The 56,440-nt window shown below is 68.4% G+C and carries 58 protein-coding genes (2 of these 58 only partly in view); 45 read left to right on the forward strand and 13 right to left on the reverse strand.

The window, feature by feature from the left end:
* A protein-coding gene (locus IE262_RS18400) for a proline--tRNA ligase (RefSeq protein ID WP_134036698.1) crosses the window boundary here: on the forward strand, positions 1–194 show its end. The gene continues 1,510 nt to the left of window position 1, outside the view; the window shows 194 of its 1,704 coding nt (coding positions 1,511–1,704); its start codon lies beyond the left edge, outside the window; its stop codon occupies positions 192–194.
* A gap of 94 nt (positions 195–288) precedes the next feature.
* Here the strand turns inward: IE262_RS18400 and IE262_RS18405 are convergent, their stop codons facing one another.
* The 3 genes from IE262_RS18405 to IE262_RS18415 are packed head-to-tail and all read right to left on the reverse strand — an operon-like array spanning position 289 to position 2,257.
* Complete coding sequence (locus IE262_RS18405; protein WP_134036906.1) at positions 289–1,203, reverse strand: aminoglycoside phosphotransferase family protein; 915 nt, start codon at positions 1,201–1,203, stop codon at positions 289–291.
* A 38-nt stretch (positions 1,204–1,241) separates the two neighbouring features.
* Positions 1,242–1,727, reverse strand: a complete 486-nt coding sequence (locus IE262_RS18410) for a ferritin-like domain-containing protein (protein WP_229877321.1) — start codon at positions 1,725–1,727, stop codon at positions 1,242–1,244.
* Positions 1,724–2,257 carry a hypothetical protein gene (locus IE262_RS18415; RefSeq protein ID WP_189874916.1) on the reverse strand — a complete coding sequence of 178 codons (534 nt, stop codon included), beginning with the start codon at positions 2,255–2,257 and terminating at the stop codon, positions 1,724–1,726. The genes IE262_RS18410 and IE262_RS18415 overlap by 4 nt, the downstream gene beginning before the upstream one ends.
* 215 nt (positions 2,258–2,472) lie before the next feature.
* Here IE262_RS18415 and rimP point away from each other — a divergent pair, with 215 nt between their 5' ends.
* The 10 genes from rimP (at position 2,473) to IE262_RS18465 (ending at position 15,086) form a co-directional block, all read left to right on the forward strand.
* Entirely contained in the window at positions 2,473–2,982 is a 510-nt protein-coding gene (gene rimP, locus IE262_RS18420) for a ribosome maturation factor RimP (RefSeq protein WP_134036701.1), read from the forward strand.
* Between the two features lie 2 nt (positions 2,983–2,984).
* Positions 2,985–3,971 (forward strand): transcription termination factor NusA, encoded by a 987-nt coding sequence (gene nusA, locus IE262_RS18425; protein ID WP_134036704.1) that lies wholly within the window; start codon positions 2,985–2,987, stop codon positions 3,969–3,971.
* A gap of 134 nt (positions 3,972–4,105) precedes the next feature.
* Positions 4,106–4,387 (forward strand): YlxR family protein, encoded by a 282-nt coding sequence (locus IE262_RS18430; RefSeq protein ID WP_134036707.1) that lies wholly within the window; start codon positions 4,106–4,108, stop codon positions 4,385–4,387.
* Positions 4,388–4,564: 177 nt separating this feature from the next.
* Positions 4,565–7,636: a translation initiation factor IF-2 gene (gene infB / locus IE262_RS18435; RefSeq protein WP_134036710.1), complete on the forward strand. Its 3,072-nt coding sequence runs from the start codon at positions 4,565–4,567 to the stop codon at positions 7,634–7,636.
* A gap of 365 nt (positions 7,637–8,001) precedes the next feature.
* Positions 8,002–8,295, forward strand: coding sequence for a DUF503 domain-containing protein (locus tag IE262_RS18440; protein ID WP_134036713.1), 294 nt, complete (start codon positions 8,002–8,004; stop codon positions 8,293–8,295).
* 81 nt (positions 8,296–8,376) lie between these two features.
* Positions 8,377–8,823, forward strand: coding sequence for a 30S ribosome-binding factor RbfA (gene rbfA / locus IE262_RS18445; RefSeq protein ID WP_134036716.1), 447 nt, complete (start codon positions 8,377–8,379; stop codon positions 8,821–8,823).
* Positions 8,820–9,734: a tRNA pseudouridine(55) synthase TruB gene (truB, locus tag IE262_RS18450; RefSeq protein ID WP_189874918.1), complete on the forward strand. Its 915-nt coding sequence runs from the start codon at positions 8,820–8,822 to the stop codon at positions 9,732–9,734. The genes rbfA and truB overlap by 4 nt, the downstream gene beginning before the upstream one ends.
* A 255-nt stretch (positions 9,735–9,989) precedes the next feature.
* Entirely contained in the window at positions 9,990–13,634 is a 3,645-nt protein-coding gene (locus IE262_RS18455) for a S1 family peptidase (protein WP_189874920.1), read from the forward strand.
* Positions 13,635–13,799: 165 nt separating this feature from the next.
* On the forward strand, positions 13,800–14,756 hold the full coding sequence (locus tag IE262_RS18460) for a bifunctional riboflavin kinase/FAD synthetase (RefSeq protein ID WP_134036725.1): 957 nt from the start codon (positions 13,800–13,802) through the stop codon (positions 14,754–14,756).
* Positions 14,757–14,852: 96 nt separating this feature from the next.
* A complete protein-coding gene (locus IE262_RS18465; RefSeq protein WP_134036728.1) occupies positions 14,853–15,086 on the forward strand; it encodes a DUF397 domain-containing protein in 234 nt (77 codons plus the stop codon).
* 156 nt (positions 15,087–15,242) lie between these two features.
* Here the strand turns inward: IE262_RS18465 and IE262_RS18470 are convergent, their stop codons facing one another.
* The 3 genes from IE262_RS18470 to eccE form a co-directional block, all read right to left on the reverse strand.
* Positions 15,243–18,161, reverse strand: coding sequence for an SCO5717 family growth-regulating ATPase (locus tag IE262_RS18470; RefSeq protein WP_189874922.1), 2,919 nt, complete (start codon positions 18,159–18,161; stop codon positions 15,243–15,245).
* A gap of 190 nt (positions 18,162–18,351) precedes the next feature.
* The gene (locus IE262_RS18475) at positions 18,352–19,224 is read right to left on the reverse strand and encodes a hypothetical protein (protein ID WP_134036734.1); all 873 of its coding nucleotides are present in this window, start codon (positions 19,222–19,224) and stop codon (positions 18,352–18,354) included.
* The gene (eccE, locus tag IE262_RS18480; RefSeq protein ID WP_134036737.1) at positions 19,224–20,546 is read right to left on the reverse strand and encodes a type VII secretion protein EccE; all 1,323 of its coding nucleotides are present in this window, start codon (positions 20,544–20,546) and stop codon (positions 19,224–19,226) included. The genes IE262_RS18475 and eccE overlap by 1 nt, the downstream gene beginning before the upstream one ends.
* A 599-nt stretch (positions 20,547–21,145) precedes the next feature.
* On the opposite strand from eccE, the gene eccB reads away from it, so the two are divergent.
* From eccB to IE262_RS18540, 12 genes are all read left to right on the forward strand, one after another.
* On the forward strand, positions 21,146–22,789 hold the full coding sequence (gene eccB, locus IE262_RS18485; protein WP_134036740.1) for a type VII secretion protein EccB: 1,644 nt from the start codon (positions 21,146–21,148) through the stop codon (positions 22,787–22,789).
* Positions 22,790–23,206: 417 nt separating this feature from the next.
* On the forward strand, positions 23,207–23,518 hold the full coding sequence (locus IE262_RS18490; RefSeq protein ID WP_134036743.1) for a WXG100 family type VII secretion target: 312 nt from the start codon (positions 23,207–23,209) through the stop codon (positions 23,516–23,518).
* Between the two features lie 164 nt (positions 23,519–23,682).
* Positions 23,683–23,967: a WXG100 family type VII secretion target gene (locus IE262_RS18495; protein ID WP_134036746.1), complete on the forward strand. Its 285-nt coding sequence runs from the start codon at positions 23,683–23,685 to the stop codon at positions 23,965–23,967.
* Positions 23,968–24,280: 313 nt separating this feature from the next.
* Positions 24,281–25,507, forward strand: a complete 1,227-nt coding sequence (mycP, locus tag IE262_RS18500; protein WP_229877330.1) for a type VII secretion-associated serine protease mycosin — start codon at positions 24,281–24,283, stop codon at positions 25,505–25,507.
* A gap of 62 nt (positions 25,508–25,569) precedes the next feature.
* Entirely contained in the window at positions 25,570–25,929 is a 360-nt protein-coding gene (locus tag IE262_RS18505) for a hypothetical protein (protein WP_134036752.1), read from the forward strand.
* Positions 25,930–25,973: 44 nt separating this feature from the next.
* Complete coding sequence (locus tag IE262_RS18510; RefSeq protein WP_189874924.1) at positions 25,974–27,521, forward strand: hypothetical protein; 1,548 nt, start codon at positions 25,974–25,976, stop codon at positions 27,519–27,521.
* Positions 27,522–27,607: 86 nt separating this feature from the next.
* A complete protein-coding gene (mycP, locus tag IE262_RS18515; RefSeq protein WP_229877322.1) occupies positions 27,608–28,963 on the forward strand; it encodes a type VII secretion-associated serine protease mycosin in 1,356 nt (451 codons plus the stop codon).
* A 744-nt stretch (positions 28,964–29,707) separates the two neighbouring features.
* Positions 29,708–30,037 (forward strand): hypothetical protein, encoded by a 330-nt coding sequence (locus IE262_RS18520; protein ID WP_189874928.1) that lies wholly within the window; start codon positions 29,708–29,710, stop codon positions 30,035–30,037.
* Positions 30,037–31,299 (forward strand): putative T7SS-secreted protein, encoded by a 1,263-nt coding sequence (locus tag IE262_RS18525; RefSeq protein ID WP_229877323.1) that lies wholly within the window; start codon positions 30,037–30,039, stop codon positions 31,297–31,299. Before IE262_RS18520 ends, IE262_RS18525 begins: the two co-directional genes overlap by 1 nt.
* Positions 31,300–31,322: 23 nt before the next feature.
* Positions 31,323–32,039, forward strand: coding sequence for a hypothetical protein (locus IE262_RS18530; RefSeq protein WP_189874930.1), 717 nt, complete (start codon positions 31,323–31,325; stop codon positions 32,037–32,039).
* 30 nt (positions 32,040–32,069) lie between these two features.
* On the forward strand, positions 32,070–32,681 hold the full coding sequence (locus IE262_RS18535; protein WP_189874932.1) for a hypothetical protein: 612 nt from the start codon (positions 32,070–32,072) through the stop codon (positions 32,679–32,681).
* Positions 32,681–33,214 carry a hypothetical protein gene (locus tag IE262_RS18540; protein WP_189874934.1) on the forward strand — a complete coding sequence of 178 codons (534 nt, stop codon included), beginning with the start codon at positions 32,681–32,683 and terminating at the stop codon, positions 33,212–33,214. Before IE262_RS18535 ends, IE262_RS18540 begins: the two co-directional genes overlap by 1 nt.
* Before the next feature lie 664 nt (positions 33,215–33,878).
* Here the strand turns inward: IE262_RS18540 and IE262_RS18545 are convergent.
* Together IE262_RS18545 and IE262_RS18550 are read right to left on the reverse strand one after the other, a co-directional pair.
* Entirely contained in the window at positions 33,879–34,457 is a 579-nt protein-coding gene (locus IE262_RS18545) for a hypothetical protein (protein ID WP_189874936.1), read from the reverse strand.
* The gene (locus tag IE262_RS18550) at positions 34,457–34,753 is read right to left on the reverse strand and encodes a hypothetical protein (RefSeq protein ID WP_189874938.1); all 297 of its coding nucleotides are present in this window, start codon (positions 34,751–34,753) and stop codon (positions 34,457–34,459) included. The genes IE262_RS18545 and IE262_RS18550 overlap by 1 nt, the downstream gene beginning before the upstream one ends.
* Positions 34,754–35,211: 458 nt before the next feature.
* On the opposite strand from IE262_RS18550, the gene IE262_RS18555 reads away from it, so the two are divergent.
* The 21 genes from IE262_RS18555 to IE262_RS18655 all read left to right on the forward strand — a co-directional run bounded on the left by IE262_RS18555 (position 35,212) and on the right by IE262_RS18655 (position 52,785).
* Positions 35,212–36,081: a helix-turn-helix domain-containing protein gene (locus IE262_RS18555; protein WP_189874940.1), complete on the forward strand. Its 870-nt coding sequence runs from the start codon at positions 35,212–35,214 to the stop codon at positions 36,079–36,081.
* Entirely contained in the window at positions 36,078–36,302 is a 225-nt protein-coding gene (locus IE262_RS18560; protein ID WP_189874942.1) for a DUF397 domain-containing protein, read from the forward strand. Before IE262_RS18555 ends, IE262_RS18560 begins: the two co-directional genes overlap by 4 nt.
* A 290-nt stretch (positions 36,303–36,592) precedes the next feature.
* Positions 36,593–36,922, forward strand: a complete 330-nt coding sequence (locus IE262_RS18565) for a hypothetical protein (protein ID WP_189874944.1) — start codon at positions 36,593–36,595, stop codon at positions 36,920–36,922.
* Between the two features lie 77 nt (positions 36,923–36,999).
* On the forward strand, positions 37,000–38,325 hold the full coding sequence (locus tag IE262_RS18570; RefSeq protein WP_189874946.1) for a hypothetical protein: 1,326 nt from the start codon (positions 37,000–37,002) through the stop codon (positions 38,323–38,325).
* 44 nt (positions 38,326–38,369) lie between these two features.
* On the forward strand, positions 38,370–38,867 hold the full coding sequence (locus IE262_RS18575) for a hypothetical protein (RefSeq protein ID WP_189874949.1): 498 nt from the start codon (positions 38,370–38,372) through the stop codon (positions 38,865–38,867).
* Positions 38,868–38,927: 60 nt separating this feature from the next.
* A complete protein-coding gene (locus IE262_RS18580) occupies positions 38,928–39,440 on the forward strand; it encodes a hypothetical protein (RefSeq protein ID WP_189874951.1) in 513 nt (170 codons plus the stop codon).
* 527 nt (positions 39,441–39,967) lie between these two features.
* The gene (locus IE262_RS18585; protein ID WP_189874953.1) at positions 39,968–41,452 is read left to right on the forward strand and encodes a hypothetical protein; all 1,485 of its coding nucleotides are present in this window, start codon (positions 39,968–39,970) and stop codon (positions 41,450–41,452) included.
* Positions 41,453–41,739: 287 nt separating this feature from the next.
* Positions 41,740–43,008 carry an outer membrane protein assembly factor BamB family protein gene (locus tag IE262_RS18590; RefSeq protein WP_189874955.1) on the forward strand — a complete coding sequence of 423 codons (1,269 nt, stop codon included), beginning with the start codon at positions 41,740–41,742 and terminating at the stop codon, positions 43,006–43,008.
* Between the two features lie 315 nt (positions 43,009–43,323).
* Entirely contained in the window at positions 43,324–43,935 is a 612-nt protein-coding gene (locus IE262_RS18595) for a hypothetical protein (protein WP_134036788.1), read from the forward strand.
* On the forward strand, positions 43,935–44,108 hold the full coding sequence (locus IE262_RS18600) for a hypothetical protein (RefSeq protein WP_189874957.1): 174 nt from the start codon (positions 43,935–43,937) through the stop codon (positions 44,106–44,108). Before IE262_RS18595 ends, IE262_RS18600 begins: the two co-directional genes overlap by 1 nt.
* A 509-nt stretch (positions 44,109–44,617) precedes the next feature.
* Positions 44,618–45,025, forward strand: a complete 408-nt coding sequence (locus IE262_RS18605) for a hypothetical protein (RefSeq protein WP_134036791.1) — start codon at positions 44,618–44,620, stop codon at positions 45,023–45,025.
* A 135-nt stretch (positions 45,026–45,160) separates the two neighbouring features.
* A complete protein-coding gene (locus IE262_RS18610; protein WP_189874959.1) occupies positions 45,161–46,294 on the forward strand; it encodes a hypothetical protein in 1,134 nt (377 codons plus the stop codon).
* A gap of 120 nt (positions 46,295–46,414) precedes the next feature.
* Positions 46,415–46,606, forward strand: a complete 192-nt coding sequence (locus IE262_RS18615) for a hypothetical protein (protein WP_229877324.1) — start codon at positions 46,415–46,417, stop codon at positions 46,604–46,606.
* A gap of 240 nt (positions 46,607–46,846) precedes the next feature.
* On the forward strand, positions 46,847–47,152 hold the full coding sequence (locus tag IE262_RS18620; protein WP_134036800.1) for a DUF6317 family protein: 306 nt from the start codon (positions 46,847–46,849) through the stop codon (positions 47,150–47,152).
* A gap of 5 nt (positions 47,153–47,157) precedes the next feature.
* Positions 47,158–48,450, forward strand: coding sequence for a type 2 periplasmic-binding domain-containing protein (locus IE262_RS18625; protein ID WP_189874963.1), 1,293 nt, complete (start codon positions 47,158–47,160; stop codon positions 48,448–48,450).
* Positions 48,447–49,187 (forward strand): hypothetical protein, encoded by a 741-nt coding sequence (locus IE262_RS18630; RefSeq protein ID WP_189874965.1) that lies wholly within the window; start codon positions 48,447–48,449, stop codon positions 49,185–49,187. Before IE262_RS18625 ends, IE262_RS18630 begins: the two co-directional genes overlap by 4 nt.
* Before the next feature lie 10 nt (positions 49,188–49,197).
* A complete protein-coding gene (locus tag IE262_RS18635; protein WP_189874967.1) occupies positions 49,198–49,812 on the forward strand; it encodes a hypothetical protein in 615 nt (204 codons plus the stop codon).
* 207 nt (positions 49,813–50,019) lie between these two features.
* Entirely contained in the window at positions 50,020–50,379 is a 360-nt protein-coding gene (locus tag IE262_RS18640) for a hypothetical protein (RefSeq protein ID WP_189874969.1), read from the forward strand.
* Positions 50,376–51,671: an alpha/beta hydrolase gene (locus tag IE262_RS18645; RefSeq protein ID WP_189874971.1), complete on the forward strand. Its 1,296-nt coding sequence runs from the start codon at positions 50,376–50,378 to the stop codon at positions 51,669–51,671. The genes IE262_RS18640 and IE262_RS18645 overlap by 4 nt, the downstream gene beginning before the upstream one ends.
* A gap of 58 nt (positions 51,672–51,729) precedes the next feature.
* The gene (locus IE262_RS18650) at positions 51,730–52,200 is read left to right on the forward strand and encodes a hypothetical protein (RefSeq protein WP_134036815.1); all 471 of its coding nucleotides are present in this window, start codon (positions 51,730–51,732) and stop codon (positions 52,198–52,200) included.
* Between the two features lie 30 nt (positions 52,201–52,230).
* Positions 52,231–52,785: a WXG100 family type VII secretion target gene (locus tag IE262_RS18655; protein ID WP_134036818.1), complete on the forward strand. Its 555-nt coding sequence runs from the start codon at positions 52,231–52,233 to the stop codon at positions 52,783–52,785.
* A gap of 197 nt (positions 52,786–52,982) precedes the next feature.
* Here the strand turns inward: IE262_RS18655 and IE262_RS18660 are convergent, their stop codons facing one another.
* From IE262_RS18660 to IE262_RS18680, 5 genes are all read right to left on the reverse strand, one after another.
* Entirely contained in the window at positions 52,983–53,288 is a 306-nt protein-coding gene (locus IE262_RS18660; RefSeq protein ID WP_134036821.1) for a hypothetical protein, read from the reverse strand.
* A 124-nt stretch (positions 53,289–53,412) separates the two neighbouring features.
* Positions 53,413–53,814 (reverse strand): hypothetical protein, encoded by a 402-nt coding sequence (locus IE262_RS18665; protein WP_134036824.1) that lies wholly within the window; start codon positions 53,812–53,814, stop codon positions 53,413–53,415.
* Between the two features lie 71 nt (positions 53,815–53,885).
* Positions 53,886–54,632 carry a WXG100 family type VII secretion target gene (locus IE262_RS18670; RefSeq protein ID WP_134036828.1) on the reverse strand — a complete coding sequence of 249 codons (747 nt, stop codon included), beginning with the start codon at positions 54,630–54,632 and terminating at the stop codon, positions 53,886–53,888.
* Positions 54,633–54,659: 27 nt separating this feature from the next.
* The gene (locus tag IE262_RS18675; protein ID WP_134036830.1) at positions 54,660–55,001 is read right to left on the reverse strand and encodes a type VII secretion target; all 342 of its coding nucleotides are present in this window, start codon (positions 54,999–55,001) and stop codon (positions 54,660–54,662) included.
* Positions 55,002–55,270: 269 nt separating this feature from the next.
* Complete coding sequence (locus IE262_RS18680) at positions 55,271–55,924, reverse strand: hypothetical protein (RefSeq protein WP_134036833.1); 654 nt, start codon at positions 55,922–55,924, stop codon at positions 55,271–55,273.
* 192 nt (positions 55,925–56,116) lie between these two features.
* Between IE262_RS18680 and IE262_RS18685 the strand changes: the two genes are divergently transcribed.
* Positions 56,117–56,440: the 5' portion of a hypothetical protein gene (locus IE262_RS18685; protein WP_134036836.1), read on the forward strand. Its footprint extends 150 nt past the window's final position; the window shows 324 of its 474 coding nt (coding positions 1–324); the start codon lies at positions 56,117–56,119; the stop codon falls past the right edge of the window.

The raw sequence follows: 56,440 nt of genomic DNA on the forward strand, positions 1-56,440 counted from the left end.
TGCGCGTCCTCGTGGACGACCGGGCCGGGGTCTCCCCGGGCGTGAAGTTCACCGACGCCGAACTCATCGGCGTCCCGCAGATCCTGGTGGCCGGCCGCCGCTCCGCCGAGGGCGTGCTGGAGCTCAAGGACAGGAAGACCGGTGAGCGTGAGGAGCTGACCGTGGACGAGGCCATCGCACGCCTGACGGCGTAACGGCCCAACGACGCCCGGCGGGAGGCCGGTTGGAGGCGCGCCGTCACAGGCGCCTCCAACCGGCCTCCCGTCCCGTGAACCGCCTCCGCGCGGCTCACAACCACCCCGCGAACTCCAGCAACAGTTCCGCGTCCCGGGCCCGCCCCACCCGGCGGGCCCGAAGCCCCGACTCCACCGACCGGAACAGCGTCCACCCCCGCAGGCGCTCCTGGTCCACGTCCAGGGACTCGGCGAGCCGCTTCACCCGGCGCCGGGTGGTCGCCGCCCCGGAGGGCGAGGCGATCACGTCCTCCACGCGATCCCGTACCAGCCGGGCCAGGTCGAACGCGCACTCCCCGACCACCGGATCGGGCCCGACGGCCAGCCACGGCATCCGCTCACCGGCGAGCACCTTGCTCTGCCGGAAGGTCCCGTGCAGCAGCAGTTCCTCGGGCGGCGAGGCGAGCAACTCCTCACGCGCGGCGAGCGCGGCGGCGAGCAGCGGCGCGACGTCCTGCTCGGCCGCGCCCGCCCGCATCGCCTCGGCCTGCCGCCCCGTCCGCTCGGCCACCGTCTCGAAGAGGTGCCCGTCACCGTCCGGCGGCTCGACCCACAGCCGCCGCAGCACCCCCGTCGCCTCCAGCAGCGCCTTCGCCTCGGGCAGCGACCGCACCGACAGATCCGGGTGCAGCCGCTCCAGCAGCAGTACGCCCGGTGTGTCACCGGGGTTGAGCAGCCGCACCGCGCCCCGCCCGTCCCAGTGGCCGAGGGCCGCCCGCTCGCTCTCGGGCCGGGCCCGGGGTGGCGCCAGCTTCAGCACGGCGGGCGTCCCGTCGAACTGCCGCACCAGCAGCACCAGGCTGCTGCGCCCTCCGGGAGCCTGCACCCGTTCAACGGTCAACTCGCGTAGCGCGACGGCCTCGCGTACCAGCTCGGGCAGCTTCTCCAGCCAGTCGCCGGCCCCGTCGAACCCGCCCTGCCGCGCCTCGGCGAGTGCCCGCACGAGGCGCTGCGGCGGTTCGAAAGCCATGCGAGCCATGTGCGAGTCGTTCCCTTCCCGGGTCGCGTTCAGGTGTGCGGTGCCGCCGACGGCGTCGGCGTGGCCGTGCGCTCGGCGAGACCAGGGAAGGCTACGCTGCCGCCCCGCCACCGCACCGCCCGCACCGCCGCCTCCCGGAGCGCCCGAGCGGCCGCCAGCCTCCGGTCGCCCTCACTGGCCCGTACGAGATCGGAGTACACACCGGCCACCCCCTCCTCCAGCTCCACGGCGAGCCGCGCGGCGGAGTCGGGGTCCCCCACGGGGAAGGGCAGCGCGTACGCGGCGTCCGCGGCCACGGGACTGCCGCCCAGGTCCCGTACGACGCGGGCGAGTTCGTCGCGCCGGGCGCGGTGGGCGTCGTAGCCCTCCCTGGCCTCCTCCCGCCTCGCCTCACCGATGTTCCCGCCGACCACCCCGTACCCGTACACGGCGGCGTGCTCGGCCCCGATCGCGGCCTGCAGCGCCTTGAGCTCGTCGGCCTTCGAGGGCCCGCCCGCGCCGGCGATCCGTCTCACTTCGCACCTTCCGTCAGCAGAAACGCGTGTGCGGCCCCGGCCGCGGCCACGGACGCCATCAGCCGGGCCAGTTCGCCCGGCACCTCCAGGAGCGCCTTCGTACGGCGGTCCGCGAGCTGCCTCTCGTGCCGGGCCAGTTCGGCGAGCGCGGACTTCTCGTCGGTGGGAACGGGGGAGGGGCTCGCCGAACGCGACGCCGGGGCGGAGGGCGACTTCGAGGCCGACGGCGTGGCCGGCGCGCCGCCCCCGAACGCCTCGGCGTGCCGGACGACCTCCGCCCGCAGCGGCTCCAACAGCCCCGCCAGCGCCGGGTGCGTGGCGAGCACGGCGGCGTACCGCTCGGCGAGCGCCTCACTGTCGCGCGCCCCACGCGCGCGTGCCCGGTGGGCGGCCGAACGGCCGGCGACGGTGGTGTCCGACTCGGAGCCGGACGAGCAGCCCACGAGCAGAACCGCGCCCGCGGCCCCGGCGAACAGGCTCCTTCTGCGCGGCCCGGCAGAGGGGTTGCGCGACGGCAGGGTGAACGGCACGGCAGACGTCCTCGGGAGGGTCGTAAGGGTGGTACGAACGAAAGAGCGGTTGGCCCGTGATCACGGTACCCGCGCACCGGCGCGCTATCCGTCACCGGCGCCGTGGAGCTCGTGCCCGGCGCCCCGGTGGACGGCAACACACCTCCGGAACCGATACCCTTTGACCTGACACGCGACGTCCCCACAACAGCACACGCGGCCGAGGAGTCACCCGGATGAGCACCACCCAGAGCGAGAGGCTGCGAGAACTGCTGGAACCGCTCGTACGCTCCCAGGGCCTGGATCTCGAAGAGATCGCCGTGGACTCGGTCGGACGCAAGCGTGTGCTCCGCGTCGTCGTCGACTCCGACTCGGGCGCCGATCTGGACGCCGTGGCCGAGGTGAGCCGCGCGCTCTCGGCGAAGCTCGACGAGACGGACGCGATGGGCCAGGGCGCGTACGACCTGGAGGTCGGCACCCCGGGCGCCGAGCGCGCCCTCACCGAACACCGGCACTACGTGCGCGCCACGGACCGCCTGGTGAGGTTCCAGCTCCACGAGGACGGCGAACTGGTCGCGAGGATCCTCACCGTGGACGAGGACGGCCTCGACGTCGAAGTCCCCGGAGTCAAGGGCCGCAAGGCCACCACCCGCCGGCTCGCCTTCGCCGACATCGCGAAGGCGCGCGTCCAGGTGGAGTTCAACCGCAAGGAAAACAAGGACATGAAGGAAGAGGAGGAGGCGTAGCCGTGGACATCGACATGAGTGCCCTGCGGGGCTTGGTACGGGAGAAGGAGATCTCCTTCGACCTGCTGGTCGAGGCGATCGAGTCGGCCCTCCTCATCGCCTACCACCGCACCGAGGGAAGCCGCCGCCACGCGCGCGTGGAGCTCAACCGGGAGACCGGCCATGTGACCGTGTGGGCGAAGGAGGACCCCGAGGACCTGTCGGAGGGGCAGGAGCCGCGCGAGTTCGACGACACCCCGTCGGGCTTCGGGCGTATCGCCGCCACCACCGCCAAGCAGGTCATCCTGCAGCGCCTGAGGGACGCGGAGGACGACGCGACCCTCGGCGAGTACGCGGGCCGCGAGGGCGACATCGTCACCGGTGTCGTCCAGCAGGGCCGCGACCCGAAGAACGTCCTCGTCGACATCGGCAAGCTGGAGGCCATCCTGCCGGTGCAGGAACAGGTCCCCGGGGAGACGTACCAGCACGGCACGCGGCTCCGGTCGTACGTCGTCCGGGTGGCGAAGGGTGTTCGCGGTCCGTCCGTCACCCTTTCCCGTACGCATCCCAATCTGGTGAAGAAACTCTTCGCGCTCGAAGTGCCGGAGATCGCCGACGGCTCGGTCGAGATCGCCGCCATCGCCCGTGAGGCCGGCCACCGGACGAAGATCGCGGTCCGCTCCACGCGCAGCGGACTGAACGCCAAGGGCGCCTGCATCGGCCCCATGGGCGGCCGTGTGCGCAATGTCATGGGCGAGCTGAACGGCGAGAAGATCGACATCGTCGACTGGTCGGACGACCCGGCCGAGATGGTGGCGAACGCGCTGTCCCCGGCCCGGGTCTCCAAGGTCGAGGTCGTCGACATGGCGGCCCGCTCCGCACGGGTGACGGTCCCGGACTACCAGCTGTCCCTGGCGATCGGCAAGGAGGGGCAGAACGCCCGTCTCGCGGCCCGGCTGACCGGCTGGCGGATCGACATCCGCCCGGACACCGAGCAGCCGTCCGAGTAGTCCGGGGAGCGCTTTCCGGGTACGTCCCGGGGAGCGGGGAATAGATCCAAGCCGCAGTTCGCTTGGATCACGACAACAGTCGTTCGATCCCTGCCCCAAAGGGGTGAGGTCGGCGCGGGGAGGTAGACTTAGGGGTGTCTGGCCGGACGCGTGCCCGAGCATGCCCTGAGCGCACCTGTGTGGGGTGCCGGGAGCGAGCGGCCAAGAACGATCTGTTGCGGATCGTGGCGATCGAGGAACAGTGCGTTCCCGATCCTCGCGGTACGCTGCCCGGCCGGGGTGCCTATGTACACCCGGCCCCGGTCTGTCTCGACCAGGCGGTACGCCGCCGGGCGTTCCCGAGGGCGCTGCGCGTCCCGGGCCCGCTCGACATAAAGGCGTTGCGCCGTTACGTCGACCAGCCGGACAGTTGCTGAGCAGCGGTAGTGCTGAGCATGCAACACCGTAAGACGTGTCGTACGGAACCCCGTGCGGCCAGGTACCTCGCGAGTCGGAAGTAGGTCGAGATTGCGATGAGCACTCGATGAGTACGCGATGAGTACGCCCATGAAGTAGCGACGGTCCGGCCGCAACCCGGACCTAAAAGGAGCGAAGTGGCTAAGGTCCGGGTATACGAACTCGCCAAGGAGTTCGGTGTGGAGAGCAAGGTCGTCATGGCCAAGCTCCAGGAACTCGGTGAATTCGTCCGTTCGGCGTCCTCGACGATCGAGGCGCCCGTAGTACGCAAGCTGACGGATGCCCTCCAGCAGGGCAATGGGGGCGCCAAGTCGGCTGCCCCCCGTAAGGCTGCCCCGGCGAGGCCGGCGGCGCCCTCTCCCGCGCAGGCCGCACGTCCGGGCCCGCGCCCGGGACCGGTGGCACCCAAGCCGCCCGCGGCCGAGAAGCCCGCGGCCCCGGCCCCGGCTCCCGGTCCGCGCCCGACGCCCGGCCCGAAGCCCGCGCCGAAGCCCGCCCCGGCGGCTCCGGCTCCGGCCCAGCCGGAGTTCACGGCACCCCCGTCGCCGACCCCGGCCCCGAGCCCGCGTCCGGGTGCCCGTCCGGGCCCCGGCGCCCCGAAGCCCGGTGGCGGCCGTCCGTCCGGCGGTCAGGGCCAGGCGCCCCGACCCGGCGCACCGCGTCCGGGTGGTCAGGGCGCGCCGCGTCCCGGCGGCCGTCCGGCCGGTCCGCGTCCGGGTAACAACCCCTTCACCTCCGGCGGCTCCACCGGCATGGCGCGCCCCCAGGCGCCCCGTCCGGGTGGTGCGCCCCGGCCTGGTGGCGCGGGTGGCCCCGGTGGCGCTCCGCGTCCGCAGGGCGGCGGTCAGGGCGGTCCCCGTCCGCAGGGTGCGGCCGGTGGCGGTCCGCGTCCCCAGGCTCCGGGTGGTAACCGTCCGACGCCGGGCGGCATGCCCCGTCCGCAGGGTGGCGGTCCGCGTCCCGGCGGCGGCCCCGGCGGTCCGCGTCCGAACCCCGGCATGATGCCGCAGCGTCCGGCTGCCGGCCCGCGTCCCGGTGGTGGCCCCGGTGGTGGCCGTGGTCCCGGTGGCGGCGGTCGTCCCGGTGGCGGTGGCGGTCGTCCGGGTGGCGGCGGTTTCGCCGGTCGTCCGGGTGGCGGCGGTGGCGGCGGTTTCGCCGGACGCCCCGGTGGTCCCGGTGGCGGTGGCGGCGGTTTCGCCGGACGCCCGGGTGGTCCCGGCGGTGGCGGCGGTGGCCGTCCCGGCTTCGGCGGTCGTCCCGGTGGTCCGGGTGGCCGCGGTGGCACGCAGGGCGCCTTCGGCCGTCCCGGCGGTCCCGCGCGTCGTGGCCGCAAGTCGAAGCGGCAGCGCCGTCAGGAGTACGAGGCCATGCAGGCCCCGTCGGTCGGCGGCGTGATGCTGCCTCGCGGCAACGGCGAGACCATTCGCCTGTCGCGCGGTGCGTCGCTCACCGACTTCGCGGAGAAGATCAAGGCCAACCCGGCCTCGCTCGTCGCGGTCATGATGAACCTCGGCGAGATGGTCACCGCGACCCAGTCCGTCTCCGACGAGACGCTCCAGCTCCTCGCCGACGAGATGAACTACACGGTTCAGATCGTCAGCCCCGAGGAGGAGGACCGCGAGCTTCTGGAGTCCTTCGACCTGGAGTTCGGCGAGGACGAGGGCGGCGAGGAGGACCTGGTGGTCCGCCCGCCGGTCGTCACCGTCATGGGTCACGTCGACCACGGTAAGACCCGCCTGCTCGACGCCATCCGCAAGACGAACGTCATCGCGGGCGAGGCCGGCGGCATCACCCAGCACATCGGTGCCTACCAGGTCACGACCGAGGTCAACGAAGAGGATCGCAAGATCACCTTCATCGACACCCCGGGTCACGAGGCGTTCACCGCCATGCGTGCCCGTGGTGCCAAGTCGACCGACATCGCGATCCTGGTCGTCGCGGCCAACGACGGCGTCATGCCGCAGACGGTCGAGGCGCTCAACCACGCCAAGGCGGCCGAGGTCCCGATCGTCGTCGCGGTCAACAAGATCGACGTCGAGGGCGCGGACCCGACCAAGGTGCGCGGTCAGCTGACCGAGTACGGCCTGGTGGCCGAGGAGTACGGCGGCGACACGATGTTCGTCGACATCTCCGCCAAGCAGGGTCTGCACATCGACTCGCTGCTGGAAGCGGTCATCCTGACCGCCGACGCCTCGCTCGACCTGCGGGCCAACCCGAAGCAGGACGCGCAGGGCATCTCGATCGAGTCCCGCCTCGACCGCGGCCGCGGTGCCGTGGCGACGGTGCTCGTCCAGCGCGGCACGCTGCGGGTCGGCGACACGATGGTGGTGGGCGACGCCTACGGCCGCGTCCGCGCCATGCTCGACGACAACGGCAACAACGTCCCCGAGGCCGGCCCGTCCACGCCGGTCCAGGTCCTGGGTCTCACCAACGTCCCGGGCGCCGGCGACAACTTCATCGTCGTCGACGAGGACCGTACGGCCCGCCAGATCGCCGAGAAGCGTGCGGCCCGTGAGCGCAACGCGGCCTTCGCGAAGCGCACGCGCCGCGTGTCCCTGGAGGACCTGGACAAGGTGCTGAAGGCCGGCGAGGTCCAGCAGCTGAACCTGATCATCAAGGGCGACGCTTCTGGTTCGGTCGAGGCCCTGGAGTCCTCCCTGCTCCAGCTCGACGTCGGCGAAGAGGTCGACATCCGGGTCCTGCACCGCGGCGTCGGTGCGGTCACGGAGTCCGACATCGACCTGGCGATGGGGTCGGACGCCATCGTGATCGGCTTCAACGTGCGCGCCGCCGGGCGTGCGCAGCAGATGGCCGAGCGCGAAGGCGTGGACGTCCGCTACTACTCGGTCATCTACCAGGCGATCGAGGAGATCGAGGCGGCCCTCAAGGGCATGCTCAAGCCGGAGTTCGAGGAGGTCGAGCTCGGTACGGCGGAGATCCGCGAGGTCTTCAAGTCGTCCAAGCTGGGCAACATCGCGGGTGTTCTCATCCGCTCCGGCGAGGTCAAGCGGAACACCAAGGCCCGCCTGCTCCGCGACGGCAAGGTCATCGCGGAGAACCTCAACATCGAGGGCCTGCGTCGCTTCAAGGACGACGTCACCGAGATCCGCGAAGGGTTCGAGGGCGGTATCAACCTCGGCAACTTCAACGACATCAAGGTCGACGACGTCATCGCGACGTACGAGATGCGCGAGAAGCCGCGGGTGTGACGCCCGCGGCGGGCTGAACCGGGTCGGGGCGGCCCGGCGGGAACTCTCCTGCCGGGCCGCCCCGACCGGGCCTTTCTCGCCCCCGCCCGCACAATCCAGCCCCTCCGGCGTTTGAGGAGCGGGGGTCTGGGGGCCGGCCCCCGAAAGGGGGTCCGGGGCGCAGCCCCGAAACCTGGGGGTCCAGGGGGCGTGGCCCCCTTGGCGGGGGCGAAGGGGCGGAGCCCCAGGGAATGGGACGGGTACGGGCGGCGGGGGCGTGAACAATCCCGTCGAGCCACCGGCCGGGTTCGTTGTACGGTTCTGATGTCCCTGCCACACGGATGGCGGGGCCACCGATCCCGTACCGGCGGGTCATCCGGACACACATGTATGTGGGGACTCTGTCCTTCGACCTCCTGCTCGGCGACGTCCGGTCGCTGAAGGAGAAGCGCTCCGTCGTCCGCCCGATCGTGGCAGAACTCCAACGCAGGTTCGCGGTGAGCGCGGCGGAGGTCGACCATATGGACCTGCACCGCCGGGCCGCCATCGGCCTGGCGATGGTCTCGGGGGACGCCGGGCACCTGACCGACGTACTGGACCGGTGCGAGCGCCTCGTCGCCGCCCGCCCGGAGGTGGAGCTGCTCTCGGTACGGCGCCGCTTCCACGGCGAGGACGACTGAGACGACTCAGCGCCCCCGCGACCGCACCACAGAACAGACACGCAGAACCAAGAACAGCAGGAAGAACGAGGAGACGGACCAGTGGCCGACAACGCGCGGGCGAAAAGGCTGGCGGACCTCATCCGAGAGGTGGTGGCCCAGAAGCTGCAGCGCGGGATCAAGGACCCGCGGCTCGGCTCCCACGTCACCATCACGGACACCCGGGTGACGGGCGACCTGCGGGAGGCGACCGTCTTCTACACCGTGTACGGGGACGAGGAGGAGCGGAAGGCCGCGGCCGCCGGACTGGAGAGCGCCAAGGGCATCCTCCGTTCCGAGGTGGGCCGGGCCGCGGGCGTGAAGTTCACGCCCACCCTCGCCTTCGTCGCGGACGCCCTCCCGGACACGGCCCGGACCATCGAGGACCTCCTCGACAAGGCGCGGGCCTCCGACGCCGCGGTGCGCGAAGCCGCGTCGGGCGCCCGGTACGCCGGCGAGGCGGACCCGTACAAGAAGCCGGGCGAGGACGAGGACGACATCGCCGAATGACCCAGAAGACCCGTAAGCCCACCCCGCCCGACGGCCTTGTCATCGTCGACAAGCCGTCGGGCTTCACTTCGCACGACGTCGTCGCCAAGATGCGGGGGATCGCGAAGACCCGCCGCGTCGGGCACGCCGGCACCCTCGACCCGATGGCGACCGGTGTGCTCGTCCTCGGCGTGGAGAAGGCGACCAAGCTCCTCGGCCACCTCGCGCTGACCGAGAAGGAGTACCTGGGAACCGTCCGCCTCGGACAGAACACGGTCACGGACGACGCCGAAGGGGAGATCACCGCCTCCACGGACGCCTCCAAGATCACCCGCGAGGCCATCGACACCGGGATCGCCAAGCTGACCGGCGACATCATGCAGGTGCCGTCCAAGGTCAGCGCCATCAAGATCGACGGCGTGCGGTCGTACAAACGGGCGCGCGACGGCGAGGACTTCGACATCCCGGCCCGCCCGGTGACGGTCTCCTCCTTCACCGTGTACGACGTCCGGGAAGCCGTCGCCGAGGACGGCACCCCCGTCCTCGACGTGATCGTCTCCGTCGTCTGCTCGTCCGGCACGTACATCCGGGCCCTGGCCCGGGACCTGGGCGCCGATCTCGGCGTGGGCGGCCACCTCACCGCGCTGCGCCGCACCCGCGTGGGCCCGTACAAGCTGGACTCGGCGAGGACCCTGGAGCAACTCCAGGAGGACCTCACCGTCATGCCCATCGCCGAGGCCGCCGCGGCCGCGTTCCCCCGCTGGGACGTGGACGCCCGACGAGCCCGGCTGCTGCTGAACGGCGTACGGCTGGAGATGCCCGACGCGTACACGGGCACCGGCCCCGTGGCCGTCTTCGACCCGGAGGGCCGGTTCCTGGCCCTGGTCGAGGAACAGAAGGGCAAGGCCAAGAGCCTTGCCGTGTTCGGCTGACACAGGCCCTGGCAGAGCGCCTTCCCGTGGAGCGGCGGACACAGGGACTCCATCCCGCCGCTCCACGGTCCCCCCTCGGTTCCCCCATCCAAGGATGTATCCATCCGCCCCCGTCTCTTCACTCCAACGAGCAGGCGCTCGGAGTGAACCGAGGGGGTGGAAGGGGGCGCGTTCGCCTCGTGATCTGTTCCGCTGATCATCGCGTGCCTACCGTTCGGAAGCAGTGCACGGCAGGGAGGCCGGGGAGGTTCAGGCATGGGCGGGCAAGGCCGTCAGACAGCGTACGACGGCCGGGAGAGGCGGGACGAGATCCTGGTGCGGATCTGCGACCCGGCCGGACGACCGCGCGGTACGGGATTCGTGGCCGACCACGACGGCACCGTGCTGACCAGCCACGAAGCGGTCGACGGACTGACCCGGCTCATCCTCCGGGCCCCCGGCGGCCGCACCTGCGCGGTGACCGCCGCCGACGTGACCCCTTTGCCCGCGCTCGATCTCGCGCTCGTCCGCACCGACGGGCTCGGCCTGGCACCGCTGCCCCTCGCCGTACGGGACGTGGTGGAGACGGGCACCTACGTCCGGATCGCCGCCGGTGGGTGGCGCGAGGCGCGGGTGCTGGGCGCCGCCGACGTGACGTACGCGCCCGGGGGCGGTGCGCATCGGCTCGGCGGGGCCCTGGAGCTGGCGATCGGCACGGCGGGCCGTGACGCACTGCGCCCGGGCGGCGGGGCGGCCGGCGGACCCGTGCTCGACGCCGCGACCGGCACCGTCATCGCGGTGCTGGGCACCGCGCTGCACAGCGAGCACGGCGCGGCCGGCTTCGCGGTACCGCTGCGGAAGGGCGACGGGCCCCTGGGGGAGCTGCTGGCCCGCAACGCGGCGACCGTGCCCGCGTACGGGCGGGACCTCAACCTGGCGGGCATCCTGGAGCTCACGGCCGCCTCGGTTGCCTCGGAAGGCCCCCCGAGGACGACCGCGGACCCGGTCGAACGGGCCGATGTCGTACGGGAGTTCGCGGCGTTCACCGAAGGACAGGCCGCCGTCCTGGGACTCGTCGGCGCCCCGGGCAGCGGCCGTACGACGGAACTGGCGGCCCTCGCCGACCGGCGCGCCCGGGGCCCCGAACCGGCGCCGACGCTCTGGCTGCGCGGCGCCGACCTGAGGGACACCGACGAGTCGGTCGAGGACGCGGCCAGGCGGGCCCTGGAGCGGGCGGCACGGACCGTGGCGGCGTCCCACGCGGAGGAGGCGCTCCCGTCGGCCGTGCTGCCCGGGGAGTACGGCGGCGAACCCGGCGACATCACCCCCGAGCGCCTCACCCGCCTCGCGCTGGCCGGCGGCCGCCCCCTGCTGCTCCTCCTCGACAGCCCCGAGCACATGCCCCGCACTCTCGCCCACCGCCTGGACGAATGGACCGAGGCGACCGCCGACTGGCTGCGGACCACGGGCGCACGACTGGTGGTGGCGTGCCGGGAGGAGTACTGGGAGACGATGGGGGCGGGGTTTGCCCTCTCAGCCCGTCCGGCGTTCGAGGACGAGGCCGTTCAGGCCGACAAGCGGATGGATGGCACCCCACCCCGCATCCGCCTCGGCGACCTCCGCGAGGACGAGGCACGCCAGGCCCGCGCACGCCACGGCATCCCCGAAGGCACCCTCGCGGAGCCCGACGCCCGGCATCCGCTCACCCTGCGGCTGCTCTCGGAGGTGCGGGCCGCGCTGCCCGACGCCCCGGACGAACGCGTCGACCGCCATGACGTCCTCTCGGCCCACCTGGACCTGATGTGCCTGCGCGTCGCCGTACGCCTCGCCGCCGGGAACGGGCTGCGCGGCACAGCCGTACGGCGGCTCGCGGCCCAGGTCTCCGGCCAGGTGCACGAGGCCGCACGGCGCTGTCTCGGGCCCGGACAAGGGCAGTTGGACCGGGCGTCCTTCGAGGCCGTCTTCCCCTGGGGGCCGACCCCGGGGCGACGGCCGGGCGCGACCACCGGCTGGGCCTCCGCCGTGCTCACCGAGGGCCTGCTCGTCCCCGCGGGCCACGGCTACCGCTTCGCCCACGAGGAACTCGCCGACTGGATCCAGGGCACCCACCTCGACCTGGACGCGGCGCTGCACGCACTGGTGCACCGGGGCCGGGTCCGGGGCGGGGACCGGAACCCGCCCCGGGAGCCGAGGGCCGCCGACACCCCGGACGGCGACCTCGCTCCTGAGGGCACACCCTGCCCGACCGTCCCCCGCCACCGCATCGGTCCCGTCGTCCACGCCCTGCTCCACTGCGCACGCGAAGAGGGGCCACTCGAACTCGCCCACCGCCTGGAGGAGCTGCTCCTCGCCGTGGACAACCTCCTGCCGGAGCGGCCCGCGCCGCACTGCGACGCCGTCTGGTGGGCCACGCACCTGGTCACCGAGACCCTGCTGCGGGTGCCCGACGCGCTCGCCCACCTGGGGCTGCTCCGGCTGCTCACCGAACGGATCGTCCTGTGGCGGGCCCAGGGGCGGGGCGTACCGAGCGAGTTCGGGCCACAGTTCTGGGAGGCGCTGCCGCTGCCCGAGGAGGACCGGCTCGACCTGCTGCGACGTCTCGTCGTCGCCGACCCGCCCACCGGCGAGGGCTCCCGCTACCTGGACGCCGTCTCCCGGCTCCTCGCGGCCGACCCCGCCGCCGTACAACCGCATCTCACCCGCTGGTTCGCCGACGACCGCCCCCTCGCCGCGACCCCCGACGCGACCGTGGCGACGGCGGCCCAGGCGCTGCTGCACACCCATCGGCGCCGCGCCCTGGACGACCTGGCGGAAGCGCTCGTGGACAGCGCCCACCAGCGCGGGGACGAGCTCCTCGCCGTACTCGCCGAGGAGGAGCCCTCGGCGATGTGCCGGGCCGTCGACCGGTGGGCGCACGACGAGCGCTCGGCGCGGCGGGTGGCCGCCCTCACATACGCGCTTCGGGCCGCGCCGCACGTGCGCACGGAGGCCGACCGTGAGCTGATCCGCCACGTCGCGCTCGCCCTGCTGGCCCGCCCCGCCGATATCACCCTGCACGGCGGTGCGCTCGCCCTCCTCGTCCAGGACACCCGGACGCGCCCCCGCCACCTCCCACAGGCGCTGGAGCGCTTCGCCGCGGGCGACCCGCACCTGCCCGCGAGCGCGCTCGTGCCCGCGCTCGCCACGCACGCGGACCAGGTGCTCGACGCGTTCCGGCTGCGGCTGCGCTCCCTGCGGGCGGACTCGGACGAGGTCCTGCGGACCCTGGCCGACGTCACCACCCCCGTCCTCGCCCGCCAGGTCGCCGCCCTGATCCGCGAGGTCGTGGAGCTGCGCCCGGAGGCCGCCGAGCACGTGGCCGCGTACGTCGACCGGCGGCTGGAACACGGGCCCGCCACGCGCGAGGCGCTGTTCCCACTGGTCGCCGGTCTGCTGGCCGGCGGTCCCGCCGAGGTGCGGGCCGCGCTCGCGGGCGTCCTCGCCGTGCCGGACACCCCGGCCTCGGGCGGGCTGCGGCGCGAGCTGCTGGACCTGCTGCTGGCGAGCGAGCGGGACCCGGCCGTGCTGGAAGCGGTGCTGCGGGCCGCGGTGAGCGGGGCGATCTGCGGGACGGACGGTGAGACGATCCGTGGCGGGCGCGGCGAGACGATCCGTGGCAGGGACGGTGAGACGACCGATGGCGGGGGCGGTGGATCGTCGTTCCGCGAGCTCGTCCACCGCACCGGCCTCCTCCTCGTCCGCACCCCCGAGGGCGCCACCCGCTTCGACCACGGACTCGTCGACCTCGCCCGCCACGTCCCGGGCTTCGCGGTGCAGGTGTCGGGATGGCTCAGCGGATCACCGGCGGAGTGGGCCGCGGTGGTCGGCCCGAGCGCCCGCCGCATGATCGAGAACCTCGCGGGGGTACGGGTCCCCGCGTGAGCCGGCCGCGGCGTGGGCTCCGGAAGGCTGTGTCACCGTCCGCGTGCCACCTGTCACAGCCTCCATGCCGATGCGGGCCGACAGCACCCGGCATGGCACCCTTAGACCTGCGTACGGGGCAACCACGGACACGGGTTCGACACGTTTCGACAAGGAGCAGGAACAGTGCAGCGCTGGCGTGGCTTGGAGGACATCCCCCAGGACTGGGGGCGCAGCGTCGTCACCATCGGCTCCTACGACGGGGTCCACCGCGGGCACCAGCTGATCATCAGGCACGCCGTGGACCGCGCCCGCGAGCTGGGCGTTCCATCCGTCGTCGTGACCTTCGACCCGCATCCCAGCGAGGTCGTCCGACCGGGCAGCCACCCCCCGCTGCTCGCCTCGCACCACCGCCGCGCCGAACTGATGGCGCAGCTGGGCGTGGACGCGGTCCTCATCCTCCCCTTCACGACGGAGTTCTCGAAGCTGTCGCCGGCCGACTTCGTGGTCAAGGTCCTGGTCGACAAGCTGCACGCCAAGGCCGTCGTCGAGGGCCCGAACTTCCGCTTCGGCCACAAGGCGGCCGGCGACGTCGCGTTCCTCGCCGAGCAGGGCAAGACGTACGACTTCGAGGTCGAGGTCGTCGACCTGTACGTGACCGGCGAGGCGGGCGGCGGGCAGCCCTTCTCCTCGACCCTGACCCGGCGGCTGGTGGCCGAGGGGGACGTCGAGGGCGCCCACGAGATCCTCGGCCGCCCGCACCGCGTCGAGGGCGTCGTCGTACGAGGCGCGCAGCGCGGTCGCGAACTCGGCTTCCCCACGGCGAACGTGGAGACGCTCCCGCACACCGCCATCCCCGCCGACGGCGTCTACGCCGGGTGGCTGCACGTCGACGACGAGGCCATGCCCGCCGCCATCTCCGTCGGCACGAACCCGCAGTTCGACGGCACCGAGCGGACTGTTGAGGCGTACGCCATCGACCGGGTCGATCTTGACCTGTACGGGCTGCACGTCGCCGTCGACTTCCTCGCCTTCGTGCGCGGGCAGCGGAAGTTCGACTCGCTTCAGGCGCTGCTGGAGGCGATGGCGGGCGACGTCAAGCGCTGCCGTGAGCTGGTCGAGGCCGCCGAGGACTCCGCCTGAGCCGTAGGCTTCGCATGCGCCGAAGGCTCCGCCTGAGGTCTGCCGGTTTGTAGAATCTCCCCGTCCGTAAGGTCAGTTGAACGGAGAGTGAACCCGGTGGCGACCGAGCAGGAGAAGGAAGCGCTGTACGCCATGGACATCAGTGGCGTCGAGTGGGTCGGCTCCCCTGATGGGCCCCAGGACGAGCGGGTGGAGATCGCCTATCTGGAGGGCGGTGCCGTCGCGATGCGCAACTCCGCGGACCCCGACACGGTGCTCCGCTACACCGAGGCGGAGTGGCGGGCGTTCGTACTCGGGGCGCGCGACGGGGAGTTCGATCTGCAGGAGTGAGCAGCAGTGACACGACAGCTGTGACGCCAGAGCATTGCCGTCCGAGGGCTGAGCATTGCCGTCCGCAGGTTGAGCACTGACGTCTGAGGGCCGGCACCGTGCAGGTGCCGGCCCTCAGACGTTGCCACCGGTCGTTGTCACCGGTCCGGTCCGCTACTACTGTGTCCAGCCGGGCGGTACGGAGCCCTGCTGCGCCTGGTTCGGCGGCGGATCCTGGGGCTGCTGCTGCCATCCCTGGCCCGGTCCGGGCTGCTGCGGGGGCTGCTGCCAGCCCTGCCCCGGCTGGGGGGCGCCACCCGGCTGGCCGTAGGGCTGCTGGGCTTGCTGGGGCTGCTGCTGGGGTGCGTACCCCTGCTGGGGCTGCTGGTACTGCATGTTCGGGTTGCCGAAGCCCTGCTGGGTCCGCGCGATGTCCTCCGCGATCAGGGCGGCGAGGTCGAAGTACGCCTCGCGGGTCTTGGGGCGCATCATGTCGAGGTCCACCTCGGCGCCGGCCGCGAGGTGTTCGTCGAAGGGGATCACGACAACACCGCGGCAGCGGGTCTCGAAGTGCGCGACGATGTCCTCGACCTTGATCATCTTGCCCGTCTCGCGGACACCGGAGATCACGGTGACCGAGCGCTGGACGAGATCGGCGAACCCGTTCGCCGACAGCCAGTCGAGGGTGGTCGAGGCGCTGCTCGCACCGTCCACCGAGGGCGTGGAGATGATGATCAACTGGTCGGCGAGGTCAAGGACTCCGCGCATCGCGCTGTAGAGCAGACCGGTACCCGAGTCCGTGAGGATGATCGGGTACTGCCGGCCCAGCACGTCGAGCGCGCTGCGGTAGTCCTGGTCGTTGAAGGTGGTGGAGACCGCCGGGTCCACGTCGTTGGCGATGATCTCCAGCCCCGAGGGCGCCTGCGAGGTGAAGCGGCGGATGTCCATGTAGCTGTTGAGCTGAGGGATCGCCTGCACCAGGTCGCGGATGGTGGCGCCCGTCTCGCGCCGCACCCGTCGGCCGAGGGTGCCGGCGTCCGGGTTGGCGTCGATCGCGAGGATCTTGTCCTGGCGCTCGGTGGCGAGCGTGGCACCGAGCGACATGGTCGTCGTGGTCTTGCCGACGCCGCCCTTGAGGCTGATGACCGCGATCCGGTAGCAGGACATCACCGGCGTACGGATCAGCCCCAGCTTCCGCTGCCGCTCCTGCTCCTCCTTCTTGGCGCCGAACTTGAAGCGGGACGGGCCCTGGTTGTTCTTGCGGGCCTTCGGCTGGTTGCGCAGCAGCCGGTCGGAGGACAGCTCCACCGCGGCGTTGTAACCGAGCGGAGTTCCGGGCGCGGCTTGCTGCTGCTGGGGAGCGCCGGGTCCGGCCTGGGGGCCGGGCGGGGCGGTCCAGCCCTGGTTGCCGGGCTGGTTGCCGGGCTGGTTGCCGTAGGCGGCGGGCTGCGCCGGAGGCTGCTGCTGGGGCGCCTGCTGCTGCGGCGCCTGCTGAGGCTGCTGTTGGGGCGCGGGCTGCTGCGGTTCCGCGGGCTGTTGAGGCGGATAGCCGTAGCCGGGCTGCTGGGGCGGGTAGCCGTAGCCGGGCTGCGCCGGGTGCTGCGGCTGGACCGGGGGCTGTCCCGGCACCTGCGGGTAGCCGTACCCGGCGGCCTGCGGCTGACCGGCCTGCGGGTGCGTGGGCTGGGGCTGCCCCGGCTGGTACGCCTGCCGTGGGTCGTACGGTGGCTGCTGGCCGCCCTGCGCCGGGTACCCGGGCTGCGGCTGGGCGGGACCGAACGTGCCCTGCGGCGGTGTCTGGTGCGGGGGCTGCGGCTGTCCGGGGACCTGGGGTGCCTGGGGTGCCTGGGGGTAGCCGTAGCCGGCCGGCTGAGCGGCGGACGCGGCCTGCGGGTCGGGGTACCCCGCCTGCTGCGGACCTCCCTGGACGGGCTGCTGCGCGGGCACATAGCCCTGCGGCAGCGGGGGGAGCCCCTGGTCGCCCTGGGGGGCGGCGGGGGAGGGCGGAGCGGGCTGCGCCTGCGGCGGCTGAGCGTGTGCGGCGGGCGGGGGGCCGGGAGTGGCGGGCGGAGGTGTGGGAGGGGGGGGGGGGGGTCCGGGAGCGGCGGCCGCCGGCCCCGCCTCCGCCGCTGCCTCCGCCTCCGGCTGTGCGTCCGCGGTCGCCGACGCTGCCTCGGCTTCGGGCTGCGCGGAGGAGTCCGCGTCGGAACGGCCGTCCGCGGACTCGTTGTCCGACGCACCGGACACGGACCCGGTGGAGTCACCCGACTCCGCCTCGGCGCTCCGGTCTTCCTCCGGCTCGTCGTCGGCACCGCCGAACAGCCTCGCCGCCTCGGCGTCGGCGGCGGCATGGTTCAGCTCGCCCACCGGCTGCTCGGGGGCGGGCGGTTCAGGGGCGGGGTGTTCAGGAGTCGCCTGTGCGGGAACGCCCGCCGCCGGAGTGGCGGGCTGGGGCGCGGCGCCCTGCGCGTCCTCGTCGACCGGGCGCAGCACGGGGAAGCCCGGCGAGGCGGCCGGGGCGGGGGGCTGGGCCGGCGCCTGCTGCTGAGGAAATCCGTACCCACCCGACGTGTCCTGGTTCGACGGAGGCGGCGCGGCCCCTCCCGCCTGCTGCGGGTAGCCGTACCCCCCCTGCTGCGGGTAGCCGTACCCGCCGGTCGCCGGGGGAGCGCCCGGACCGGACTGCTGCTGGGGGAACTCGTAGCCACCCGTGCTGTGCTGACCCGTGTCGTGCTGACCCGCGCCGGGCGCACCCTGCGGGGGCTGCTGGGGGGCGCCCTGGGTGTTCGGCTGCGCCGGAACGGGAGCCTGCGGTGCGGGAGTCGGCGCCGCCGGAGCCGGTGGCGCGGGAACGCCTGGCGGCCCGCTGGGTGGACCGGTGGGCGACCCGACGGGGGCCCCGGTCGGCGGTGGAGGTGACGCCTGCGCGGCGTCCTGCTGTCCGCCGCCGGCGGAACCACTCTGCGTACTCGTACTTTGGGCGTACCAGGCGGGAGGCGTGTAGACGATTTCGAACTCGCCTGTCAGATCCACCTCGGGCTCGTCCCCGTCCGAGGACGGGCTGCCGCCGTTGTACTCGGACCGATCCCTGTTCACTGCATGCCTCCTGGTCAGCCACTGTTGCTGAGTTGGTGGTCGTCGCGGCCGGGCGGACCGGGTGGCAAGTCCACGCGGCTGCGATCGTCACCGCATCACCAGAAGACTAATCACTCGTATCGCGGTACGGAAAAGCACCCGTGGGCGCAATCCTTTCGCCCCGCCCCGCGCTCATGGAGACGACGACGCGTCAGTCCATACGACGGGCCACGCCGAGCAGGCCCGTCTCCGCGTCCGTGGGTTCGGTCATGACGAACTTGCGGTGCTTACGGGTGCACCACAGGGCTACGCCGTCGTGCAGGGTCGGCAGATGCTGGAGGCTCTCGTCCGGGATGCCCAGAGTGTCGCGTACGACCTCGGTCTCCTGCGGCGAGATGCGCTGGATCCCGACCAGATCGGCCTGAGCCAGCCACCGCGGCGCGTGCTCACCGACGAAGGGCAGCACGGTCACCACGGCCTGCCACGGCAGGGAGGTCACCCGTCCGCGCGGCGGGCGGATGCCGCAGTCCCGGATCAGCACCACCGGGCTCGATACGGAGGGGCCCTGCGCGGGCACCCGTCCCACCGGATACACCGTCACACACTGCTGGCCGCCGCCCGCCGCCTGGGCCAACTGCTGCCAGGCCTGCGGACGGCCGGTCTCCACGCCCACACGCGCACCCGTCGCGGCGGCGCGCAGCGCCAGCACCTGCGCGAGCCAGAGACCGCCCACGAGGACCACGTCGAAGGCGGTCGGACGGGACAGGCCCAGCACGGCCGGATGCGACTCCGGGTCGGTGCCGATGATCACGCCGTCGTCACCGATCGGCATGCTGATCGCCGCGAGCTCGTCGGCGGTGACGACATGGCGGTTGCGGCGCGGCCCGCGCAGCCCGAACCCCGGGCTGAAGATGCGCCGTTGCTGCTGCCCCGGCTGCGGCTGCCGGATGATGGGAATCATGCCGGTGTCGGTGGGCGAGGCGACGTGCGCCGGCGTGCGCCCGGAGGCGGCGGCCCGGCCCTGCTGCCCCTGTCCCGGCACCTGTCCCTGTCCGGGGGGCATGGTCGAAGCGGGATAGGACATCAGTACGTACCTCCGAGCGGCAGAGTGGCGAGGGCGCCGGGAACCTGTTCCCGGTCGAGGCGTACCAGACCGACCTTCGCGGCACTCGCGGCCCGCTCCAACTCGCGTCCCACCTGGCCGAGCTCGCTGTCACCACGGGCGGTGACGCGGATGTGCCCGGCGAGCGCGACACCCCGGTTGCCCGCCTTGCTCAGGGTCACGCTGAACGTCGTGGCGAGCACCGGCAGCGAGGTGAACCGCGTGATCAGCTCGGGCAGCGCCACCCCGCCGTTGCCCAACTGCGGCCAGCGGGACAGCCAGTACGTGGTGTGCCACCGGTCGTCGACCCGCCAGGTCCGCACCGACTCGACCGTACGGCGCTGGGTCCGCCCGTCCTGGCTGTGCTGAGCGTTGGCCCGCGGGTTCAGGCAGCTGGACGTCGCGAGCGCCTGCACCAGCTCGTTCTCGTCCAGGATGGTCGCCTTGAAGCCCGCCCCGGCCAGCCGGCTGGCCAGCTGGTCCGCCACTCGCAACAGCGCGCGCTGCGACCCGGGAACGCCGTCCCCGCGTGCCTTGACCGCCTCCGGGCACAGTTCCGGGTCGAGCTTGAGGGCGACCCAGGTGAGCCGGAGGGCGGGAGAACCGGCCCGCGCCTGGAGAGGGCCGTACGACCGTGCGGCGATCGACTGCTCGGGCAGGTGCGGTGCGGGCGCCGGCTGGGTGTGCTGCACGACCTGTGCGGACGCGAGACGGATCTCGTCGACCTCCAGGGCGTCCTGGATCAGCTGGAGCGGCAGCTGCCGCCCGGCGGACTCGGGACGCAGCGGCTGGTCCGCCGGCTGCACGAAGAGCACGGCGGTCAGGAACGTCCCGTCACCGATCATGCCGATCGAACGGTCGTCACGGGACACGAAGCTGTACGTCCGCAGCGCCGGGTCGCACTCCACGGTGGGCGCCAGCATCGGGTCCGTCCCGGGCGGGACGGGCAGCTTGGCGTCACGCTTGCGGCGCCTCAGGGCACGCGTCGTCTCGTACCACTCCGGCAGCGGCCGGCGGCCCCGGCGCAGCACCGCCAGCAGGAGCAGCAGCGCCGCCACGGCACCGGCCGGGGCCAGCAGCCAGGACACGTCGGTGGCCCAGGCGGCCAGCATGACGGCGGCCGCGAGCTCGACCAGGATGAGCTGCTGGAGCCGTACCGGACCCAGACCGCCCGGGCGGGGCAGCGTACGCGGCGACGCGGCGGTGGGTGCGGGAGCCGGTGGGCGCGACGCGCGTCTGCGGCCCGGACCCCCTTGTTGCTGCTGTGCGCGGCGATCGCGCCGAGTGCTCGTAGCGCTGCTCATCCCCCGGTACATCCCTTTCGCGAAGTAGTGGCCGTGCGCCGGCGAGATCCAGGGGCTCGGCGATCCTTTTACCTGCCGGACAGCCGGACTACTGGAGATCCCAGTGACGGGCCAGGGGCGTCGATGGCCCACATCCCAGTCATCTCAGTGCGAGTGGCTCACGGTACCCGCTGAGACTCCCAGGGCGACACAGGGGACACCGAAACCCCAGGTGGCCAGCCTTTCACGGACGGGCCCCGCATGGTGGAGCGCTGTGGTGAAGCTCTGTGAAGATGCGGGGGCGGCCGTACACCTGATGGATCGTCGCCGCGCGATGCAGTGCATAGTAGGTGCCTGCGTCTGCGCGTGCGTGGATACTTGCGCGGTGCCTGCTCGGCCGAGGCGGCCTTTCGAGCACGATCGAGCACACGGCGATGTGAGCACACGGCGATGTGAGCACACGGCAATGTGAGCACACGGCGATGTCGAGCACCACCAGGGACGTCACGCATCAGCAGCGGCGCCAAGTACATCAGTGACGATCAGAAACGATCAGACGTCACCAGCGATCGAGCAGCGCACACACGATCGAGCACCACATAACGGGAGACACGGGGACCATGGCACAGCAGCGTCGGGACGAGCTAGCCGCCTACACGTTCGCTCGCAAGCGCACCGTCGCGGCGTTCCTGGCGCCGTCGCCGGGAGGCTCCGAAGAGGGCGCGCCGCGTCCCGTTCGTACGGTGATGCCCAGCCTCGCGGTGGGTGTGATCCTGGTGATCGGCTTCATCGCCTGGGGCGTCATCAAGCCCACGGCGCCCAAGGGCTGGGACACCCCGGGTGAGTACATCATCGTGGACAGCGACTCCACGACGCGCTACGTCGTCCTCCCCGACAAGGAGACGAAGGCCAAGACGCTGCACCCCGTCCTCAACTACGCCTCCGCCAAGCTCCTCCTCGACAAGGGCAAGGGCAGCGTCATCGAGGTCCCCGGCAAGGAGATCGACAAGAGCGGCATCCCGCACGGCCCGACGCTCGGCATCCCGTACGCCCCCGACCGGCTGCCCGCCAAGGACGACGCGGAGAAGGCGAAGACCTGGGCGGTGTGCGAGCGCCCGGCCCCCGGCTCGGAGCGCGCCATCGACCGTGCCGTCTTCGTCCTCGACTCCGGCGACGCCAAGGTGCTGCATGACAGCAGGAGGGTCGACAATCGGAAGGCCCTGTACGTCATCGACTCGAAGACCTCGCAGGAATATCTGGTCGACGGCAAGGGCAACGCGTTCGCGCTGGGCGGCGGGTCCGGTCAGTCCGGCCAGTCCGGTCTCGACGACACCGCCATGGAGCAGCTGCGCGCCGCCGCCATCGGCACCGGTGCCACGCCGCAGCCGGTGAGCCAGGAGTGGCTGCGCACGCTCCACGAAGGCGGCGTCATCACCTTCCCGACGATTCCGGGCATCGGTGGGACGACCTCGGTCGACGGACTCCCCGAGGAGGCCCAGACGGTGGGCCGGGTACTCAAGGCGAAGGAACCGCAGGGCGATCACTACTACGTCGTCCTCAAGGACGAGGTGGCCTCCATCTCGCCCTTCGTGGCCAACCTGCTCAAGTACTCACCCCAGGCCAAGCTGGCGTACCCGAACGGCGACATCGACGACATCAAGGCCGACACCTCGACCATCATCGAGGCCAACGGCGGCGGCTCCAACAAGTTCTACGGCGACAGGGGATGGCCCCAGGAGATTCCGCAGCAGGCCAACCCCGCGGCGGTGGAGACCGACGCGCCCCGTAACACCTCGTGCAGCGTGTACAGCGGCAAGATCGGCCCGGACAACAAGCCGCAGCTCTCGGCCTGGGCGGGTGCGGACTACCCCAAGAAGGTCATCGCCGACTCGCTGAGCGCGTACGTCTCGTCCGGCTCGGGGCTTCTGTTCCGGGAGGTCGCGGGCGGCGCGGCGGGCGGCGGCGCGACGTACCTGCTGACCGACACGGGTCTGCGTTACTCGCTGCCGACGAACAACGACAGCGAGGCGGCGGCGGAAGGGGAAGGGAACGGCACCGGTTCCTCCGACCCTTCTGACCCCTCCGGTTCCTCCGACTCTTCGCCCTCGACGGACGGTGGGGCCAGCGAGACGGACAAGGCGCGTACGCGGCTGGGGTACGAGAAGGTCTCGCAGCCCGCGATCGTGCCCAAGACGTGGGCGACGTTCATCCCGAAGGGGCCCACGCTGGACACGGGGAGCGCGGCACAGCCGCAGAGCCAGTGAGGCAGTGGCTGCGGGGCCGGTGCGGTAGTGGCTGCGGGGCCGGCGAGGCGCGGCCGTAGGGCAGGAGAGATATGGCCGTAGGGCCAGTGGCCGGTCAACGGGCTTGTGGTTGACCGGCCACTGGCTTGCGTGGTGCTGGCGAGCGGGCCAACGCGAGGGGACAACGGCCTGTACGGACGCCCGAACGGGCTTGCGCTCAGGCGCCCAACGGGCTTGCCGCCAGAGGCACTTGAATGTAAGACGGCGGTTGTGTCACGGAATGATCGCTCAAGTGTGTGAGCCGTGTAACTGATTGCTCTTGCCTGTGGATGCGCGACAGGCGGACGATAGAGTGCTTACAACACTCTTAGGGTGTGAAGCTTCTCCGGGCACCAGTGCGGTTTCCCGGATCAACGACAACATGGGGGAAGGTTCAACATGGCCGGCCAGTTCCGGGTAACAGAGGATGAACTCGCCAAGCTCTCCGGTGACATCAACACCGTGAACGGTCAGTTGCAGGGCGAGATCCGCCGCCTCAACGGCGTGATCGACCAGATCGCGGGCGGGTGGCAGGGCCAGGCGGCCAAGTCCTACCACCAGCTGCAGGAGCGCTGGAACGCGGACGCGAAGAAGATGAGCGACATCCTCAACGACATCAAGGAAGCCGTGGACTCCACGCGGAGCAACTACTCCGCCTCGGAAGAGCAGCAGAACGCCGAGATCAGCAAGATCATGTCGGACTTCGGCTGATCGAGCCGCAGGACTGCCGCATGAGTGCAGTTCGCCGGCTCCTCCCTGCGTGATCTCCACCGTTCCACGCTGATTCAGGCCGACTCTCGCAGACTCTCACCGATTCACATCGGTGTCGTCGGCCTCGGCAGACTTCCAACGCATCTTCCTGAAAGGAAGCGACGATGTCGATCCTCGTCAATTACGCAACCATCACCAACGCGTCCACGGACGTGAAGACGACCGCCGGTCGCATCAAGCAGCAGCTGGACGACCTTGAGGCCGCCGTCAAGCGCGTCGCCAACACCTGGGAAGGTGAGGCGCAGGAGGGTTACCAGCGCAAGCAGCGCGAGTGGGACCAGACCGCTCAGGACCTGCACACGACCCTGCTGAAGATCTCCACGGCGCTGCAGAGCGCCGCCGAGAACTACCAGGCCACTGAGAAGAGCAACGCCTCGACCTGGGGCTGAGCCGTCGGCGTCCCGAGGGGCATGGCATGAGACGGATCGGCCCAGCCGACGCCACAGCGTCGGCTGGGCCGACCCCGTGTCCAGGGCCGCGCACAGCAGGACCAGGGAATCTCCACGCTCCCTGGAACAAATTCACAACACATCGCAACGCATCACAACACGCAACGCACAACCACAGAAACATGACCCAGCTTCGAAGGAAGCAAGGAAGCCCTGGGGGCCTGACATGGGGGGCCTGACAGCCCGTTCGCGTAGCCACGCGAGTGGAACCCGCGCACTGCAGCGGGCTTTTGGCGTGCTCGCGGTCACAGGAATGTGCCTTGTGCCGATCACGCCGGCACACGCTGACGCGGTCAGTTCTGATGGCTCCGGCACTTCCGGTAAGTCCGGCCGTACGACGGACTTCGGCCTGTCGGCCAGCTCGGAATGCGTCTTCGGCGGCAAGGTGATCCCGTCCACACCCTGGTCACTCCAGCGGATCCTCCTGGACCAGCTGCGCGAACAGGCGACGGGCAAGGGCGTCACGGTCGCGGTGATCGACACCGGCGTCGACGACTCCAACCCTCAGTTGCGCGGCGCGATGGCCTCCGGCGGTGACGACCTCGTCGGCTCCGGTGACGGCACCCAGGACATCGAGGGCCACGGCACCAGGGTCGCGGGCATCATCGCCGCCCGGCCGATCAACGGCACGGGCTTCGAGGGCATCGCACCGGAGGCCAAGATCCTCTCCTACCGCTACACCGGTGGGGAGGGGGAAGAGGGGCAGGGCAACTCGCGGACCATGTCCCGGGCGATCAACGCAGCGGTCGCCAAGGGCGCGGAGATCATCAACATCTCCTCGGACACCGCGAACAGGCAGGACAACACGGAGCTGCGAAACGCCGTGGCGGCCGCCGTGGATTCGGGCGCCCTGGTCATCGCGGCGGCGGGCAACGACGGAGCCGACGGCAAGTTGGCGGACACGTACCCCGCCTCGTACGAGGGCGTCCTGGCGGTGGCCGCCTCCGACCGCAACGACGAACGCGCGTTCTTCTCACAGGCCGGCGACTTCGTGGACGTCGCGGCACCCGGCGTCGGCATGGTCTCCACTGTCCCGGAGAGCGGCCAGTGCACCGCCGACGGCACGAGCTTCGCGGCCCCGTACGTCGCGGGCGTCGCGGCCCTGCTGAAAGACAAGCACGAGGACTGGTCGGCGTCCCAGATCGCCACCCGCATCCAGGAAACCGCCCAACGCCCGGGCAGCGACCACAACCCCTTCACCGGCTGGGGCGTCGTCGACCCGGTAGCCGCCCTCTCGGACGACTCCACCCCGGGCAACTCCCCCCAACCGGACCCGCCGAGGGCCATCCGGTCGAGCGGAGTCGTCCCCATGGCAGTCACCATGGGCGAGAGCGAGGCGGAGAAAGACCGCCGAGTCGCGATTTACGTACTGGGCACGGGCCTTGTCCTCGCCCTGGTGGTTGCGGGAAGCGGGGTGGCTGTGCGGGACTGGAGAAGCAAGCGGGTTGGTCGGCCTCGACGCACTGGGCGGCTGAGCTAGGCCATGGCTTGGCACCGGGGGTGGTGCCGACAACTTGGAAACAGGGGAGAGGACAACGGGGTATGAGCGACGGAATGCGGGTCGATCTGAGCGCGCTGGATGAAGTCATCCGGAGGCTCTGGCGCTTGCTGGACGACATGGACAAGGCCGGCACCACGTCGAGGTACGACACGGAGATCCCGATGGATGCCTTCGGCCAGTCCTGCTGGTTCACAGAGGCCAGGGACCTGCACGGGGCTCAGGCCGACATGAAGGCGAAGATCGAGGGGATCATCAAGAAGCTGCACGAGCTGATCGATGACTTCGGCACGAAAACCTCGAAGGTCCGGGACAAGTACAACAACGAGGAGCACGAGATCCAGACGAGCGTGGGGGGTGGCTCGGGCGGCTCGGGCGGCTCCACGAGGGACGCGATGGTGTAGTGGGTGAGGTCCAAGAGCAGCGGCACCAACGAGGGGAGTAGAGCATGGCCGGGGACAACGTAGACAATGTAGAAGGCCGGACCGCCCGAGAGCAGCAGGAAAGGGCGACGGGGGAGCAAAGAGAGCGCGACCGCCTCCTGGAGTCCGACAGGGTCGCGCACAATGGCGAGGGCATTGACCGCTCGGCCTTCAAAACGGACTTCATGTCCTACTCGATCAACGGCCTGCGTGGGATGATCCTCGACTCCGATCCCGGGACGATCTCGACGGTTGGCAGTCACTGGAAGAAGGTCCACGAAATCCTCTCCGGGGGCGACGGGGACGGCAAGACCGGCGGCGTGGACACGGAGTCGGCAAACGGCAGCATCGCCGGATTGCTCAAGACCGCGGTGGAGAACGTCCGGGAGCATTGGGAAGGCGAAGCTGCTGAGGCCTTCCAGCGGAGGGCCGACGAGATCGGGGTCCAGATCCGAAATGGCGCTGCGCACGCCAACTTCACCGCGGAGCAGCTCTTCGCCATCAGCAAGGACCTTGATGCTGCCATCACCAAGATGGAGAAGATCGAGGAGCCGTCTAGGGCCGAGCGCGCGAGCGACAGGCTCAATGACGATGGGCGGGACGACTCCCAAATGAGGAGGGACCTGGCGGCAGGCGCCAGCGCTGACACCGTCGCCCAGGCCAACGAGAAGAACCTGTCGCTCCAGATGGAACGGCGGCTTGAGGCCGTGGCGGTGATGGAGGAGCTGGCGGCCAACTACCAGGTCTACTCGAAGAATCTCAAGAGTGGTGGGCGGATCAACGAGAGGGAAGGCATCACGCCCCCGAACAATGAGACGACGATGCCTCCTCCGATTGCAGTGCCGACCCCTTCGGGGCGAGGACCGGGTCCAGGTGGTGTGGGCAACAAGCCTTGGAGCGCAGGTCCCACCGGTAGCGTCAAGCCGGCCCCTGTGGTGCCTCGCGATGCGGGTATCACAGGAGGCTCCCAGCTCCCGACGGCCCGAACGAAGGTAGACAGCATTTCCCCAGGCCTGACGGGAACTGGCCCTAGCGCGGGTCCTGCCGGAGTCGGCGGGGGCGCTGGTGGTGGCGGTACTGGCGGGGCTCAGGGGCCGGGTGTCGTGGCTCCTGGCGGAACGTCCGGCCTTGGGCGGGGTGCTGCTGCACGCGGCGGTATCGGAGTCGCGGGCGGTCGCGGAGGTTTGGCTGGTGGCGGCGCTGCGGCAGGTCGCGGTGCCGGGGGCCGAGCCGGTATGGGCGGTATGGGCGGCGCTGGAGCTGGCGCGGCCGGGCGCGGTGGTGCCGGTGCTGGCGGCCGCGGAGCCCTTGCGAGGTCTCGTGGCGGTGTGGTCGGCGCGGCCAAGGGTGTCACAGGCAAGGGCGCGGGCGGCGGTGCAGGCCTGCACGGAAGTCGTGGTGGAACGCAGCGCGGCGCCATGGCTGGTGGAGCCGGTGGCGTGGGCGGCCGCAAGGGCCGACGGTCCGAGGATGAGAACACCCAGGGCGACCGTCCCGACTACCTGGTCGAGGATGAAGAGACCTGGATCTCGGAAGAGGACCGTAACCGAAACGTACCGCGGACGATCGAGTAAGCACGCAAGCAGGCCAGACGGAATGCCGTCGTTTGCGCCTAGATGACGGCTGGCATCCCGGCCATAGCTGAGTGAGGAGCAAGGAATTGGGTTTCAAGCGAGTCTGGTCCACGACAGGCGTCGTGGCGTTGACAGGAGCCTTGCTCCTCACTTCAGCCCCCACTGCCTCAGCGGACTACATCCGAGACAAGCAGTGGGTCATTGATGTCATCAACTTCGAGAAGGTTTGGTCAGAGTCGCAAGGCCAAGGTGTCACGGTTGCAGTTGTGGACACTGGAGTGGACGGAAGCCATCCTGATCTGGTCGGGCAGGTGCTAAAGGGTAAAGATGTCACTGGGAACGGCGGCGACGCGCAAAATGACCCCGATGGTCATGGCACCGGTATGGCTAGCATCATCGCGGGTCGGGGGCATGGGCCTAGCAACTCCTCAGGCGTCATCGGTCTAGCGCCGAAGGCCAAGATTCTCCCCATCAAAGCTGCCGACGTTGACGATTTCAATGATGATCAATGGGCTGGCGGAATTCGATATGCGGTTGATCAGGGTGCAGATGTGATCAACCTGTCGTTCACTGATTCCCTCGCGAATCCTGGCTCTGAGGGTGCGAAAGCCATCGAGTATGCGCAGCAGCATGACGTTGTTGTTGTCGCAGGTACTGGAAATGATGGAGTTGGAGAGTTGCCTTATCCTGCGAAACTTCCAGGAGTGGTAGCCGTAGGTGCAGTTGACGAGTCGTTGAAGGTCTGGGATAACTCCAATTACGGAGCAGGAGTGACACTCACTGCTCCCGGTGTCAACATCGTCGAGGCCGATCCTAGTCAGTCCAGTGGGTATTCAGAGGGAACCGGGACCTCTGACGCAACCGCATACGTCTCTGCCACCGCTGCACTGGTCCGCGCCAAATACCCCGACCTCACCGCAGGCCAGGTGATCAACCGCCTGATCAAGTCAGCCACATTCCTTGATCGCGATGTCAAGAAGGTGCCGGACGAGGAGTACGGCTACGGCCTGATCCGCCCGTACTCGGCCTTGACGATGGACATCCCCAAGGGCTCCAAGCAGGGCCCCTTGGCTCAGTCCTCGCCATCCACGTCGACAAACTCCGGTGCGGCCTCCGAGGACAACGACAGCACGAACCAGGCCCAGGAGGAGGAGAAGAAGTCTTCCTCCGGGAGCATCTTCCTCATCGCCGGCATCGCGGCGGTCGTGATCGTCATTGCCGTCCTCTTCGCGGTAATCCGCAGCCGCCGCAACGGCCGTAACGGCGGTCCTGGCCCCGGCGGCGGAATCCCCCCGCAGGGCACGGGCTACCCGCCCCAGCCCCCGATGGGCCACCAGCCGTACCCCAACTCGGCTCCTAGTCAGGGGTACCCCACTCCTCCGGGGCAGTCCCCGCAGCACCCCAACCCCTACGCGCAACAGCCCCCGCACCAGGGGCAGTAGGAGTAACTCTCCATCCATGGGAGGAGGGCGCATCCCTGCCCGTCTTTCGCGTATGAAGGCTTGGGCAAGTTGGTCTTGGCTAATTGCCCGAGCAGGTTCCGAGGACAAGTAGAGGGCAGCGAAGCACCCTGATAACGAGAAGGGACCCCCAATGGGCGCCATCGCCCTTGCCGTTGGCATCATCGGCCTCGGAGCCGTAGGTGCCGCCGTCATCGTCTTCACAGTAATCCGCAGGCGCCGGACTTCCGGCACTGGCTCTGCTGGTCCCCACAGCGGAACTTACCCCCAGAGCTTGGGCTATCCGCCCCAACAACCGTTTCAGCTACCCACTCAACAGCAATACCCCGCCACAGCCCCGAATCAGAGGCACCTCACCCCTCCTGGACAGCCCCTGCAGCACCCCAATCCCTATGCCCAACAGCCCCCGCACCAGGGATAGTAGCCTCGGGTGAATTCCCACGCTGATCGACAGAGCGCGGCAGCCCGAGAGGGATCCCCCTCTGCGTAAACTCTGCCTGGCTGCATGGCACCACTGTGACGACGGCATCCTCAATGGATGGGCTTACGTCACACGCAGGTGGTAATCCTGAGGTGCTCCTGTGGCAGTTTTCCGCAGAGCCGTGGGGTCACGGGGACTGGGTATGGAATGTCTGTGAGTGCATGTAGGGTGCCAAGGAGGCTTGGGCGATCATTTAAGTCGTCCGGGGCCGATGTATCCAGAGCCGATCGGGGAGAATCCGGCCCATGGGGGAACACTTCAAGACGGACATTGGGCAACTCCAGCAGTTCCTGACAAGTCTGGAGAGATGCGTCGACGAGCTGAACGAGGCGCGGTCCGCCCTCGACCACGTGCGTGCCGACCAGATTGGCACCGCTCGGCTCGATGAGGCCTGTGACAAGTTCCAGGAGGAGTGGAAGTACGGCTCCGACAAGACTAAGGAAATGATCGACGCGATCAAAAAGGGCGTTGAGTCCAACAAGAAGGGCTACGAAGAGGTCGAGGAGGCCCTGGAGAAGGCCCTCAAGCAGATCGCGGACCAGAGCACCTCAGGTGGCGTCGGGGGCGGTAAGTAATGGCCGCGAACCCGTACCCCAACATCGGCTGGAACCCCGTACCGGGCATCCCCGCCGAAGTCACGAAGCTGCAGCAGAAGGTGGCCGCGGCCGCGACGGCGCTGGAGAACACGCACCGGCAGCTGACGAAGCTCACCGGCGAGAGCAGTTACTGGGAGGGCGACGCTGCGGAGAAGTTCCGCGAGTCCCTCGATGGTGAGTTGCCCAAGTACATCAAGGACGCCGCCTCCTCCCTGCGTAGCGCCGCGACCCACCTGCACACGTGGGAAGGGCACCTGACCTCCAACCGCGAGTTGGCGAAAAAGTACGACGCCGCGATGGCCGAGAAGAAGGCCGCGGCCGACACGGCCAAGAACGAGTACGACCAGGCCGCCCAGCACCCGGACCTGAGACTCGCCAACCAGGTTTTCCCCTCAGAGGAAGAGGCTGACGCCGCGACCGCGCGGCTGCGCTCCGCCGAGCGGGAGATGAACGAGGCGAGCACGGCCCTCACCAAGGCCAACAGCGAGTACGAGTCGCTCAACCGCAAGATCAAGGAACTGGAGACCGAACACGCCGGCGACGCCGAAACCGTCGCCAAGGCCCTGGACGGCTCAGCTAAGAAGGCCCCCGACGAGCCGGGCTTCTGGGACAAGGTCGGCGACATCCTCAAGTCGGTCGGCGAGTTCCTGTTGGAGCACGCGGGCACCATCGGTGCTATTGCTGGTTTGCTCGCGCTTTTTCCGACTCCGCTTGCCCCGCTGTTCGCCGGTATCGCGATTGCTGCTAGCGCGGCGTCCATGGGTAAAAACTTCTCCGACCCGGAATTCCGGGATGCCTTCTTCCCGTGGGGCGACAAGTTCGGCTGGAACATGGACACCTTCTCTGCCTGGGCCTCCGTAGGTAGCGATGCCGTCGGTATGGTGCCCGGCGGCAGGGCGCTGAGTTCCGCGGCCCGCGGTATCCGCGGCGGGCTCGCCGACGCCGCGGAGATGGGCGTCAGCGTCACGAGCCGCGAAGTCGGAACCGAGTTCGTGCGGGAAATCGGCCACGTGCTGCGCACGGCCCCGAGAACCGCTGTGGACGAGGCGTGGCAGGCAGCAGGGGAGAGCGCCGCAGGCTCGGCCAAACTCATGACCGATATCAGCGTGAACGGCCTCAACGTCGCCGCGAACCTAATGCCTGAGGAGGGTACGGCGGGCAATGTGGCTGAAGTCACCAAGGCAGGAGCCGGAGCCTGGGCCGGGGCGGACATCGTCCGGTCTCTCCTTGCGGCAAGGTAGCCGAACCGAGAGGTGAACGAAGCATGACTACGACCGCCGCCCCCTCGGGCTCCGCCGCAAGCGGCGCGGCCAAGCCCGTCTTCTGGTACGGCATTCCGCACGGCTACGCGAAGTTGGACCTCGATCCGCCGCGCGAGCGCATCGAGGAACTGGTCCGGGAGCTGAATACGCTGCCCCTGGAACAGCGGGCGCAGGCCTCGCAGGTCCTGCAGTTCTATGCGGGCATGGTCACCGCGCTCAATGCGCAGAACGTGCACATGTGCGCGGTCGGTTACCATCCGGATGACGACGGCAGCATTGTGACGTCCACCCTCACTATCTCCACTGTCCCGACGTCCGGCCACAATGCAAAGTTGGTGATCGCCGGTCTCGCGGGGACAGCTGCCGACGCACCGGATACCGGAATGCGCCCGCTTGAACTGCCATGCGGCCTGGGTTACCTGGCGGAGGAGAAGAAGCGCACTGTCGCACCGAGCAGGAACCCCGACAGCCCCGAAGGCCCATTGCGTGGCGACGTGTGGCAGGGCACGGTGGCGGTTACTGGCTCGGGCACGCCCGATATCCTTGTGGTCCAGCTGGTGACGCCCGCTGTCCATCTCGCGGACGTGTATCGGGACATCCTTCTTGGGGTTGCCCGGACGCTGACGTTCACTGATCCGACAAAGCCGGTGCCGACACCGGACAAGGACAAGCCGCGAGTGGGCTCGGTCGAGGCGGCCATGCGCAATGACTTCGGATAAGGACGGAAGCACCTCATGGACAATCCGCCCGTGGCACCCGACGTTGCTCAGGTAATCAAACACAACCGCACCCTGTTGTACCGGCACATTGCCACGCGTCTCGCGCTCTCCGTGGCCCTGTTCGCCGTGCCGTTCGTAGCGCATCTGGTCGGCTATGACGCAGCCCTGCCCGCGTTCGGTGTCCCGGCCGCTCTGTTCGTCCTGATCTTCCTGGCACTACGGCTGCGTCATGGGTCGCGGCTCAGGGTGTGCGAGAAGGTGCTGCGTACCTACCCCCTGGAGTACCGCACCCGGGTGTCCAAAAAGGCTTCCGAGTGGAAGTACATCGGCAATGTGCACACCGTCCGACTGTCGGTGCGTGGGCAGCACGGCGCCCCGTCTCTGCGCGCGCTCAACGCCTCGACGGTGCGCCGCTGGCCGAAGGGGGCCGAGGAGGGCGGCGCCTGGTTCGCCGGTGACCCGGCCTTCGGCGGCGTCATGATCGTGCCCGTGAGCAACGACATGCTCTTCGTGCAGCCAGCGGACTGGGAGAAGTACGAGCAGGAGCGCTCCCAGGCTGACCCGCAGCGCAGGGTCCTTGCCGAACAGGCCGGTATCTCCAGGCTCTTGGAGAAGGAGCCGCACATCTTGGTGGGCGGTTGATGCGCGTACTCGGCTGGGTGTGCGGCGGCATCCTCGCCCTCGTGACCGCCTTCTGGTGCGTCACCGCGACCGCCGACCTCGCCCTGTCCGCAGGGCTCTACGGCACCCCGGGCACGTACAAGGTGGACACCTGCATCGACACCAGCAACACCCGCAAGAACTCCAACTATGACTGTTACGGGGACTTCACACCGGACGGCGGCACCGCCGACGACGCCGTCTACGTGCACCTCAAGGACACCGGGCACGACTATCCGGATGGCACCGAGTTCGACGCGCAACAGGGGATTGAGCCGCAGACAGTTCAGCGGGTCGGGTTCTGGGGCATCGTGGGCGAGCTCTTTCAGGTCGCGGTCTGCGTGACCATCCTCGCGGGCCTCGGGTACCAAGCGATAAAGCCGCGGCGGGAGTCCCACAGTCGGGAGCCCTCGCGGCGTCAGAAGGTGGCCGACAAGGTGGGCTACGCCGTCGTGGTCGCCGTCCCCGTGGGCATCCTGAGCCTCATCGGCATGGCGGTGGAGCCGGCCCCCTAGAGCAACACCGGAGATTGAGGTGGTCGTCCGGCGGATCGGCCTGGGCTTCGTCAGTTCAACTGACTTCGCGGCGGGCCCTCCGGCCGGGATGGGCTGTAGTGCTCAGCGCTCGGAGCGTGGTGTCCAACCCGTTGCGCTCAAGTAGCTGAGCGTCTCTTGGCGTCTCAGGCTCCCACGTTTTCGGGGTTGTCACACTGACTCTCCGCCGCGCTGCGCTCCGTACGGTTATTGGTGTGCCTGCGTCCACCCGAACTGCGGGGCCGCCATTCAGTCCCAGCACCATGACGAACCCGCCGGAGGGAGACCGCTCTCCCCGGACACCACGGACCGTCTGCCACATCCCCCGCAGCTTTACCTCATCTCCGGGGCGGAGCGTTACCGCCGCGATCTCTCTTTCGACGGGGGACAGTTGTGACGTGGACCCGACCGGACGCGGCGCAGATTTCCGCTATCGCGCTGTGGGGCTCCATCGGGGCCAGAGCGCCAAGAATTGCCAAGCAGTTGGGCGAGCGTCGCTGATCGTCTTGGACCACACAGTGACACTCGCCCTGGGCCGTGGCCATCGGGCATGCGGGCTCTGAGCGCGTGGTGGCAAACGGAACCCCTGCTCGATGAACTCATACGAGCCCTCGTGTGTGTCGTGTTCCGTCGCGTCTGCCGTAGGTCACCCGAAGTCCTCTCGCACTTTCTTCTGGGTGGCCGTCTCGGCCGTGGACATCCGCTGGTCGAAACTCCGCGACTCGGGCCGCTGGTCGTACGCCGTCGATTCCTTCGGTGTCGGGCCGGGCGTGTAGTCGTCGTAGGTCCGCTGGATGGGCTCGCCCACGTCCTGACCGATGGCCGACGTAACGATCCCCTCGTAGTCGGTGAGTGTGGCAGCAGCAGCAGGGGCGGGCGGTGGAGCTGTGGGGTGTTGGAGTCGTGCGCCTCGGCTTTCGGCGATGAGAAGGGTGTCGGCGAGTGCCTGGGCGAGTTGTTCGGCGAGGCGTCGGATCTTGGTGGTGGGGGCGGTGGGTGTGGTGAGTACGTCCCAGGCCTGTTCGTGGAGCTGTTCTGCGAGGCCGAGTTGTACGGTCTCGACGCGGTTGGCGATCCGAGAGAGGGTGCCGTTGCCGGTGTCGTCCTCGATGAGGTAGCAGCGCTGGCCGAGGGAGCCGGTCCAGGGGAGCAAGCGGGTGCGGGGCTCGGGCTCCTCGGGGAGGTCTCGCTCGTCCCCCGTTCCGGCCGTTTCCGTGAGGTTCATCAGACGACTCCCACTCCGTGGATGCGGAGGGAGTCGATATCCATGCCGTGCGTCGTCAGCCGGACGGCTCGACGCTGGGCGCGTTGTTCGGTGGTGAGTACGTAGGGGCGGACGAGTGGGGTGGCGGTTCCGTCGAGAGGCGCGTCGGTGGCGTAGGGACCGGGGGCTCGGCGGAGCGCGCGGCTCGGTTCTTGGCGGCGTACGGGGTTGGGTGGCGTGTGTCCGGCGCGGTGACGGCCGCGCGGGGCGAAGAGGACGTTGAGTGCGTCGAGGGTGCGGAGGATGAGGTTGGTCATGGTGTCAACTCCCTTTGCTATCAGCGGCCTTGGAGGAGTCCCGGCAGTCGGCGCAGATCTGCACGGCCCAGCCGAGCCGGCCTCCGTCGGGGTGCTGCGTATACGCGTGTCCGCCGGGGCGGAGCCCACGTCCTCCGCCGCAGCGAACGCAGGCCAGGCCGTTGAGCCGGCGCCAGGACTCGTGAGGGAGGCGGAAGGGATCGTGGGTGCCAATGCGGAGGTCGGAGGGTTCTCGGGTCGTCATGCACGGCTCCAGGAGCTTCCGGGCAGGGACGCGTAAGGGTGCACAGAGTCATCAAGTGATCGCTATGCGTAGCGCACCACTGAAGTATGGCACTGTTCATCTCGCCGTGTGAATCTCATGAAGAACTTCTCTGAGTGCCTGCGGTGAGCTCTGCTGACGTTGAAGGCCTTCGCCGTGACCGGGACAATGGCGCGATCTGCACATACGGAAGGGCGTGACAGTGGGGCCGACAACTCGCCGCCGCCAACTGGGAGCTGAGCTTCGCAGGCTGCGCGATCGCAAGGGAATGACGTTGGAGGCTGCTGGGCAGGCTGTCGGCGTCTCGCGGGCCACGGTGAATCGCTACGAGTCCAACAAGGGGCCCGTCAAGTGGATCGTGGTGGAAGGCCTGTGTCGTGCTTACGACGCGAGGGACGATGAGCGTGAAGCGGTCGTTGCTCTGGCCAAGTCAGCCAAGGTGCAGGGCTGGTGGAAGGGATACGGCGACGCGATCCACGAGTGGATCACGCCGTTCCTGACCCTTGAGGATGAGGCTGTCGAGGAGTGTCACTGGGCTAATACGTACGTGCCCGGCCTGCTCCAGACCCGTGCGTACGCCACCGCCGTCATTAGGGCGGTGGAAGCCAGGGCCGACGAAGACGCCATTCAGCGGATGGTGGACGTACGGATGAAGCGACAGGAGGTGCTGAAGCGGGAGACGGCACCGCATGTCTGGGCGATCGTCGATGAAGCGGTGATGCGTCGCTGCGTCGGAGGGCCTGCCGTGATGGCCGAGCAGCTTCAGCACTTGCGCACGAGTGGTCGGTCCCCGCATGTGACGTTGCAGGTGCTCCCGTTCGATGCCGGAGCTCACGCGGCGGAGAGTACGGGCTTCATCATCATCCGAGGTCCGGAGCCGTCGCTCGACGTGGTGCACATGAGTAATCTCAGTGGAGCCCTGTACCTGGAGAAGGATGCCGAGTTGGAGCGGCATAGGGTGGTGTTCGAGTACCTGCGATCGCAGGCGCTGAGCAGCAGCGACACCACGCGGCTACTTGAGAGTCTGATCAAGGACTTCACGGAGCGCGCAGGCAGGGAGTCATGATGACCGCACATGGCGGGAACATAGGCGAGCGCGCCTGGTTCAAGTCCTCGCACAGCGGCGGGGCTGGCAGTGATTGCGTCGAGGTGGCCTTCGGTGGCGGCCGGTCCGTTGGCGTGCGTGACTCGAAGGTGGTTCCGGGGCCGCTTCTGGCTGTCACCGGCGAGGCGTTTGCAGCCTTCCTCGACGGAGTCAAGCGCGGCCAGTTGGATCGTACGACCTGATTGCCAGACCTCCTGCACGTATGCAGTGATCGGTAGCGGCCTGCCTGCTTCCGGCGCTGGGTCCAGGCCCAGATCCAGCCCAAGCTTTAGCCCTGCATGAACCTTCGGTGGTTCTGCGCAGCGCAGCAATACTCGACATTGCAGGGGTCGGGCCGGCAGCGTATGTCCTGCTGAGGGCGCTCACTCAACTCCGTGTGTAGCCGGGGCTATACTCACTTTCGGCGTGCTCGCGTCAAAAATGGATGTTCTTCCGCTCGGTACGGAACGCAAAGTGACATGGGGGATATGGCGTGTCGGTCGGGACAGAAATCGAGGATCCTGCAGCGCTCAATCGTGCGGGCGCCGGCGCGCGGGAGATCGAGGGGCAGACGCGAACCGCCGGCGCTCATCCGGCGGACGAGACACGTTCCGCAGCCCGGGACTTCGGTAGCGGCAACTGGGACGGCGGGCTGGGCGGGGCGCTCACCGGTCTGGCGGAGACGTGGTCGGCTCAGGTCTCCGCACTCGCTGCCGACTGCGACAACCTCGCCAACCAGTGCGGCGCTTCGGGAGTGCTGTATCAGCGCACCGAAGCCGCGAACACGCAGACCATGCACTCTTTGGCAAGCGACTTCGGCTGAGCCGGGTTCTCCACCGAGCCACCGCCGCAGAACCAGCCTGACACGACTCACGACTCCACGGGGGAATCGCCGAGCTCATGCCGACGTACGAGCAGCTGTACCACCTCAACCTCAGCAACCTCAAAGCCGCTGCCGACCGTTGGCAGGAGACCGCCACCAAGTTCAAGGGGCTGCACACCTCCTACGGCGATGCGGTCGCCCGCCCCTTCCAGCAGGCCGGCTGGACCCAGCCGGTTCTGACGGTGGCCAAGGCCGACAACGACATACGTGCCGCGCAGCAGCAGTTCGAGAACGCCCACAAGGAGGCGAAAGGCATCGCGGGCGTTCTCACATCACTGCACGCGGAGCTGAAGAAGGCCAGGGACGATCTCCACCACCTCGCTGATGTCGAGGCCAAGGAGCAGGACCTCCACGTCAGCACCACCGGGGTCGTCACTCCACGCTACGACCTCTCCCAGGACACCGGCGCCCGTCATGACCCCGATGGCCAGGCCGCCATCCGTGAACAACAGAAAACCTGCGAGGCATTCGCTCGCCGTATCGAGGGCGTCTTGCAGCGCGCCGCCGACGCCGACGAGACCGCCTGCTGGGCCCTGCGCCGCGACCTCGGCGGAAGCCGAAGCGACTTCAACTCCAAGATCGTCACCTCCCTCGACGACGCCAAGGCCACCCGCGCGGCCGAGTTGAAGAAGGACGCCCCCACGAAGACCGACGGATGGGTCGCTGAAGGCAAGGCTGAAGCCTCCGGTCCTGGCGTCGGGACGTCGGTCACCGGGCCCGATACCGGGGCGGGCAAGCTGGGCGAGGCCCAGGCGCATGCCGACCTCGGCCGCGCGAGCGCGGAGGGTTCGCTCACCAACGGCCCCATGAAACTCACCGGGGCGGCCGAAGCCTACGCGGGTGCCAAGGTCTCCGCGGCCGGCGGCATCACCAACGAGGGCATCAAGGGCGAGGTCGGCGCCTTCGCAGGTGGCGAAGCCTCTGCCAACGGCCGCGCCGATGTCGGCCCTGTGGGCATGTACGGACGGGCGGAGGCCAAGGCGGGCGCCGAGGCCGGCGCCAGCGTCGGGGCTGGTCTCGACGGGCTGCATGCGGGAGCGGAGGCGTTCGCCGGCGCGAAGGCGGGCGCTGCGGGGGGCGCGGACATCGGGGGCATCGGAGTGGGAGGGACAGCCGAGGGCTGGGCCGGCATCGGGGCCGAGGCCGAGGCGACTCTCGGCAAGGGTGCAGACGGCAAGTGGCACATCGGTGCGAAGGCGGGCGCCGCCCTCGGGCTCGGCGGCGAGGTGGGCTTCGAGGTCACTGTTGATCCGGGGAAGATCGCCGACACGGCGAGCGATGCGGCCGATGCCGTGGGTGATGCGGCCGGGGCGGTCGGCGATGCGATCGGCAGCCTGTTCTGATGCACTTTTCCACAGAGCCATTGCTGTAGTAGGGAGAGACCGAGATGCCCACGACCCTGCCCGTACCGATCGAATTCCAACTGCCGGAAGGCTGGCGGGCCGCACCGCCGGATGAAGTCGGCGCACCGGCCGCGGCATTCGTCGCGCTGCATCCGCAACCGGACGCCGGGTTCACCGCGAACATCACGATCGACGGCGAGTACCGCCCGGATGAGGCGACGCTACCCGAGATCGCCCAGGCGTCTGTGGAGCGCTTGCGCCAGGCCGCCACGTCGGTCGTGGTCACCAGCCACCGGGAGATCGGCTCCGCGGACGCGCCCGCTTTCACGCAGACGCTGGGCGTCTCGGCCGTCATCAACGGCGTGCGCCGCGACCTCGTCCAGTCCCAGGTATACCTTTCCATGCTGGACGTCGCCGATCGGCGTCAGCGGGCGGTGATCCGCCTGGTCCTGACTGCCACCGCGTCCCAACACCCGGCCGTTCTATCCGACTTCCAGGACTTCGTGCGCACTGTTCGCCCGGACACCAGCGCAGGTTCATAGCACGTCCTGCGGGAACGGCGGATCTTGCACTCTCAATCCCACTCTTCATAGGTTGATTTCATGGGTCTCTTCGACAAGCTGACCGGAACCAAGCGCCCCGCCGACGGTGTCGCCCCGCGACCCGCCGCTGAGGTTCACGCGGCTCTGCTCGGCCTCAACAGTCCTGACGTCCCGTACGTCATCCGGGACGGCCGCGAGGAGGGCGCCGACCTCGTGGCCGAGTGGCGCATCCTGGACCCTGCCTGGCAGACCTTCTTCGTCCGCACTCAGGTGAGTCGAGTGTTCCAGGTCCGTATGCGGCTGGTTTCGGAGAAGCACGAAGTCCGCTCCCTCGACCAGGAATACGAGGTCACGTGGGTCGGCGACACCCCCAGTCTGGCCATCGCAGCCCAGGCCCAACGTGGCCAGGTACAGACGGTCTCGAAGCGCTGGACGCTCGGCGGGGGCGAAGACGGCGGCCTCGAAGCGACCGAGACGTTCAGCTTCGACAGCTCTGACCTGAAGAACCCCCTGCAGGACACCGTCCTGGGCGCGGGGTGGACATGGCGCGGAGTCATCACCGGCAAATTGTGAAATGGGCGTGCCACCTCGCAGCTCAGCTTTGTACGCCCTCGTAGCGGTGGTACGACAGTGGTAGTCACGGGCGACGGTTCGGTTGGTTCCTTCGTGGGTCTTGAAGCGTCGACAACTCCATGATCCACAGGGGCTGTGTGCGCCTGCTTCTGGGTTTCGCCACCGATGCAGGAACGTAGACGCCTCCTTCTGCTCCATCAGGAATGCGCGTGTGCGGTGGTGGTAGGCGGCGTGTCGCAGGCCCGAAGTGCTCGGTCCGGGGAGGAACGCTCCCTATGCCGCGGTTCATTGCAACTTCTGATCACATTTTCTGCACGGGAGCTCCATGACAGTCGGTGCGGCCTGCGTTACCGAACGTCATAGGGTGTTGTGTGACTTAAGGGGAGAGTGAGTCCGGCAGTGCGAGTGCCGCTCAAAGAGCCTGCGCGCATTGCCCATGGAGGCCTGGGTGAGAGTTCCCCGTCCTCTGCCGCGTGTGGCCGGACTGCATCGAGCCCCTCATCAGAATGTCCGCGTGAGAGGTTGTCATGTCCTATTCGACGCCGCCAGGAGGGCCGGGGAATGCCGGCCCGTACGGGGCACCGGTCCAGCAGCAAGGGTGGTATCAGCCACCCCCGCCACCGTCACCGCCGCCTGGCAACTCCAGCGAGGGAAAGGGCCTGAAACGGGTCGTCATCGGTCTGGTGGTCCTGGCAGTGGTGGCTGTGCTCGGAGTCGGCGGCCTTGCCCTGTACACGGCTGTCGGTGGGGGTTCGCTGCCCGGTGCTCAGGGCGGCGGCGATGAGGAACAGCAGATACTGAGCTCGGATGAGATCGAGACATTGCTCAACGGCCGTACGACTGCCCTGAAGAGCGGAGACGAAGACGAGTTCCTGAAGCCCTTCGTCGGCGCGGCAAAGGACAAGCAGCGCAAGATATTCAGGAATCTGCGGAAGGTCCCCTTCGCGGAGAGTAAGTACATGGTCCTCAAGCAGACGGGCGATGGCTCGGACGAGTGGGGTTCCGATGTGTCTCTCACGCTGGACGTCGCCTTTGTTCATCAGATCAAGGGCGTTGATGTCCGGCCGGTCTCCGAGTGGTATCGGTGGACGGTCGAGAAGGAGTCCGAGTCGGCCGAGCCGCGCATCAGTGAGGTGGGCGGATCTCCCGGGGCGAGCGGAATGGCCAATGCGGTCTACTACCCGGCTCCTTGGGACCTCTACGACGACATGTATGTGAAGCGTCAGGCACGCACCATCACGATCTCGGCCAAGAAGAACTCTGCTGACGCCGACCGTTTCGCGCCGATCGTCGAGGCAAGCGCAGAGAAGGATCTCGACCTGTGGCGATCGAATATGTCGTCGGTTCCCAACACCCCTGAAGGCTTCCTCGTCGTACTCGAACCGGACCGTAAGACGTACATCAAATTGTACAACAACAATAGTTATGACGTGGGGTGGGACGCTGGACAGAGCGTGCCCATGCCTGCCTTCAACGCTTCTTACAGCGGGGGCAACGACCAGCTCCAATACGGCGGCGCACGCATCAAGATGGACACATCGACGAGCCGATTCACTTCATCCACCTGGCAGAGGGGTGCCGGAGACATCTCCCGGCATGAAATCGCACACGCGCTCATTCAGCCGCAGGACCCTGGTGCATACGGCCAGAATGAGAAGACGAGCATTCGGGCGTGGGTTGTCGAGGGGTTTGCGGAGTACGTCTCCTACCGGTTCGACCGGGCTTTGGGTGACGCGAGTGTGCGTGCTGATCTGGCAGGAGAGGAGTTCAGTGGTGAACTGCCCGGCCAGGACTTCGAACTGGCAAACAGCACGGTCGGTGCGAACTATTCCCTCAGTTATCTGGCCATGCGTTTCATCGCGGAGAAGGGCGGCGAGGAAGCGCTCTTCGAGTTTGTCGTGGACCATTACCGACAGCCCACGAACCTCGATCAGCAACTGCAGAAGGCAGTTGGCATGAATGAGCGCGAATTCGAGACCGCGTGGGCCCAGTACGTCAGGAGCAACATCTGATGAGCGCCAACGGACCTGTCCCGGGTACCGGCCCCTACGGCCAGCAGCCCTCTCCGCCGCCGCAGCCTCCCAATCCACCCCAGCAGGGACACCTACCGCCGCAGGGATACGGCTATCCGCAACAGCCACCCGCGGCACCACCCGGACAGCCCAGCTACGCCTATCCCCAACAGCCGGTGCCCCCGCAGTATCCGATGGCTCCACAGCCGGGTTACGGCCATCCCCAGCAGTTTCCCGGGGCGCCCGTTCCGACTTCGCCGCCCCGGAACAAGAAGACCGGGCTGATCATGCTGCTCGTTGTCGCACTCATCATGCTCGGTGGGGCCGGAGGGGCCGCGTGGTACATGTTGGCGGACTCGTCCACCGAGCCGTTGTGGAGTGTTCCGTCAAAGTCGGAATGGGGCTCCGGTGAGCGTGAGCAGGAGGTGGACGGCACCTGGTTCACCGACAAGGCTGTAATTCAGACCTTGTCCGGTGGTGTGAAGGCCTACGCCCTTGACACTGGAAAACAGTTGTGGGCCACGCCGCTGCCCGGGGCGGGTAACCAAGCCTGCGTCGCCCCCTCCGTTTCTGATGGCGGGATCGGCGTCGTTGCCTATGGCGCCTCGGGCATGGGGGGAGCCCCCGGCAAGTGCGACCATGTCGCCGCCTACGACCTCAATACCGGGAAGAAGCTGTGGCACCGGGCTTTCAAGGTGAAGGACGAATTCGGTTCTGGCAGGGAACTGGCGGTAGCTCGTTCGGGCGAGACAGTCGTGATCACCACTGACAGGGAGCAGGTGGCGCTGAAGGCGGCTGACGGCGCCAAGGCCTGGGACGTGAAGAAGGTAGTGCCGAGTACCTGTGACACAGGGACGTACACCGGCGGCAAGAACCTGATCCGCACGACATCATGCCTTGAGGGAGACGCGTTCACGGGGACGCCGTGGACCGAAGCATCGCTCGTCGACCCGGCGACTGGCAAAGCAGAGTGGACGAAGCGATTTGGCGAGGATGAAGCGGAGATCGCCCTTTCCACTTCCCCGCTCGTCCTCAGCGGGGAGGCTAAGGGAGCGTTCGCGCTCGATGAGAAGTCCGGCGAGCGGCGCGGCAAGTTCCCAGGGATGATGGAGAAGTACTACGTCTTCGCCGGGGAGGACGGAAGCCCGATGCGTCAGGTCGCAGGCTTCGGCAACATCCTCCTCATGGGGATGAGTGAGAAAGAAGTCGACACGGGTGAGTCGAAGACGCTGGTTGCCTACGATCTGGACAGCGGAAAGGAACTGTGGAAGGCGCCGGGCTCAAACTCCATTGAATACATTCCGCTGAGGGACACGAGTAGCGAGCGCCTGCTGGTGTATGTCACCGACAGCGCGAAGCGGCCGAAGCTGGTGGAGTTCAACCCCAAGGATGGCGCGATGACGACAGTTGTCGAGTACCCGAAAGAGGTGGACACGAACGTGGGCGTCGGTGCGTGGCCCTTCTGGCACAAGGGCATGCTCTACGTCACCTCAGTCGGCGCCAGGGTCACAGGCCAGTCCTACGCTCTCGTGGCATTGCCCACGACCGCTTCTTAGGCGCCAACTCGGCGGTGAGGCAGGCCACGATGGTCTGCCTCGCCGAGGTTCACCACGGCGAGTTGGCAGGGCACGGAGGCGGTAGCCGGCTCGGGCACGCCCGACATCATCGTGGTCCAGTTGGTGACGCCCGCTCTCCAACTCGCGGATGTGTACCGGGACATCCTTCTTGGGGTTGTCCGTACGCTGCCGTTCACCGACCCGACAAAGCCGGTGCCGACACCGGACAAGGACAAGCCGTCGGCGGGCTCAGTCGAGGCGGCCATGCGCAATGACTTCGTATAAGGACGGAAGCACCTCATGGAGAATCCGCCCGTGGCACCCGACGTTGCCCAGGTACTCAAACACAATCGCACCTTGCTGTACCGGCACATCGCGACGCGCCTCGCAATCGCCGTGGCCCTGTTCGCCGTGCCGTTCGCGGCGCACCTGGTCGGCTACGATGCCGCCCTGCCCGCGTTCGGTATCCCGGCCGCCATGTTCGTGGTGATCTTCTTGGCGCTCCGGCTGCGTCACGGGTCACGGCTCAAGGTGTGCGAGAAGGTGCTGCGCACTTACCCCCTGGAGTACCGCACTCGGGTGTCCAAGAAGGGCTCCGAGTGGAAGTACATCGGCAATGTGCACACCGTCCGGCTGTCGGTGCGCGGGCAGCACGGCGCCCCATCTCTGCGTGCGATCAACGCCTCGACGGTGCGCCGCTGGCCGAAGGAGGCCGAGGAGAGCGGCGCCTGGTTCGCCGGTGACCCGGCATTCGGCGGCGTCGTGGTCGTGCCAGGGAGCAACGACATGTTCTTCGTGCAGCCCGCAGACTGGGAGAAGTACGAGCAGGAGCGGTCCCAGGCCGCCCCGCAGCGCAGGGGCCTTGCCGAACAGGCTGGCATCTCCAGGCTCTTGGAGAGGGAGCCGCACATCTTGGTGGGCGGTTGATGCGCGTACTCGGCTGGGTGTGCGGCGGCCTCCTCGCCCTCGTGACCGCCTTCTGGCGCATCACCGCGACCGCCGACCTCGCCCTGTCCGCGGGGCTCCACGGCACCCCTGGCACGTACAAGGTGGACACCTGCATCGACACCCAGCAACACCCGCAAGAACTCCAACTATGACTGTTGCGGGGACTTCACACCGGACGGCGGCACCGCCGATGACGCCGTCTACGTACACCTGAAGGACACCGGGCGCGACTATCCGGACGGCACCGAGTGCAACGCGCAACAGGGAATTGAGCCGCAGACGATTCAGCGGGTCGGGTTCTGGGGCGTCGTGGGCGGGCTCTGGCAGGTCGCAATCAGCGTGACCATTCTCGCGGGCCTCAGGTACCAAGCGATAAAGCCGCGGCGGGAGTCCCGCAGTCGGGAGCCCTCGCGGCGTCAGAAGGTGGCCGACAAGGGTGGGCTACGCCGTCGTGGTCGCCGTCCCCGTGGACATTCTGAGCCTCATCGGCATGGCGGCGGGGCCGGCCCCCGCGTTTCTGGGCCGTGGCCATCGGACATGCGGGCTCTGAGTACGACGCCGCCTCCACGTTCCCTGCACCACCCGCGTGTTGAAGCGTCCACGTATGGATTGGTAGGTTCTCGCAGGTCGAGATATGCCTACCGCTCGTGATGAGGTCCCCGTGGACAGCCGCAATTCCCACAAGCAGGTGGATGATTCCGAGTTGCTGGAGATGACCCAGCAGGACCCCGTGCAGGCCAAGATCCTGCGGCAGTCGCTGGAGCATCTTGCCTCCGGGCTGGCGGGAGACACGCTCAAGGAGATGGCTCAGGAGGTCGTCTCCGGACGTATGGCGCTGCGGGATGCGGCCAACGTGTCGGCCTACGCCGAGCAGGCCGTGGAGCAGTCGGCTCCGCTCGCCGAGAAGTGGGCCTCCATGTCCGACAGCGAGCGTGAGGCCCTCGCCGCGGAGGGAGAGCGCCGACTTGAGGACGAGCGGCGGCAGTTCGATGACGAGCGGCGGGCGGAGTCCGAGAACCGTTCTGGTGCGAAGTCCCGTCACGATGGGCGCGGATGGTCCTTGTACTGAGTGGCCGTGCTGAACGGTCGCATTGGTGCGGCGGTGCCCCGTATGGGCATGCTGGCTGTCCATACGTGCCGGTGTCGTCGTACGAGCGGAGCTGCCGAGTGTTGAGCTGATACAGGGCAGGACAATGGGGGAATTTTGAATTTTCGTGTAGAACCCGGTGCGATCGACGGCTTCTCGAAGTTGGTCGGGCGTGCTGCGGACGGCAGCGCGCAGGCCGTCTCGTACACAGGCACGCATACGCAGATCGACAAGTCAGTCGGTGGACAGGCCTGGGACCTCGTCGCGGGTGACCACGACCACTATGTGAGCGAGGCCAAGAAGGCTCTGGAGAAAGTCAAGAGCGTTCTGGAGTCCTCCGAGAAGGAACTGGCGGGCACGGCCAAGTACTACCGGGAAACCGATCGGGACGAGGCGGCCAAACTCGATGCCACTTATCCGGGTTCCAAGGTGGCCGACGGCGGTTCCGGGGGTGATTCGCAGGACTTCTCCGACGCCAGTGACGCGGTGGACACCCTGCAGCCGCCGGACGGGGACAGCAGCAACCCCCTCGTCAAATACGGGTCGGGCCATGCGGACGAATACCAGATGAATCCGGTGCAGAAGACGCTCGGCAGCGTCCTAGACCTGGGCAGCCCATCGGCGATGGCCGTTGAGGCGTCCAAGCTGCTCTTCGACTTCGACCCCTTCGCGGAAGCGACGAACTGGGTCTTCGGGGACTGGAACAAGTACAACGACTGCTCCGATGTGTGGGGCAACCTCGCGTCGTTCTGCGACGCGGTGGCCGCCAACATCCGGAAGGGGAACCAGAACGTCGGTCTCAGCTGGGACGGCAATGCTTCGGACGCCGCCACCGTGTATTTCGACGAGTTCAGCAAGAAGCTGGGGGAGATCAAGGAGACCTTCGAGTCCCTCAAGAGCTGTTACGCACAGGCGGCGCAGATGGCGTTCCAGTTCGCCGAGTTCCTCAAGTCCTTCCTGGTGATGTTCTGCGACTTGCTGGTCATCTGGCTGGTCAACCTGCTCGCGGCGCAGGCCGTCAACGCGATTCCCGTCGGCGGGCAGGCAGCCTCGGTGGCCATGTTCGCGCTGGCTGCCGCGCAGGCCGTGCGGCTCATGCAGATGTGGGCCGAGGCGGCCAAGGCGTTCGACACGTTCGCGGCGGGGCTGAGCGCACTCGGTGTGGTCATGTCGGCGGCCGTCAACGGGTTCTCGGCGGCGGATGGGTTTCCTCAGGTGGGCACCGGTGGCTATGACCACCGGGCGGTATAGCCGATAGCGGAGAAGGCGGTCCGGAGCATGGGTTTCCTCGGTGGGCTCGACGATCTTGAGCTCTTCCTCTCACGTTGCCGTGTCCTGAGTGTCGGGTCGGTTCCGGTCTGCTTGGGCGCCATGGTCTTCTTCATCAAGGAAGAGGGTTGGCACTTCAGCTTTCTCGTGTGTTGCGTCCTGCCGCTGATCGCCGCTTACCTGGGGGTCCGGGGCAAGCGGGAGATCCGTGCGGGGCTGGCGGCGACGGGGCTCGCGCTCGCCCTCGCCACGCTGCCGGTGGCGTTCGCGCTGGCGTCGCTTGAGAGCTCGTAGTTCGATCGGCTTGCCTTGAGTGGGCGTTGGGCGTTGGGCGTTGGGCACGTTGCTTGTCCGGTGGTGATGGGGCGTGCCCGTTGCGAGGGTCACGGGTGCCGGTCGGCCGACTGTGGACGATCCACGTGGATTCTGCGACCTCGATACGGTGTGTTTGCCCTTCCGTGGCATGATCGGCCCATTCGGTCGCCGGTTGTCGTTTGCCGCTGCGACCGTCGAACAGCCAACGGGGAGGCTTGCGTGGGAGACCACTTCAAGACCGATATTGATCAGCTCGCCACTTTCACCAGAGACCTCACGGAAGCCAACGACTCCCTTGAGGAGGTGCGGACCGCCCTGCAGCACGTGCGGGCCGACCAGATCGGGACGCCGGAGCTGGACGAGGCGTGCGATGCGTTCCAGGAACGCTGGAAGTACGGCAACGAGCAGATCAAGGAGCGCATCGGCAAGCTCACCGAAGGTCTCCAGAAGAACACGGACAACTACCGCGAAGTGGAGACCTCCCTGGAGGAGAGTTTCAAGCGCGCTGCGGCTGCGGGGAAGTGATTGCGGTGGCACAGAATCCGTATGTGCACCTCGGGTGGAATCCCGTGCCGGGACAGCCGGGTGAAGTCGAGAATCTGCGTACCCAGCTCACCAAGTCGGCGACCGCGTTGCAGACCGCGTATCAGAAGATCGACAAGCTGCTCGGCGAATCCAGCTTCTGGGAGGGCGACGCGGCCGTGGGCTTCCGTGAGGCCCTCGACGGCGACCTTCCGAAGTACATGAAGGACGCCCACAGGTCCCTGACCCTGGCCGCCGGTCACCTCGGCACGTGGCACGGCGGCCTGACCAGCCGCAGGGAGCTGGCCCACAAGTACGACCTCGAAGCGGCCGACCACAAGGGCGACCTGAAGGCCGCCAACTCCCGGCACGAGTCGGCCAAGCAGGACCCCGACCTGAAGCTGGCGGATCAGACGTTCACCGAAGGCCCCGAGCTGGAGGCCGCCCAGGCCCGCCTGAACGCGGCCACCGACCGGCTCAACGACGCCGTCACCGCCGTCAACAACGCGCAGGGCGCCCTCGACGAGGTCATGCGGAAGGCACGGGAGTTGGAGGGCACGCACGAGGCGGAGGCGCGGGACCTCGCGACGAAGCTGAAGGACTCGACGAAGGACCTGGCGCCGGAGGAACCGGGGTGGCTGAGCAGAGCGCTCAGCTGGATCGGGGACAACCTCACCAGCATTCTCGGTGTGTTGGCCGCAGTGGCGGGATTGCTCGCGCTGTTGTGTACAGGGCCGTTCGGCATTGCATTTCTGCTCGCTGCGGGTGCGTTGAGCTTGGCCACCATGGCATCGAGGCTCTCTGACCCAAAGGTCCGGGCCTCGCTCAAGGACGGGTTTACGAAGGGCGAGTTCGACGCGGACTTCTGGGAGAACTCCGTGGGGCTCGTTGGCGACGCACTTGGGGCGGTGCCGGGTATTGGGGCGGTGTCACGCGGCCTCAATGGCGCTGTCCAGTCCACGCGTTTCGCATCCGAGGCGGTGACTGCAGGGCAGTTCCTCGGTCGTTTCGCAGACGACACGGTTACCGCTGCCGGGCGGATCATGGCCTCGGGTGCGAACCCCGTTGGGGACTTGGTGGTGCGGGCCGTCGGCGGAAGCCAGGGACTCAAGACCGCGCTGGACTTCGCCTCTCCGGTGGCTGGCGTGGGAACGGCCGGGTTCGGACTCGCCGCCGATAACATCGACGCGTTGAAGGACGGCAAGGGGGCGACCACCGCGGTTGACGCAGGGCGGGCTGGCCTGTTTGACGGTCCTGCCGCGGTCGGCCTGGTTGGCGACGTAGCGAGGGTGTTCGGATGACACAGGAGACCACGAACACCCCACTGCGGCTGGTGATTGGCGACTCGGCACGGGACCCGGGTGCCAAGATCTGGTATGCGTTGCCCGGTGGGTACTTCGACGTTCCGCTCGATGCCCTCGACGCCGACCCCGGCTCGGAGCAGGAGGCGCACCTCGACCACTTGATGGCGCTCATCGTCGACTGCGCTCCCGATTCGGAGCGTGACCGATACGCGGGGGCGCTGCGCGACGTGCGATACATGACGCGGCAGATGCGGGGAGAGGGCATCATCGACTGCTCGCTCGGCATGCGCTACGCCCACGACGGGTCGTCGGCCGTCTCGGTGTTTACCGTGGCACTGCGTGACATCGAATGGGCGCCGCCCAAGCTCACGGCGGTACGAGCGGTCTCGCTGCGAGAATGCCCGGAGAATGTAGCCCTGTTGTCCCTTCCGGGCGGTCGGCCCGGTGCGGTGTCCGACACTCTGGTCACCATGCCCGCCCTAGCCGGCATGCCCGCGCAGGAGCTCTATCAATGCAATCTGTACATCCCCGCTCCGTCGGGCGTACAACTGGCCATCCTCACACTGAGCACCACGGCCGTCGGCTCCCGCAAGCACTACCGGGAGTTGATGGAAGGGATCGCGTACACCGTATCCTTCAGCGACCCCATGCCGGAGATCGAGCGCGCCGCACGCGGTGACGGCGGCGGCGGTGGGGACCGCATCAGGGACCGCATCACCGCCGACTTTGGATGACGGTATGAGTATGAGTGAGAACCCTGAGGCCTTCGAAGGCCCCGTCGCCTGGGAGACTCCGGGTACCGCGAGTGCCTTGGCTCGCTGGGCGGCACTGCAACTGGCCAAGATCGTAAGCTGGTTCGCGCTGTGGTGGGCCCTAGTTGCCCTCACGGTGGTCGTTCTTCCGGTGTGGGCGGTCTTTCCCATGACCCTGCCGCTGGCAGTGACCATTTATTTGGTGGTCATGGCATCGTTGCGGCTGAAGAAGATATGGATGCTGCGACGCATCCTGACCACCTATCCCTGGCGTCAGCAGCCCGGTGGCGTTCAGTACGACGCACGGGGGCGCAAGGCTTCTTTCGTCCTGCCGGACCCCGATCGGCCGGAGAAGACGGTGTCGCCGAAAATCGCCGGCTTCTTCTTCCGGCCCTGGGACCGCATCGCGCGCAGGGGACTGGACGGTGACCTGTGGTACGCCGGCGATCCCCGCTTCGCTTGCGTAATCGCCAAACCTGGCCTGACGGCGCTGACTTACGCTGTCCAGCCTACCGCGTTCGACCCCCGCACCTCCCCCCGCCGCAAGGGCCTCAGCCCCGAAGCCCGCCGTCGCGCCCGGGCCATCGGTGCGCGCGTCGCCGATTGATGCAGCCCGACGACCAGGGGGCGCCGAAGGCCGGCTTCTGACTCCCCGCAAGCTCATTCCTCTGCCGACTCAAGGCTATGACGTCGGCTACCCTAGGCGACTCGAACTCATGGGCGAGCAGTAACAACGGGGGTTGTCCTATGTCGTCGCGGCGTACCGGCTTGTCATGCCCTGAACGATCCCTGTCCATGTTCAGCGGGAGCCGACGTGGCCTCTGACTTCTCGCGGCTGATGAAGCAGGACTTCTCCGACCTGGAAGCCGCGGCCAAGGCCTGGCATGAGCTGTCGACGACGATGGACTCCCTGACCGACCGCCACCGCCGACAGGTCACCGGACCGCTGCACCACTCCTGGAAGGGCGACGACGCCGAAGCGGCCCTCTACTACCTGGAGGACGTGGAATCGCGGATCGGTGTGGTCGAGACAGAGGCCATGGCCATCGCCTCCGTCCTGGAGTCCACGAAGTTCTGGATGGAACAGGCCCAGACCGAACTCCGCAACGCGGTACGGCGTGCGGAGGAGGGCGCTTCGAGGTCGACGCCGACGGCTCGATCACCGACCGGGTGATCGCGGACCTTCCACGCAGCAATCAGGTGGTCGCCGAGTCGCGCGGTCCTCTGCTCCAGGAGCACCGCACACGTATCGCCGGGGCCCTGAACGACGCGCACAAGGCCAGCAACGACGGCGTGAGGGCCCTGACGGAACTGAACGGCGACATCCTCACCGATCCGTTCAACCATGACGCGGAAGCGGAGTCCGCCCAGGACGCCAAGAAGGCGTTGAAGGCTCTCGGCTGGGAGCCCCCGCAGATCCCCGAGGACGACCCGAAGGCCGCCGCCGAGTGGTGGAAGGCGCTCAGCCCCGAGGAGCGTCAGACCTACGCCACGCTCTATCCGAAGGAGATCGGCGCGGCCGACGGTCTGCCGACGGACGTACGCGACGACGCCAATCGGACGGCCCTCGCCCAGGAGCTCAATCTGATTCAGGAGGGCAACTGGGACGAAGGGTTCCCGGGCGAGAGCGATGAGACGGTCAGCAGACGTCTGGACAATGCCCTGTTGCTCCATGACCGGCTGAACGCAGGTGACAGCGCCCCCAAGGGCAAGGAGTTGTACCTCCTCGGCTACGACTCCAAGGACGACGGCCGGGCCATCATCGCCATGGGCAACCCGGACACCGCAGCGCACACCGGGATCCTGGTGCCGGGCACCAACACGACCATGGAGTCCGTGCCCGGCCAGCTCGAACGCATCGGCAAGCTGCAGGGGGCGGCGGAGGACCGTTCCGACGGCGGGAGCGTGGCGATGATCACCTGGCTCGGCTACGACGCTCCCGAGGCGTCCACGACCGACTTCAACAGCGTCGGCGGGACCGGGCGGGCCGAGGATGCCGCTCCGGACCTGCGTCAGTTCGTGGCGGGTACGCATGCCTCGCACGATGGGTCGCCGAGTCACACCACCGTTCTCGGACACAGCTATGGCTCCACCGTGGTCGGTGCCGCCGCCGCAGGAGGCTCCGGCCTGGGCGCGGACGACGTCGTGGTGGTCGGCAGCCCGGGGATGACCGTGGACGAGGCGGAGGATCTGCAGATGGATCCGGAACACGTATGGGTCGGCGGGGCGGAGGACGACCCCATCATCAACCACTTCTCCGACTACACCCTCGGCCGCGACCCGATGCTTGGAGGCTTCGGTGGCAACAACTTCGAGGTCGATACCCACGGCCACAGCGGCTACTGGGACAAGGGCAGCGAATCTCTCGACAACCAGGGGGCAATCATTGCCGGACGGCAGCCCACCGAGGTTCCGAAGGAGGGCGTGGATCTGCCGCCGGAGGCCAACATCGTTCCTGGTCTGTAACCCCTTTCTGCGCACCGCACTCGCTGTCTCAGCGGCCCTGCTCCTGACCGGAGGCTGTATGTCCCAGAGCGATGATCCGAACGCTCCGCTGCCCCGTATGGAAAAGGACGCCGCGGTGAAATGGGCCGAGGACTACACCGCGTACATGGCCCGGCTCACCGATGTCGAGCTCATCCCCTCGACGGCCAAGGTGAATTTCGAGGCGTGCGTCGGGGAGAACGACGAGGTGGCCGAGGACGGCCGGTACAGCCTCTTCTACTACGTCCGCTCCCCGGCTCCCGTCACGGAACACACCAGCGTCGTCAGGACACTCCGCCGGGAACTCGCCCAGCAAGGCTACGAGGTCACCGGATACCGGGAGTTCCAGGACGCCTATGCGTCAGCGGTGTTCCGGGCCCGCAACAAGAAGAACTCGTATCGAGTCACGGCAGAGACGGTCGGTTCCGGCAAGACGAACCCGCAGCGTCTCTCCTTCTCCGTACGCACTCCCTGCATGCTCCCGCCCGGCGCCAAGCAGCAGCAGTTCTGAATGCCTGAGAGCGCCTGAGAGGAACCGGACGTGTCCCAGAGCGCCAGAGTCGACCCGGCTGAACTACGCGCCTCCGCCGGAGCCTGCGACGGCATAGCCCGCACCATGAAGGACCCCGCCGACAAGGCGGTCAAGGAGGCCAGGACCGCGGGCGGCTCGCTCACCGGCTGGTCGATCGGGCCCGCCCTGACGGAGATCGCCACCAGTTGGAAGCCCGCCCTCGACGGTCTGCACGCCCGCCTCCAGGCCGGCGGGGACAACCTCAGATCGTCGGCGGACGGTCATGAGTGGAACGAAGAACGGGTCTCGCGGGACTTCGAGCAGACCGGCGCAGTCACCGCGACGCAGGCCACTCCCGGTGAGATGCCCGCGGCCCTGCGCCCGCGCGCGGGCGAGAAGCACCCCATCGGGCACCCGGGCGGCGCCGCCCCGGGCTTCGAACCGGGCTTCGACCCGGGTGGTCGGCCGTCCGGCGACGCACCTGGTGGGCCACTGGACCCGCGCACCTCGTACGGCACGAATATGCCGACGTACAACGAGACCCTCAGCGTCCGCCCCGCGCCCGGCACGAACGACTTCGGCTGAAATACCACGCAAGCCCGGCCGTCACGGAGCCGAGTCCTTGCTCCATGCCAGACCAAGTGATCAAGTTCGAGAGGCAAACGGCAGCGGTTCCGGGAGCGACCCGCAGGGCTTCTCCGACGCCAGTGACGCGGTGGACAGGCTGAAGCGGCCGGACGGGGACAGCAGTAACCCCCAAGGTGTGGTGCAACCTCGCGCCGTCAGGCCACGCTGCGGAGTACCACCAGCATCGCGCTGCTCCCCAGAGCGCATGCCAGGGCGAGCGCCAACAGCTTGCCACGGCGGCTGCGATAGGCCAGCCGGGCGGCCCATGCTCCGGTGGCGCCGACGAGCGCCAGAACTCCGTTCACCACACGCATGGCGGGATCGAAGCCCGGCAGTACAGTCGCTGCGACTCCGCCCAGGAGCACCATCACGCTGAGCATGCCGGCGAACATTGCCGCGTACCACCAGGTGCGAGACGTCAGTCGCTCCCGGCTGCTGTCACCCATGTCGTTCATCAGCATGTGCGGCAGGCTACGCGATCGCCGGGATCGGTGTAACCGACGCGAAGCCGGCCGATCCGCTGCCTCTGCAGTATCAGGCTGTTACTCACCTACCGGTACTCACCTCCGGGTACTCACCTACCGGTCAGAGTTTCCAGTCGTGGCCACTGTGGCGAGCCCGGTGCTGCCCGGCCTTTGAGCGCTCTGCTGCCTCTTGGCGTTCCTGTTCGATCTCCACACGCTGAGCGTCGAGGTAGCGTTCGGCCTCGGCGCGCTGCCGCTCGTGCTCTTCTGGGGACTGCTGCTCGTACTCCTGACGAGCCTGTGCAATGCGTTCGCCGAGGGCATCGGAGTACGCGCCCACTCGCAGGGCTTCGCGGAGGCCGATCCTCCCGGAGAGCACCTCCCGGGCCATCTCTTGGAGCGCGCTGTTGCCGGACGAATTGTCCGCGAGACGCTGCAGCGACTTCCGTAGAGCACGGGCTCGTGCCTCGTCCCGCGCGATGTCCATCAGGTCTGCGTCGCCGATCTGGCGCTCTTCACCCATGTGCGGGTCTCTCCTCGATAATGGCAACTGCTGATTACTACCGGAAATTGCTGAGCTGTTTGGAGGCAGTGTCAGGCGACCGCAGGGTTGTCGTAATTACCGCCCACGGACGGGAAGTTCTGGAAGTGCCCGTAGATCTCGGCACCCAACTGCTCCAGGATTCCCACTCCGCCGTTGACGATGGTCTGGGCTTGGGCCAGCATCTTGGTCGCGTCCCCCCACATATTGATCAGCCGCGTGATCTCAAGGGCAGCCAGTCCATACCCAATGAGGGCCCCCGCCCCTGTCCAGGACAGCAATGTACCTGCGGCCATTTCAATACCAACGATGATCAGGCCGTCGATGATGCCGCCGAGCACACCCTTGATGGCTTCCGCTGTCGAATAGGCGGCATGGGCCAGCCTCTCGTACGTGGCCTGCAGGGAATCGAAGGTCTCCTGGCAGCCGGTGAGTTTCTTTGCCAACTCGTCGAAGTAGTTATAGGCCGCATCCGCGGCATTGCCGTCCCACGTCGAATCGAGGGAGGAGTTCCCCGACTTCAGGTTCTGCGCCACACCGTCGCATGCCTTGCCGATGTTCTGCCATACGGAAGCGCACTCGGCGAAGGACTCCCAGTCGCCGGCGAACCACTGGATGGCCTCGTCCAGGGGATTGAACCCGAAGACCGCGTTGTACGCTTCCATGATCCAATACGACGGGCTGACGAGGTCGCTGGCGTCGTTGAAAACGTCCAACAGGGGCCCCTGCGAGAACTCCTCGGGCTTCTTCGGAGCTGTCAGGTGGCTCGTTGGCTCGGATACGTCGGTAAACCCGGACATGCGGGAACCTCTCGGGAGTTGGCGGAGTCAGCGCTTGCTGGATGGGAAAGTGGCGTCCATGGACCGAGCGGTCGATGTGTCGGTCGTCCTGTAGTAGGTGGCGCTCTTCTTCAGCTCTGTCTCCGCGGCGCGCAGCACCGACTCTGCCCGTGTCATGGCGGCGTTGACCTCGTCGACCACCGATCGGTGGGCGCCTATGATCAATTCGATCAGTCCCTGGTCGGAGACGCCTACGTCGCTATTGTTCTGCGCGTACTTCTTTGCTTGCTGAACATCGTCAGCAGCTCTGCCCACTTGGGCTGCATAGCCGTCCAGATCGCCGGCCTGAACCTGGAACCCCATCTGCCTGTCCCCGTCCTTCAGTTGCATTCGTTGCGACACGTTATCGCACGCTACCCGCGAGGACTGGACGGGTTCGGGCACATTGTTCCCGGTATCGGCGACATGAGTTTCATGCGGTCGCTGGGTCGTCGGAAGTTTCGTCGGAGGGGAGCCGCGCTCTGCGGAGGGGTGCGCCCCAGCAGGGCACAGTTGCGCGCCGGGACCCACCGCGGTTGAGTTGGCGAGTCTCGGCAGCTCATGGGCGCGCAGTCTCAGTACGGCGCGGACCCTGATGGGGGCTCGTGCGACGAGACCGGTCAGAAGAAGTAGCTGACCAGGAACGACACCCCGGCCCCGACGAGGCCCACACCGATCATCCCGATCACGGCCGGGCGCGTCACTCCACGACCCGACGCCTCCCAGGCCGCGTTGTACGAGATGCGGCTTTGGCCGAACGGCGCGTAACCCGTGGCGAGGCAGAAGACGCCGAGGCCCGTGAGGACCCAGCCGCCGAAGAAGGCGCCGAAGAAGCGCCAGGCCCGGTCCGTGCCGCTCTGGATGTAGTCGCCGTCCGCGGCTGCACTCGTCGAGGGCGGGTCCGTCTGCTGCACCGACAGTTCGGTGCCCGGCTCGTACCGATGCCTGACCTGCACCGCGGCGTTGGCGTCCTGGCTCTTGCCGTTGTCGGAGACGAAGGTGCCGTCGCAGCGGATGGGGCGGCGGTTCTTGCGGCTGCTTCGCGAGGCGTTGTTGGGGTAGCTCACCTCGCACTCCTTCACCGAGAGGGTGCCGTGCGTGCCCGCCCACCCCGCCGCGTACGCCCCCTCGTACGCGCCCCATCCACTCAGGGCGAGGCCCGCGACAAGGAAGACCAGACCGCCCGCGCGGCCTAGGCGGCCGAAGGCTCTGCCGACGAGGCCTGCGAGGAAGCCGTTTGTCCCGGTGCCCTGCTTTTGAGCCTTTCGAGCCATGACGACGCCGTCCTTCTCTTCTTCGGCTTGCGTTTTCGGCTTGCTCTTCGGCTGGTGCGGTCAGCCAGCATGGCACCTGTGTCTGTGGGTACGGCGGGGAGGGTGTCTCATTGGTGCGGCACCGCGTCGGTTCGCGGGACGGCGGGAGATACTGCGGGTGACGCGAAGCGAGGAGAGACGAGGAGAAGCGAGATGGCCAGGCGACCCGAGAACTCCCCGGATCCGGACGGTACTTCGCCGGACCGCGGAGTACTGGACGAAGCACTTGAGCCGGAGCAGATACGTTCCCTGAACTCGGCCCTGCGCAGGCTCTCCGCATCCGACGGAGGCGCGAGCAAGGACATGCAGGAGGCGGCGAAGAGGCTGCTCTCCGGCCGCCTCGCCCTGCGCGACGCCCTCGACGACCCCGCGGTGGCACGCACTCTGGGCGGGGGTGGCATGGCGTCCCTGCGCGGCCAGTGGGAGTCGCTCTCCGAGGAGGAGCGCGAGCGGATCAGGAGCGGGGAGGCGCCGCCC

It is taken from the genome of Streptomyces bluensis (assembly GCF_014650715.1).
In the GTDB taxonomy this organism is placed as follows: Bacteria; Actinomycetota; Actinomycetes; order Streptomycetales; family Streptomycetaceae; genus Streptomyces; species Streptomyces bluensis.

What these genes read in the sequence shown, in the direction of transcription:
- IE262_RS18405 (WP_134036906.1), bottom strand. Translation starts at nt 1,203, where the DNA reads ATGGCTTTCGAACCGCCGCAGCGCCTCGTGCGGGCACTCGCCGAGGCG.
- rimP (WP_134036701.1), top strand. Translation starts at nt 2,473, where the DNA reads ATGAGCACCACCCAGAGCGAGAGGCTGCGAGAACTGCTGGAACCGCTC.
- IE262_RS18440 (WP_134036713.1), top strand. Translation starts at nt 8,002, where the DNA reads ATGTATGTGGGGACTCTGTCCTTCGACCTCCTGCTCGGCGACGTCCGG.
- truB (WP_189874918.1), top strand. Translation starts at nt 8,820, where the DNA reads ATGACCCAGAAGACCCGTAAGCCCACCCCGCCCGACGGCCTTGTCATC.
- IE262_RS18455 (WP_189874920.1), top strand. Translation starts at nt 9,990, where the DNA reads ATGGGCGGGCAAGGCCGTCAGACAGCGTACGACGGCCGGGAGAGGCGG.
- IE262_RS18475 (WP_134036734.1), bottom strand. Translation starts at nt 19,224, where the DNA reads ATGTCCTATCCCGCTTCGACCATGCCCCCCGGACAGGGACAGGTGCCG.
- eccE (WP_134036737.1), bottom strand. Translation starts at nt 20,546, where the DNA reads ATGAGCAGCGCTACGAGCACTCGGCGCGATCGCCGCGCACAGCAGCAA.
- eccB (WP_134036740.1), top strand. Translation starts at nt 21,146, where the DNA reads ATGGCACAGCAGCGTCGGGACGAGCTAGCCGCCTACACGTTCGCTCGC.
- IE262_RS18490 (WP_134036743.1), top strand. Translation starts at nt 23,207, where the DNA reads ATGGCCGGCCAGTTCCGGGTAACAGAGGATGAACTCGCCAAGCTCTCC.
- IE262_RS18495 (WP_134036746.1), top strand. Translation starts at nt 23,683, where the DNA reads ATGTCGATCCTCGTCAATTACGCAACCATCACCAACGCGTCCACGGAC.
- mycP (WP_229877330.1), top strand. Translation starts at nt 24,281, where the DNA reads ATGTGCCTTGTGCCGATCACGCCGGCACACGCTGACGCGGTCAGTTCT.
- IE262_RS18505 (WP_134036752.1), top strand. Translation starts at nt 25,570, where the DNA reads ATGAGCGACGGAATGCGGGTCGATCTGAGCGCGCTGGATGAAGTCATC.
- IE262_RS18510 (WP_189874924.1), top strand. Translation starts at nt 25,974, where the DNA reads ATGGCCGGGGACAACGTAGACAATGTAGAAGGCCGGACCGCCCGAGAG.
- IE262_RS18520 (WP_189874928.1), top strand. Translation starts at nt 29,708, where the DNA reads ATGGGGGAACACTTCAAGACGGACATTGGGCAACTCCAGCAGTTCCTG.
- IE262_RS18525 (WP_229877323.1), top strand. Translation starts at nt 30,037, where the DNA reads ATGGCCGCGAACCCGTACCCCAACATCGGCTGGAACCCCGTACCGGGC.
- IE262_RS18530 (WP_189874930.1), top strand. Translation starts at nt 31,323, where the DNA reads ATGACTACGACCGCCGCCCCCTCGGGCTCCGCCGCAAGCGGCGCGGCC.
- IE262_RS18540 (WP_189874934.1), top strand. Translation starts at nt 32,681, where the DNA reads ATGCGCGTACTCGGCTGGGTGTGCGGCGGCATCCTCGCCCTCGTGACC.
- IE262_RS18545 (WP_189874936.1), bottom strand. Translation starts at nt 34,457, where the DNA reads ATGAACCTCACGGAAACGGCCGGAACGGGGGACGAGCGAGACCTCCCC.
- IE262_RS18550 (WP_189874938.1), bottom strand. Translation starts at nt 34,753, where the DNA reads ATGACCAACCTCATCCTCCGCACCCTCGACGCACTCAACGTCCTCTTC.
- IE262_RS18560 (WP_189874942.1), top strand. Translation starts at nt 36,078, where the DNA reads ATGATGACCGCACATGGCGGGAACATAGGCGAGCGCGCCTGGTTCAAG.
- IE262_RS18570 (WP_189874946.1), top strand. Translation starts at nt 37,000, where the DNA reads ATGCCGACGTACGAGCAGCTGTACCACCTCAACCTCAGCAACCTCAAA.
- IE262_RS18575 (WP_189874949.1), top strand. Translation starts at nt 38,370, where the DNA reads ATGCCCACGACCCTGCCCGTACCGATCGAATTCCAACTGCCGGAAGGC.
- IE262_RS18580 (WP_189874951.1), top strand. Translation starts at nt 38,928, where the DNA reads ATGGGTCTCTTCGACAAGCTGACCGGAACCAAGCGCCCCGCCGACGGT.
- IE262_RS18585 (WP_189874953.1), top strand. Translation starts at nt 39,968, where the DNA reads ATGTCCTATTCGACGCCGCCAGGAGGGCCGGGGAATGCCGGCCCGTAC.
- IE262_RS18590 (WP_189874955.1), top strand. Translation starts at nt 41,740, where the DNA reads ATGCTGCTCGTTGTCGCACTCATCATGCTCGGTGGGGCCGGAGGGGCC.
- IE262_RS18600 (WP_189874957.1), top strand. Translation starts at nt 43,935, where the DNA reads ATGCGCGTACTCGGCTGGGTGTGCGGCGGCCTCCTCGCCCTCGTGACC.
- IE262_RS18615 (WP_229877324.1), top strand. Translation starts at nt 46,415, where the DNA reads ATGGTCTTCTTCATCAAGGAAGAGGGTTGGCACTTCAGCTTTCTCGTG.
- IE262_RS18630 (WP_189874965.1), top strand. Translation starts at nt 48,447, where the DNA reads ATGACACAGGAGACCACGAACACCCCACTGCGGCTGGTGATTGGCGAC.
- IE262_RS18635 (WP_189874967.1), top strand. Translation starts at nt 49,198, where the DNA reads ATGAGTGAGAACCCTGAGGCCTTCGAAGGCCCCGTCGCCTGGGAGACT.
- IE262_RS18650 (WP_134036815.1), top strand. Translation starts at nt 51,730, where the DNA reads ATGTCCCAGAGCGATGATCCGAACGCTCCGCTGCCCCGTATGGAAAAG.
- IE262_RS18660 (WP_134036821.1), bottom strand. Translation starts at nt 53,288, where the DNA reads ATGCTGATGAACGACATGGGTGACAGCAGCCGGGAGCGACTGACGTCT.
- IE262_RS18665 (WP_134036824.1), bottom strand. Translation starts at nt 53,814, where the DNA reads ATGGGTGAAGAGCGCCAGATCGGCGACGCAGACCTGATGGACATCGCG.
- IE262_RS18670 (WP_134036828.1), bottom strand. Translation starts at nt 54,632, where the DNA reads ATGTCCGGGTTTACCGACGTATCCGAGCCAACGAGCCACCTGACAGCT.
- IE262_RS18675 (WP_134036830.1), bottom strand. Translation starts at nt 55,001, where the DNA reads ATGCAACTGAAGGACGGGGACAGGCAGATGGGGTTCCAGGTTCAGGCC.
- IE262_RS18680 (WP_134036833.1), bottom strand. Translation starts at nt 55,924, where the DNA reads ATGGCTCGAAAGGCTCAAAAGCAGGGCACCGGGACAAACGGCTTCCTC.